The sequence below is a fragment of the Streptomyces sp. NPDC048002 genome (assembly GCF_040653275.1).
Lineage (GTDB): Bacteria > Actinomycetota > Actinomycetes > Streptomycetales > Streptomycetaceae > Streptomyces.
On the sequence record NZ_JBEZNL010000011.1, the window covers coordinates 1 to 55,904 of the forward strand.

Genomic DNA, 55,904 nt, shown 5'->3' on the forward strand with positions numbered 1-55,904 from the left:
CCCGCGCGCGCCCCGCGCGCCGGCCGCCCGGGGCCCGCGGACCGGCGCGGGATCACTCGCCCGCACGCGCCCCGCACCGATCGGGAGGTTTGCACATCCGGCGCGCGAAACCGCCCCCTTCACGCGGTTCCCGGCACTCACCCCGCGCTGTTTGCCTTGTGTACAGACAGCGCCGGCTGTCCACCTCGCGCCACCGGGTCACCGCCCGGACCGACCGCACCGCTCACCCCTGAACCCCCCTCCAGGGAGGGACTGTGTCCGCACCGGAAAGCGCCGCCGATCCCGACGTCGACGCCCCCGAGACCCCCACACCCCCGCACACCAGCCTCAGTACCCGCGCGGCCCGACAGCTCGCCACGACCACCAAGTCCGAACCCCAGATGCAGGCCATCACCTCGCGCTGGCTGCTGAAGACGCTGCCCTGGGTCGACGTCCGGGGCGGCGCCTACCGGGTCAACCGGCGGCTCCAGCTGAGCGTCGGGCGCGGCCGGGTGCAGTTCGACCAGAACGGCGCGGACGACGTCCGGGTCATCCCGCAGACGCTGACCGAGCTGCCGGTGCTGCGCGGCTACACCGACACCGAGGTGCTCCGCGAGATCGCCTCCCGGTTCCGGGTCCGCGAGGTGCGGGCCGGCCAGGTCCTCTTCGAGGCGGGGCAGCCGGTCACCGAGGCGTATCTCGTCGTGCACGGCCGCTTCACCCGCTTCACCGCCGGCAAGTACGGCGAGGAGGAGGTCATCGGGGTCGTCACCGACGGCGAGGGCATGGGCGACGAGGCGGTCGGCCGGGCCGACCCGCTCTGGCTCAGCTCGGTCCGCGCCGAGACGGCCGGGGTGGTGCTGGTGCTGCCCTGGGACTCGCTGATGGACTACGTGGACCGCGCCCCCTCGCTCGCGGCCCAGCTGGCCGCCTTCGCCGAGCGGCAGAGCAAACCGATGAACCGCAAGGGCGAGGCCGAGGTCCCGGTCCAGGCCGGCCATGTCGGCGAGCCCACCCTGAACGGCGGCTTCGTCGACTACGAACTCGCCCCGCGCGAGTACGAACTGTCCCTCACCCAGACCGTGCTGCGAGTGCACACCCGGGTCGCCGACCTCTACAACGACCCGATGGACCAGACCGAGCAGCAGCTCAGGCTGACCATCGAGGAGATCCGCGAACGCCAGGAGTGGGAGCTGGTCAACAACCGTGAGTTCGGACTGCTCCACAACACCGCCTACGACCAGCGGATCAGCACCTTCGGCGGACCACCGACCCCGGACGACCTCGACGAGCTGCTCTCCATGCGCCGCAAGACCCGGCTCTTCCTGGCCCACCCGAAGGCCATCGCCGCCTTCTTCCGCCAGTGCAACCGGCGCGGTCTGGTGCCGGGCACGGCGAGCATCGACGGGCACGAGGTGCCCGCGTGGCGGGGCGTGCCGATGCTGCCGTGCGGCAAGATCCCGATCGGCCCGCAGCACAGCACCAGCATCATCGCGCTGCGCACCGGCGAGGCCGACCAGGGCGTGGTGGGCCTGTACCAGACCGGCATCCCCGAGGAGTACCAGCCAGGGCTGAACGTGCGGTTCATGGGCATCGACGAGGCCGCGATCCTGCGCTATCTCGTCACGGCCTACTACTCCGTCGCGATCCTCGTGCCGGACGCCGCCGGAATCCTGGAGAACGTACAGATCGGCCGGACGGCCGACTGACCGGGCGGAGTACCCGTATGAGCACGTCCACGTTCCGGGCGCCCGGCGCCCCCCATCTCGCCCGCTCGATGCGGGCCCGGCGCTCCGGGGCCGTGCCCGGCCTGCTGTACCGGCCCGCGGTGCCCCCCGACCCGGAGAAGGTCGAGGAGGTGGATCTGCGGCTGGAGGCGTGGGCCCGCGCGCTCGACCTGTTCCCCGCCGCGTGGTCGGGCGACTTCGCCGGCTTCCAGTTCGGCCGGGCGGTGGCGCTCCAGCATCCGGGCGCCGCCGACCTGGACCGGCTCACCGCCGCCGGCAAGCTGCTGCTCGCCGAGAACGTCGTCGACAGTTGCTACTGCGAGGTCTCCGAGGGCCGGGGTGCCTCGGCACGCGGTCTGGGCGGGCGGCTGGTCGTCGCCCAGTCGGCGCTCGACCCCTACCACGGCGACCCCGCCACGGAGGAGCGCTGGCGCCGGGGCGTCCAGGCGGACGGGCCGCTGCGCTCGTACCACTGGGCGCTGAAGGACTACGCGGCCTTCGCGACGCCGAGCCAGACCGACCGGTTCGTGCACGACGCCGCACGGCTGCACCTGGGGTACCTCGGGGAGGCGGCCTGGGCGGAGACCGGCCACATGCCGCGGGTCTGGGAGTACCTGACGATGCGGCAGTTCAACAACTTCCGGCCCTGTCTGTCGCTGGTCGACGCCGTCGACGGCTACGAGCTGCCCGCGGCGCTGTACGTCCGGCCCGAGATCCAGCGGGTGACGGCGCTGGCCTGCAACGCCACCACCATCGTCAACGACCTGTACTCCTTCACCAAGGAGCTGGCGAGCGACCCCACCCATCCGAACCTGCCCGTGGTCGTCGCCGCCGAGGAGCGGTGCGGGCTCAAGGCCGCCTATCTGGAGTCGGTGGAGATCCACAACCGCATCATGACGGCCTTCGAGGAGGAGGCGGCGGCCGTCTCCGCGCTGTCACCGCTCGTCGAGCGCTACACCGGCGGCCTCGCGGCCTGGGTCGCCGGCAACCACGAGTGGCACGCCACCAACACCCACCGCTACCACCTGCCCGACTACTGGTAACCCCCACCCTGACGGATCGTCAGAGACACCAGGAGGAATCCGCGTTGAGCTCCACCGAAGTCGGCACCACGACCGTTCCGGTGCCGTCCCAGTCCTCGTACCAGAACCGCGTGGCGGACTACTGGAACGCCGAGGAGAACCCGGTCAACCTCGAACTCGGAAAGATCGACGACCTCTACCACCACCACTACGGGGTCGGCGCCGCCGACTTCTCGGTGCTGGACGAACCCGACCCGGAGCTGCGCCAGGAGCGGATCACCGCCGAGCTGCACCGGCTGGAGCACGCCCAGGCCGAACTGCTCGCCGAGCGGCTGGGGCCGCTCACCCCCGCCGACCGGGTCTTCGACGCCGGCTGCGGACGCGGCGGCGGCAGTGTGGTGGCCCATCTGCGCCACGGCTGCGGGGCCGACGGGGTCACGCTCTCCGCGAAGCAGGCCGAGTTCGCCAACGAGCAGGCCCGCAAGCGGGGCATCGACGACCGGGTGCGCTACCACTGCCGGAACATGCTCGACACCGGTTTCCCGACCGGCGGGTACGCGGCCTCGTGGAACAACGAGTCGACCATGTACGTCGAGCTGGACCTGCTCTTCGCCGAGCACGCCCGGCTGCTGCGCCGCGGCGGACGCTATGTGGTGATCACCGGGTGCTACAACGACACCTACGGACGCGCCTCCCGTGAGGTGTCCCTGATCAACGCGCACTACATCTGCGACATCCATCCCCGCTCGGCCTACTTCCGGGCGATGGCGCGCAACCGGCTGGTGCCGGTCCATGTGGAGGACCTGACCGCGGCGACCATCCCCTACTGGGAGCTGCGCCAACAGGCCGAGCATCTCGTCACCGGCATTGAGGAAACGTTCCTCACCGCCTACCGCAACGGCAGTTTCCAGTACCTGCTGATCGCCGCCGACCGGGTGTGAGTCCGGCGCCCGGCGCCCGCCACGCGGATGCCGGGCGCTGCCGCGTTCACTCGCCCGCGTAGGCCTTCTCCAGGGCCGCGATGTCGAGCTTGCCCATGGAGAGCATCGCCTGGGTCGCGCGGGCGGCCTTCGCCGGGTCCGGGTCGGTCGTCATGGCCTCCAGGGTGTCCGGGACCACCTGCCAGGACACGCCGTACCTGTCCTTCAGCCAGCCGCACGGACCGGGCTCGCCGCCGCCTTCGGTGAGCCCGGTCCAGTAGTGGTCGATCTCCTCCTGGTTCTCGCAGAAGATCATGAAGGAGACGGCCTCGTTGAACTTGAACTCGGGGCCGCCGTTGAGCGCGAGGAACCGGTGGCCGTTGGCGGTGAACTCCACGGTCAGCACGGTTCCGGCGGGGCGGGGAGCGCCCTCGGGATAGTGGGCGATCTTCCCGATGCCGGAGTTCTTGAAGATCGACACGTAGTAGTGGGCCGCTTCCTCGGCCTCGTCGTCGAACCACAGACACGTGGTGAATCCGTTGGTGGCCATCGGTACCTCCCGGGGTGTGGAACGCGGTCATCCATGCAGACCGTTCCCGGCGGCGGAACTCATCGGCTCTGCCCGTGGCGAATCTGCCCCGGGCAGAGAAATCCCCGGTGACCCGGTGCCGCGGGCAACAGTGGGTGGACGGCATCCGCACCACGAGGAGGAGGTCCCATGAACGCGTTCACCGCGCTCGCGCCACGGGCGGAGGAGGGCGACACCGCGCCCAACCGCTTCGACGACCAGTTGGCCGCCCAGTTGCTCGGCCAGCGGATCGTGCTGCTGGGCACCCAGGTCGACGAGGTGTCCGCGAACCGGGTCTGCGCCCAGCTGCTGATCCTGTCCGCCGAGGACCCGCGCACCGACATCAGCCTGTACATCAACAGTCCGGGCGGCTCGGTCCACGCAGGCCTCGCCGTCTACGACACCATGCGGCTGATCCCGAACGACGTCTCGACGCTGGCCATGGGCTTCGCGGCCAGCATGGGCCAGTTCCTGCTGAGCGTGGGCGCCCCGGGCAAGCGGTTCGCCCTGCCCAACGCGCGGATCATGATGCACCAGCCCTCGGCCGGCATCGGGGGCACCACCGCGGACATCGAGATCCAGGCGGAGAACCTGGAGCACACCAAGCGGACCATCGAGCGGATCACCGCCGAGCACACCGGACAGAGCCCGGAGACGATCTCCCGGGACGGCGACCGGGACCGCTGGTTCACGGCCGAGGAGGCCAGGGAGTACGGCATGGTCGACCGGGTGGTGGAGTCGTTCGCCGACGTCCGCCCGGCGGCCTCCAAGCGACGGATGGGGCTGTAGCCATGGGGAGTTACACGATTCCGAACGTCATCGAGCGGACCCCGCAGGGCGAGCGCTCCTTCGACGTCTTCAGCCGGCTGCTCAACGAGCGGATCATCTTCATCGGCACCGAGATCGACGACGGGGTGGCCAATGTCGTCATCGCACAACTCCTCCATCTGGAGTCGGCGGCACCCGAGAACGAGATCGCCATCTACCTCAACTCCCCCGGCGGATCGTTCACTTCACTGATGGCGATCTACGACACCATGACCTACGTCCAGGCGCCCGTCTCGACCTTCTGCGTCGGACAGGCGGCCTCCACCGCGGCGGTGCTGCTGGCCGGCGGGGACCCCGGGCGGCGGTTCGTGCTGGAGCACGCCCGGGTGCTGCTCGGGCAGCCCGCCAGCGGCGGCCGGCAGGGCACGGTCTCCGACCTGGCGCTCCAGGCCAAGGAGATGGTCCGGATCCGCGGGCAGGTCGAGGAGGTACTGGCCCGGCACACCCGCCACGACCCCGCGACCCTCCGCGCCGACATGGACCGCGACAAGGTGTTCACGGCCGAGGAGGCCGTGGCGTACGGGCTCGCCGACCAGGTGGTGTCCCGGCGCCTCGCCCAGCTGTGAGACGCCGGGAGCGGCAGCTCAGGCGGCCAGGCAGAGCCCGTCGTAGGAGGATCCGGCGGCGCCGCGGGCCCGGACCGCCGAGCCGTGCCGGGAGGTGAGCCGGATCAGCTCGCCCTGGGCGCGGGAGAGCAGGTCGCCGAGGCCGAGGCCGAGGGCGTGCGCGGCGGCCGCGAGGACCTCCGAGGAGGCTTCCTTGCGGCCCCGCTCCACCTCGGAGAGGTAGGGCATGGAGATACGGGCGGCCTCCGCCACGTCCTTCAGGGTGCGCTCCTGGGCGAGGCGCTCGCGGCGCAGGACATCGCCGACGAGGTCACGCCACAGGGGCTCTCGGGGCGCGGGTGCGGCGGCCCCGGGGCGCACGGACTGCGGACGCACGGACTGCGGACGCACGGGCTCCGGACGCACGGGCTCCGGGCTAGCTGATCGCGGGTGCGCGAGCTCCGGACGTGCGGGTCCCTGGCGCACAGGGGCCTGGCGCGCGAGGTCCTGGCGTACGGGGTCGTGGCGCGTGGGCGGGCGCAGCGGGATGACACGGGCTTGGTTCGGCGCTTGGTTGCTCACCTTCCCAGCCTAGGAGCCGGGTCCGTCCTGGGAAGGCTGAGGCGTTCTGCCCTCGGAAGAATCGCCGGGCGCGAACAGGGGGTTGACGGGCGGGATGCCGGTCAGCGGCCGTCGAGCCACAGCACGGCGCGGACCCGCTTGCCCACCGGGACGCGCTCGACGGCGACCTCGGTCGCCAGGGCGTGCACGATCTCCATACCGTGCCGCCCGATCCGTTCGGGGTCCCTGGGGAAACGGCGGGGCAGCGTGGCGCTGCTGTCGTAGACGGACACCGTCAGCCGTGCGTCGGTGCCCTCCAGGTCGAGGATGTAGGGGCCGTTGCTGTGCCGGTCGGCGTTGGTGACCAGCTCGCTGACGACCAGGAGGACCTCTTCGCGGGTCCGCTCGTCGATCGCCGCGCACCACTCGGTGCGCAGCCGGACGACGAAGTCCGCGGCGAAGGCCCGGGCCTCCGCGATGCACCCCGGCTCACCGGTGTAGTGGGCCGCCCGCCTCAGCGGTTCCACGGGCACGTCGAAATCGGTAGGAATCACTGCCCCGTCGTGTTCGATCATGCGTTTCTCTCTCGGATCCCGGCCCGGCCGGACGCTGCTGCATCAAGGCTCGTACCCCGTCACGCGCCCGGCAGTCCCCGTGCCGGGCGCCGGGTGCGTCACACCCCGGGCGAGTCGGCGGGAGACGGCGGGCTGCCGCTGGAGGGCAGCGACTCGGTGACGGTCGTCCCGGAGTCGGGGGGCGCGTCGGCACTGGAGGTGTCGGGGCTCTCCGGCTCCGACGCGGGGTCGGAGGGCGGTTCGGAGGGGGATTCCGAGGTCGGGGGCGTGGTCGGCCCGGAAGGCTCCGTGGAGGTCGGCGGGCAGTCGGTCGCGCCCGCGGTGGGGGTGCCCGGGCAGGCGGTCGTGGTGCCGGTGGACGGGGACTCGGACGGGGTGCTCGGCGAGGTGGAGGGCCGGTGGCTGGGCGGGGCGGTCTTCTTGTCCTTGTCACCGGTGTCGCCGGACTCCCGGCGGAACCATCCGTCGTGCTCGTCGTCGTAGATCACGAAGACGTCGATCACGGTCGTGGCGGGCGCGACGACCACGACGTCCGAGGGGTTGTACGAGGGCCAGGCGTCGCCCGTGGTCCGGGGGGTGGACTGCTGGGCGACCGGCGGCGTCAGCGGGTTGCCGCAGGCGCAGCGCACCCGGGGCACCCCGCGGTCGTCGACCAGGACGGCGGTGCCGGTCTGGAGGACGGCCTGGTAGGGCTTGGCCCTGCCGTCCTCGTACCCGTGGTTGGTGACCCGGGTGTCCAGGCGGAGCTGCACCGGGGTCAGGTCGCGCAGGTACGCGGGGACGCCCGCGGGTTCCACGTCGGCGACGGACGCGAACGCCTCGTTCTCCTCCGGTTCCGCGCCGAGCGCCTTGATCTGCTTCTCCACGTCGCAGCTGGCCACGTCGCGGGTGCCGCCGTACAGGCCGGGGGCGCCGCCGTCGACGCCGCGGACGGTGTTGCCGGTGGCCGAGGGCGTGGCCGGGGAGGGGGTGACCGGCGGGGCGGAGCTGTCGGTCGCGGTGGACTCGGTGAAGGGGTCGGGGCCGCTCTCGCCGGCCGCCTGGAGGAAGACCTCGCCGCCCGAGCCGCTCCCGCCGCCGTCGCCCCGGCTGAAGACCACGGCCAGCACCACGGCGGCGACGACCACCGTGGTCAGCACCGCGATCCGGGGTGCCGAACGCCACCAGGAGCGGTGCGGTTCAGGCTCCGGCTCCGCTCCCCCGCCGCTGCTCCCCGTCGGTGGCGGGGGTGGCTGCGAAGGGGGTTGCGAGGGCGGCCCGGAAGGCGGCTGCGAGGGTCCGGACAGCGGACCCGAGGGGGGTCCTGTCGGTCGGCCCGAGGACGGAGGTTCGACGCTCACGAGCCCTTCTTCCCGATGCGGTACCAGGACGGCAGATCACACCATGTGCCGCATTCTCCACATCATCACCATTGTGTGCGCCGGGTCGGCGGGGTCCGCAAGCCGACGCCGGACGGCCCCTCCCGGCAGGCGCGCCCCGCGGCTCCTGCTTAGCGTGGGCAGGGTGAGCGCACGCACCCCCTCCGACCGGGCGGTGGCCCGACACGGCTGGCCGCAGGCCGTGCTCGTGGTGCTGGCCGGACTGCTGGCCATGGGGGTGGTCGCCGCCCTGGGTCTGTGGGCGGCGGGCGCCACCGGTCTGCCCGACAACGCCTTCCCCCGGGTCGTGGCCGCGACCGTGGTCACCGCTGTCGGCGGCACCGTCGAGATGTCGGGGGACGCGGGCGGCCTGGCCGAGTCCGCGGCCGGCCTCACCGTGATGCCGCTGTCCGTCACGCTCGTCGGTGCGCTGGTGGTCGCGGCGGGCTTTCTGCGGCCGCTGCGGCACCGGGCCGTGGCCGGGGCGCGCGAGCTGCTGGGCTGGGCCGCGCGGATCGCGGTGCTGTGGCTGGCGGCACTCCTGGGGGTAGCGTTCGCCGCCCGGCAGGATTTCACGGTCTCCCTCGGCGACGACACCCTGAGCGACCTGGGCGACCTGTTCGGTATCTCGCCCAAGGTGGGGTTCCGCACCGATGTGCCGCTGACCCTGTTCTTCGGGCTGCTGTGGCTCGCGGGTGTGCTGGTGCTGGCGCTGCTGGTGTCCCGGGGCGCTCCCCTGCCGGCCCGGCTGCTGCGCTTCCAGGAGTCGGTGCGTCCCGCGGCGTACGCGATGGTCGGGCTGCTGCTGGCCTGTGTCGCCGTCGGCCTGGTCATCGGCGTCGTCGTGGCCGCCACCCGGGGGCATGCCCGGGAGACCCTGGCGGTGATGCTGCTCGGCCTGCCGAACCTGGTGTGGCTCGCGTTCACCGTCGGACTCGGGGCGAGCTGGGAGGGCCGGGTGGACGGCCCCTTCGACCTGCCGATGCCGCACGTCCTGGACCAGGTGCTGCGCGGTTCGGACACCGCGACCCTCAATCTGAACTCGCTCGCCGAGTACGACGGGCGGGTGTGGTGGCTGGTGGCCGTGGACGCGGTACTGGTCCTGGCCGCGGGGTTCGTGACGGCGGCCCGCTCACCGCGCCGGATGCGCGCCTGGCAGCACGCGGTGCACGTGGCGGTGGCGCTGGCGCTCACGGTGCTGATGATCTGCCTGGTGGGCCGGCTCTCCGCGCACGCCGGACTGTCGGTGCTGGGCATCGGCGACCTCGGGGGCGACCTGGGCGGGGAGCTGCTGCTGGAGCCGCAGCTCTGGGGCGCGCTGGGCTTCGCCCTGCTGTGGGGCCTGGTCGGCGGCTTCCTCGGCGGCCTGCCGGCCCGGCCGGTACGACGCCCCTGAGCCCAGGGACGGGGCGCAGGTGTCAGTTCGGGCCGAAGAACGGCTGGGCCCAGTGGGGTGGGGGTTTCGCGGGCTGGGACGGGGCGTTCATGGCGTTCAGGTCCACCTGCGTCGGTGGGTGGGTCCGGGCCGGGTCGCCCCGGAGGGCGGCGCGCATGGCGGCCACGAAGGCGAGGCAGGAGTCGTAGCGGTCGTCGGGGCTCTTGGCCAGGGCCGTGCCGAACACCGCGTCGACCGGGGCCGGCAGATCGGGACGCAGTGAGGTCAGCTGCGGTGGTTCGTCGTACTGGTGGGCCCAGAGCAGCGCCATGTCGTCGTCCCGACGGAAGGGCGGCTGCCCGGTCAGGCACTCGTGCACGACGCAGGCGAACCCGTACACGTCGCAGCGGGCGTCGACGGGCTTGCCGGAGATCTGTTCCGGCGACACGTAGTCGAGGGTGCCGACGAACTGGCCGACCGTGGTGAACCCCGTCAGGGACAGTGACTTCTTCGTCAGCCCGAAGTCGGTCAGATAGGCGTGCTCGGGGTGGTCGCTGTCCGTGCCCCGGGCGACGAGGATGTTGCCGGGCTTCACATCGCGGTGGACGAGGCCGTGCTCGTGGGCCGCGTCCAGCGCGGAGGCCACCTGGGCGGCGATCCGGACGGCGGTGGCCGCAGTCAGCGGACCCTGCCGGTCCAGGAGGTGGCGCAGGTCGCTGCCGGCGACGAACCGCATGGCGATGTACAGGACGCCGTCCGTCTCGCCCGCCTCGAAGACCGGCACGATGTGCGGGTGGTCGATCGAGGCCGCGGCCCGGGATTCGTGGGTGAAGCGGCGGCGGAAGGTGTCGTTGCGGGCGAGTTCGGGGGCGAGCAGCTTGAGCGCGACCGTGCGGTCCAGTCGCAGGTCGCGGGCGCGGTAGACGACGGCCATGCCGCCACGTCCGATCTCCGCCTCGATGCGGTAGCCGGCCACCTGCCGGCCGATCAGCTCGGAGGGCCGGCCCGAGAACAGGCTCGCCTCACGGGCCATCCGGGCTCACCACCTGGGTGGCGGTGTGGTCGCGGTCGGGCGGGGCCGAGCGGGGCGCCTCGTCCGTGGCGAAGGTGCTCAGGCTCATGCCGTCGGCGTAGACCCAGCGCCCGTGGTCGGTGTCGTACAGCCAGACGTGCTCGCCCTCGACGACCACACCGATGCGCAGGCCGCGGGTGCGGTCCCGGAAGGACTCGCCGTCGAGGCCGCCCGAGGCGAGGTCCTCCACGGCCGCCCGGTAGCGGGCCAGTGCCTGCTCGGTGCGGGTGAGGTGGGGGCGCGGGTCGGCGGTGCGGGCCAGGGCGGCGTCGGGGGTGGGCGGGTCCTGGGGGACGGCGACCAGGTGGCGGCCGTCGACCCAGGCCGACCAGCCGTTGGCGCACAGGACGTGGCCCCAGTCGCCGCGACGTTCGAGGAGCTGGACCGGCAGCAGCGGGTCCAGGGGCAGGGTGGGCCGGGCGGGGTCGGGCGCCACCCAGGCGGGCATCCCGTGGGCGGGGACGACATGGGTGGGACGGAAGCCGGGAGTCGTCATCGTCATGTGGCGCCTACTTCCGCATCACGACGGGTTCCTGGCGGCGCAGCAGCCGGGACACCAGCCAGCCGAACAGTACGGACAGCACGATCAGCATGCCGATGTTGAGCAGCCACACGCCCGCCGAGTGCTGGAACAACGGGTCGCCGGTCAGCTCGCCCGGCACGGTCCGCGCCAGGTCGACGGTGCCCGCCATCGCGCCGAGCGCCCACCGCGAGGGCACGAACCAGGCGAGCTGCTCCAGGCCGGGCACGCCGTCGAGTTTGAGCAGGGCGCCGCAGAACACCACCTGGACGATGGCGAGCAGCACCAGCAGCGGCATCGTCACCTCCTCCTTGCGCACCAGCGCGGAGACCAGCAGGCCGAGCATCATCGCGGTGAACGCCAGCAGGGCGACGGCGACGGTGATCTCCACCAGGGGTGGCATCAGCACGCCCTCGCCGCCGGGGGCGTTGAGGTCGACGCCGAGCAGCCCGACGAGGGTCAGCACGACGGCCTGGAAGACGGTGACGGTGCCGAGGACGACCACCTTCGACATCAGGTACGCCGATCTGGACAGGCCGACGGCCCGCTCGCGCCGGTAGATCACGCGTTCCTTGACCAGTTCGCGCACGGCGTTGGCCGCGCCGGTGAGGACCGCGCCGACGCACAGGATCAGCAGCGCGTTCATCGCGGTGTCCCGGGTCAGCTCGCCGCCGGCCAGGGCGCGGGCCATGGCGCCCATCACGAACGGCAGGGCGATCATGATGATGAGGAAGGTGCGGTCGGCACTGAGGGCGGCGGTGTAGCGGCGGATCAGGGTGCCGAGCTGGGCGGCGCGGCTGCGCGGCCGGCGCGGTGGGGTGATGACCACCGGTCCGGTGCGGTCGAGCGTCGGCTGCGCGGTGGCGTCGACGACGTAGCGGCGGTGCGCCGGAGAGGTGGTGTAGTCGCCGGCCCAGTCGCGGTCCCGGTCGCGCTCGAAGGCCTCGAACGCCTCCGGCCACTCGGTGAAGCCGAAGTAGGCGAGGGCGTCCTCGGGCGGCCCGTAGTAGGCGATCCGGCCGCCGGGCGCGAGGACCAGGAGGCGGTCGCAGACGTCGAGGCTGAGGACGCTGTGGGTGACGACGATGACGGTGCGGCCGTCGTCCGCGAGCCCTCGGAGCATGTGCATGACCGAGCGGTCCATGCCGGGGTCCAGTCCCGAGGTGGGTTCGTCGAGGAAGAGCAGGGAGGGCTTGGTGAGCAGTTCCAGGGCGACGCTGACGCGCTTGCGCTGGCCGCCGGAGAGGCTGTGCACGGGTTGTCCGGCGCGCTGTTCGAGACCGAGTTCGCGGATGACCTCGTCGACCCTGGCCTGCCGTTCGGCCTTCGCGGTGTCCTGCGGGAAGCGCAGTTCGGCGGCGTAGGACAGGGCGGCGCGGACGGTGAGCTGGGCGTGCAGGATGTCGTCCTGCGGGACCAGGCCGATGCGCTGGCGCAGTTCGGCGTAGTCGCGGTAGAGGTCGCGGCCGTCGTAGACGACGGTGCCGTGGTCGGCGGGACGCTGGCCGGTGAGCGCGTTGAGGAGGGTGGACTTTCCGGCGCCGCTGGGTCCGACGACCGCGAGCAGGCACTTCTCCCCCACCGGGAAGGAGACGTCGTCGAGAAGGGTCTTGCGGCCGTGGTCGACGGCGACGGTGAGGTCCTGCACCTCCAGGGAGACCTCGCCGGTGTCGACGTACTCCTGGAGCTCGTCGCCGACCAGGCAGAACGCCGAGTGGCCGATGCCGATGACGTCGCCGGCGCGCACCGGGGCGGAGGTGACCGGGCCGCCGTTGAGGAAGGTGCCGTTGTGGCTGCCGAGGTCGGCGATCTCGTGGCCGCCGTCGGGCAGGGCGCGCAGCTCGGCGTGGTGGCGGGAGACCACGAGGTCGTCGAGGACGAGGTCGTTGTCGGGCGCGCGGCCGATCCGCACGGTCCGGGCGGGCACCGGGCGCACGCTGGTCGGCCGGCGGAAGGTGCCGGTGAGCGCCGGCATCGAGACGGCCGAGGGGCGTTCGGGGCCGGGCCGGGGCGGGGCCCGGTCGAGGAGGACGGCACGGGGGCCGTCGGCCGGGTTGCCGAAGCGGATCACGGTGCCGGGTCCGACGTCCCGGGCGTGGACGCGCCGGCCGTCGGCGTAGGTGCCGTTGGTGCTGCCCTCGTCCTGGAGCGTCCAGTGGTCGCTCGCGGGGTGCAGGACGGCGTGGTGCCAGGAGACCCGGGCGTCGTCGATGACGACGTCGCTGAGGGGGTCGCGGCCCACGTGGTAGTCCCGGCCGGGGGTCATCACCGTGGAGCCCGACTCGGTCTCCAGCACGAGTACGGGCGCTGTCGGTGCCAGAGGCCGCTCCGTCATGCCTGAATTCTACCGATTCACCCGATTGCGCGCCCGACGCGCCCGCTCAGCCGACGGGGACGAAGAGGGCGGCGCTGGTGCGCTGCATACGCAGGGCGTCGATGGACTCCGCCATCAGTTCGTACTCGGTGGTCTCGTCGCTGATGGCGATCCGGATCAGCCGGCCGGCGGCCAACTGTTCGGCCGCCAGCTCCTGTTGACCGCCGTCACCGCACCAGGTGCGCAGCGCTGCGGGCACGTCGGGCACGGTCTCGGCGACGGGGACGAGGGCGCTGGGCGGGAAGTGCTCGGCCTCCGGGTGCGGATCCAGTCGTTCGGCGATCCAGGAGGCCCGGTCCCGCAGCCACCACAGGGCGAGCGCCAGCGTGGGCGCCCGGTAGGTACCGAGCGGGACTCCGATGCGCCGGCCGCCGCAGGTGCCGTACGCCGTGACATGGCACAGGAATTCGTCGTGCACGTCTCACTCCCCCGTGGTGCTTTCGCCTCTCGGCAGGGCCTCGCTTTCCGTGCGGCTCAGTGCTGTTGACTCAGTGCTGTGCGTGAGGGGAACCTCGCTCCGCGTGAAGTACCCACTGCTGTTGAGTATGTTCACTGCTGAATCACTGTCACCATGACTTTCCGGCCAGTCTCCTGGCATATTCACCGAGATCGTTGGCCGAAAGCGCATGTGTCCGCGCTTGTGTCCGCGCATGTGTCCGCGCGCGTGACCCTGCACGCGAAGGTGCCCGGGACGGCCGCGCCGTCCCGGGCACCCAGGGTCCGAGTTCCGCTCAGCCCTTGGCGGCCGCGTCGATCCGGGCCAGTTCCTCGGCGTCGAAGTCGAGGTTGCCGACCGCCGCCACGCTGTCCTCCAGCTGCCCCGGGCTGCTCGCGCCGACCAGGGCCGAGGTCACCCGGCCGCCGCGCAGCACCCAGGCCAGCGCCATCTGGGCGAGGGTCTGGCCGCGCGACTCGGCGATGCCGTTGAGCGTGCGCAGGCGGTCCACCAGGTCCTCGGTGACCGCGTCGGAGTTCAGGAAGGGGCTGTCGCTCGCGGCCCGGGAGCCCTCGGGGATGCCGTTCAGATAGCGGCCCGTCAGCAGGCCCTGCTCCAGCGGCGAGTAGGCGATGGACCCGACCCGGAGCTCGTCCAGCGCGTCCAGCAGGCCCTCGTCCTCCGGGCGCCGGTCGAGGAGGGAGTAGCGCGGCTGGTGGATCAGCAGCGGGGTGCCCAGCTCACCGAGGATGCGGGCCGCTTCCCGGGTCTGCTCGGCGGAGTAGTTCGAGACGCCGACGTAGAGCGCCTTGCCCTGCTGGACGGCCGAGTGCAGCGCGCCCATCGTCTCCTCCAGCGGAGTCTCCGGGTCCGGGCGGTGCGAGTAGAAGACGTCGACGTACTCCAGGCCCATCCGCGACAGGCTCTGGTCGAGGGAGGACAGCAGGTACTTGCGGGAGCCCCACTCGCCGTACGGGCCGGGCCACATCAGGTATCCGGCCTTGGTGGAGATGACGAGTTCGTCGCGGTGCGCGGCGAAGTCCGCCCGGAGGGCGTCGCCCAGCGCGGACTCGGCGGATCCGGGCGGCGGGCCGTAGTTGTTGGCCAGGTCGAAGTGGGTGACGCCCAGGTCGAAGGCGCGGCGCAGGATCGCGCGCTGCGTCTCCACGGGGCGGTCCGGGCCGAAGTTGTGCCACAGGCCGAGCGACAGCGCCGGGAGCTTCAGGCCGCTGCGTCCGGTGCGCCGGTAGGGCATGTCCGCGTAGCGGTCGGGGTGCGGGGTGTACAACGCGACTCCAGAGGGGTGGGCACGGCAGAACGGGATTCCCTGAGAACCCGGTGTCCACTCTTTCGTGACCTGTGGGCATCGGTCCAACAGGAGAATCCGATGGAATTCAGCGGATACGCTTCTCAGTCATGGAACTGCGCCATCTCCAGCACTTCGTCGCGGTCGCCGAGGACCAGCATTTCACCCGGGCCGCCGAACGGCTCATGGTCTCCCAGTCGGGCCTGTCGGCGTCGATCCGCTCGCTGGAGCGCGAGCTGCAGACCCCGCTGTTCGTCCGTACGACACGCAGCGTGACGCTCACCCCGGCCGGGCGGGCCCTGCTCGGCGAGGCGGAGCGGATCCTCGCCCAGGTGCGCTCGGCCCACGAGGCCGTCGCCGCGGTCCAGGGCGTGCTGCGCGGGATGCTGGCCGTGGGATCCGAGCAGTGCATCGCGGGCGTCCATGTGGCGGCGCTGCTGGCCACCTTCCGGCGCCGGCATCCGGAAGTGGAGATCTGTCTGCGCCAGGCCGGCTCGGGGGCGCTCGCCGAGGAGGTCGCGGCGGGGCGCCTGGACCTCGCCTTCGCGGTGCGCACGGCCGAGGAGGACCTGGAGCAGCTGCGGGCGGTACCGCTGACCAGTGAACCGATGACCGTGCTGTGCCACCCCAGCCACCCGCTCGCCCGGGCCGGCGCGGCCGTCACCCCGGAGGAACTGGGCGGCGAGGTCTTCGTCGACTTCCACCCGGACTGGGGGCCGCGCCGGACCACGGACGCGGCGTTCGCCGCCGCGGGCGTGCGGCGCACGGTCCCGCTGGAGGTGAACGACGTGCACAGCCTGCTGGACCTGGTCGACGAGAACCTCGGCGTCGCCGTCGTACCGCGCCACTTCCGGCACAAGCGCCCCTCCCTGACCGCGCTACCGGTCAAGGGCACCGGGGAGCGGGTCTACGAGACGGTCGCCCTGCTGCCCTCCCCGCAGGCCACCAGCCCGGCGGCACGGGCGCTGATGGAACTGCTGGAGCGAGAGGGCGCGTGACGGGCGGCTTTGCGCCATGGTGGTGGCATGCATGCCAAGGACATCCTCATCGACGGCCTCAGCCGCATCAGGGAAGAGGTCCACGCCACCGTCGAGGGCCTCGGCCCTGACGCGCTGCACGCCCGGCCGGGCCCGGCCGCCAACTCCATCGCCTGGCTGGTCTGGCATCTCACCCGGGTCCAGGACGACCATGTCGCCGACGCCTTCGGGCTGGACCAGGTGTGGCTCGCCCAGGGCTTCGAGAAGACCTTCGGCCTCGGCCTGCCCCGCCACGACATCGGCTACGGGCACACCTCGGCGCAGGTCGCCGAGGTACGGGTCGACACCGCCGACCTGCTGACCGGGTACTACGACGCCGTCCACGAGCAGACCCTCGGCGCGCTGCGCGGACTGGTGGCCGAGGACCTGGAGCGCGTCGTCGACGAGCGCTGGGACCCGCCGGTCACCCTGGGCGTCCGGCTGGTCAGCGTCCTGTCCGACGATCTTCAGCACGTCGGACAGGCCGCCTACGTCCGCGGGCTGCTTCAGACCGCGTAGCCCGGCAGGACGACGTCCTCGATGAGGGCCTTGCGCTCGTCGAAGGGGATGAAGGCGCTCTTCAGGGCGTTCACCGTGACCGTGCGCAGATCGTCGAGGGTCCAGCCCGCCTCGTCCACCAGGAGGGACATCTCGCGGGTCATCGTCGTACCGGAGACCAGCCGGTTGTCGGTGTTGAGGGTGACGCGGAAGCCGAGGTCCTTCAGGGCGGTGATGGGGTGCTCGGCTATCGAGGTCGCCGCGCCCGTCTGGAGGTTCGAGGTCGGGCACATCTCCAGGGCGATCCGGCGGTCGCGGACCCAGCCCGCGAGGCGGCCGAGCTTGCCGGAGGCCAGGTCGGGGATGTCGTCGGTGATGCGCACGCCGTGGCCGATGCGCTGGGCGCCGCAGATCTGGAGCGCCTGGTGGATGCTGGACAGCCCGTCGGCCTCGCCCGCGTGGATGGTGAAGGGCACGTTCTCGCGGCGCAGGTGCTCGAAGGCTGCGAGGTGGTCGGCGGCGGGGAAGCCCGCCTCGGCGCCGGCGATGTCGAAGCCCACGACACCGGCGTCCCGGAAGGCGACGGCCAGGTCGGCGGCCTCGCGCACCCGGTCGAACATCCGCATGCCGCACAGCAGGGTGCCGACCCGGACCGGGGTGCCCGCCTCGGCCGCCTTGGCCATACCGGCCGCCAGGCCCTCCTGGACGGTCTCGACGACCTCGGCGAGCGCGAGGCCGCCGGCGGTGTTCAGCTCGGGCGCGTACCGCACCTCGGCGTAGACCACGCCGTCCGCCGCGAGGTCCAGCACGTACTCCTCGGCGGTGCGCAGCAGGCCCTCGCGGGTCTGCATCACGGCGAGGGTGTGCTCGAAGGTCGCGATGTAGCGCACCAGGTCGCCGGAGTTGGCGGCCTCGAAGTACCAGGCGGCCAGCTCGTCCGGGTCGGTGGTGGGCAGGGTGTGGCCGACCGTCTCGGCCAGCTCCACGACGGTGGCGGGGCGCAGGCCGCCGTCGAGGTGGTCATGGAGGACGGCCTTGGGGAGGCGGCGGATCACATCGGCGTCTACGCGCGTAGCAGTCATGGTGCGTCTTTCCTCGGGCGAGCGGTTCGAAGCGGCGGAACGGAGGGGCCGGGCGGCCGCCCTCGCGGGCGGCTCGGCCCGTTGCCGGGAGAGGGGGCTCAGCCGGCCGGCTGGAGCAGGTCCCAGCGGTTGCCGTACAGGTCCTGGAAGACGGCCACCGAGCCGTAGGGCTCGTGGCGCGGCTCCTCCAGGAAGGTCACCCCCGCGGCGAGCATCCGGGCGTGGTCGCGGGCGAAGTCGTCGGTGTGCAGGAAGAAGCCGACCCGCCCGCCGGTCTGGTCGCCGACCCGGGCACCCTGGGCCTCGCCCTTGGCGCGGGCGAGCAGCAGCCCGGTGCCCCGCCCGCCGGGCGCCACCACGACCCAGCGGGAGCCGTCCGGACGCGGGGCGTCCTCGACGAGCCGGAACCCGAGGGCCTCGGTGTAGAAGCGGATCGCCTCGTCGTAGTCGTCGACGACGAGGGTGACCAGGGCGATGCTGCTCATCGGAACCTTTCGGGACGTGCGATTAGCGGGAGAGGTTATACGTAAAACCTCTCCCGCGCCAGTCCCCTCCGCACCACGTCGCGCGAGACTCACTCTCCAGCCCTAGGACCACGGCCCGAGGCGCCGGGGCGACGTGATCGCTAGCGTCGGCGGCATGACGACCTCACCCGCGGTCCGCACCCCCGCACAGCGCCGGCTCGATGTCCTGGACCGGCTGGAGACGGAGATCGACATCTGGGTCGCCACCGCCGACTCCGACGGCGTGCCGTGCCTGGTGGCGCTCTGGTTCGTCTGGGACGGCGAGGCTCTGTGGCTGGCGACGCGGCCGGCCAACCCCACCGGCCGCAATCTGCGGACCGGCGGCCGCGCACGGCTCGCCTTCGGCCACACCCGGGACGTCGTGCTCATCGACGGGACGGTGGAGACGTTCACCGCCGAGGAGGTGCCGGCCCCGGCGGCGGAGGCGTTCACGGCGAAGACGGGATGGGATCCGCGCGGGGAGCGGGCGCCGTACGCGTTCTTCCGGGTGCGGCCCGAGGCGGTGCAGGCGTGGCACGAGGCCCGGGAACTGCCGCAGCGGCACCTCATGCGGGACGGGGTCTGGCTGGGACAGTAGCGCCCGCTTGTCCGGACAAGTTCGGGGCTTCGCCCTCCCCGGGCCATGGAATTCCCCCCAGGGTGTTACCTCAGGGTAACTCCTGATGGTTTCATGTGCGGCGCCACTCCAACGCCCTTACCCCACAGGGAGATCCAGTGACGCTTTCCGCACAGCGCCGTGCACAGGGCTCGGCCGTGCTCGCCCTCGCTCTCGCGGTCACCGGGCTGGCCGGCGCGGCACCCGCCGCGTCGGCGGCCGAACCGACGCCCGGGCTGAAGGTGTTGTCGTACAACGTCTTCCTCTTCAGCAAGACCCTGTACCCCAACTGGGGCCAGGACCACCGGGCCGCGGAGATCGCGAAGGCCCCGTTCGTACGGGGCAACGACGTCGTGGTCCTCCAGGAGATGTTCGACAACTCCTCCTCGGACGCGCTGAAGAGCGCCGTCGCGGCCGAGTACCCGCACCAGACGCCCGTGGTCGGCCGCTCCAAGTCCGGCTGGGACGCGACGAGTGGGGCGTACTCCGCGACGACCCCGGAGGACGGCGGCGTCACGATCCTGAGCAAGTGGCCGATCGTGCGCAAGGAGCAGTACGTCTTCAAGGACGCCTGCGGCGCCGACTGGTGGTCCAACAAGGGCTTCGCGTACGTCGTGCTGAACGTCGGCGGCACCAGGGTGCACGTCGTCGGTACCCACGCGCAGTCCACGGACCCCGGGTGCTCGGCCGGGGAGGCGGCGAGCGTGCGCGGCAAGCAGTTCAAGGCCATCGACGCGTTCCTGGACGCCAAGAACATCCCGGCCGGTGAACAGGTGCTGGTGGCGGGCGACTTCAACGTCGACTCGCACACTGCGGAGTACGGCTCCATGCTCGCCGACGGCGGCCTGGTCGGCGCGGACTCCCGTACCGGGCACCCGTACTCCTTCGACACGCGGGACAACTCCATAGCGCGCGACCGGTACCCGGACGACCCGCGCGAGGACCTGGACTACGTCCTGCACCGCGCCGGGCACGCCCGGCCCGCCGTGTGGCGGAACGAGGTCGTGAAGGAGGAGAGCGCGCCCTGGACGGTGTCGAGTTGGGGCACCGACTACACCTACACCAACCTGTCCGACCACTACCCGGTGACCGGCTCGGCGGGCTGACGGGCGGGCCGGGGAGTTGTCGCGCGGGTCAGCGCCGTGCCCACTCCCCGGCCATGCCCAGTTCGCTCTCGATACCGGGACGAAGGTGTTCTTCGCCGATCCGCACCCGCCCTGGCAACGACCGACGAACGAGAACACGAACGGGCTACTGCGTCAGTACGTCCCGAAGGGCACCGACCTCTCCCGGTGGTCGTCCGTGGGCCTCGAAGCCGTCGCACTGGCGATCAACAACCGGCCCCGCAAAGTACTCGGTTGGCGGACACCGGCCGAGGTATTCGAGGAACAACTACGCTTCCTACAACAGCCCGGTGTTGCAACGACCACTTGAACTCACCGAGTGTCCGTCCGGCGCGGTCCGGCGCCAAGAGGACGTCCTAGCACCGCAGGACGTCCCCACACCCCGGCAGGGCGTCCTCACACCCCCGCACCGGCGAAGGGCACCCGGGCCGGTCCTTCGGCGCCCGCCCGGAAGGGGTGGCGCCACAGTCCGCGTGCCGCGAGCCGCGGCAGCACGCCCTCGCCGAACCAGTACGCCTCCTCCAGGTGGGGGTAGCCGGAGAGCACGAACTCGTCGATGCCGAGCCGGTGGTACTCGGCGATCCGCTCGGCGACGTCGTCGTGGCTGCCGACCAGCGCGGTGCCGGCGCCGCCGCGCACCAGGCCGATGCCGGCCCACAGATTGGGCGCGATCTCCAGGTCGTCGCGGCTGCCGCCGTGCAGTTCCAGCATGCGCCGCTGCCCCTCGGACTCGCTGCGCGCCAGTCCCGCCTGGACGGACCTGACCGTCTCCGGGTCGAAGCCGTCCACCAGTCGCCGCGCCTCGGCCCAGGCGTCCTCGGCGGTGTCCCGGGTGATGACGTGCAGCCGGATACCGAAGCGCGGCGTACGGCCCTCGCGCGCGGCCAGTTCGCGGATCCAGGCGACCTTCGCGGCGACCTGTGCGGGCGGCTCGCCCCAGGTCAGGTACACGTCGGCGTGCCGTGCGGCGATCTCCCCCGCGACCGGGGAGGACCCGCCGAAGTACACCTCGGGGACGGGATCGGGGACGCGGGCCAGCTTCGCGCCCTCCACGTGCAGATGCGCCCCGCGCAGGTCGACGCTCTTCCCGTCCCACAACTGCCGTACGACTTCCAGGAATTCGCCGGTGCGGCGGTACCGGTCGTCCTTGTCCAGGAAGTCGCCGAAGGCCCGCTGCTCCTGGCTCTCGCCACCGGTGACGACGTTCAGCAGGAGCCGTCCGCCGGTCTGGCGCTGGAAGGTCGACGCCATCTGTGCCGCGAGGGTGGGCGAGAGCAGGCCGGGGCGGAAGGCGACCAGGAACTTCAGGCGTTCGGTGCGCTGGCTCACCATCGCCGTGGTCAGCCACGCGTCCTCGCACCAGGCGCCGGTGGGGGTGAGCGCGCCGGTGAAACCGAGGTCCTCGGCGGCACGGGCGATCTGGCCGAGGTAGGCGACGGTCGGGGGCCGGTCCCGGCCGGTGGTGGTGGCGGGGCTGCCGTGACCGCCGCCGACGACGTCACGGCTGTCGCCGTTGGTGGGCAGGAACCAGTGGAACGTGGGGCTCACGGGGTCTCCGATCGTGGTGGTGCGGTGGGGCGGGGGCTCAGCCGGCGGCCGGTGGGCGGGGCGAGGGACAGCCGGCGGCGAGCAGGGCAGGACCAGGAGTCAGCCGGCGGCGAGCAGGGTGGGACCAGGGGTCAGCCGGCGGCGGCGAGCAGGGTGGGGCGGCCTCCGAGGGCGAGCGAGAACTGGTCGGTGACCTGGGCGAGGGCTTCGGCGGAGCCCGGGGCGACGGTCAGCGTCCCGTCGTCGGCCACGGTGATGTCCTTGTCGAGCGTGAACCAGCCCGGGGTGATGTGGGCGGGGCCCATGGAGTTCAGGACGGGCCGCAGGGCGTAGTCGATGGCGAGGACATGGGCGGTGGTGCCGCCGGTGGCGAGCGGCAGGACGGTCTTTCCGGCCAGCGCGTACTGCGGGAGCAGGTCGAGCAGCGCCTTCAGCAGCCCGGAGTAGGCGGCCTTGTAGACCGGGGTGCCGATGACGACACCGTCGGCGCGGTCGAAGAGGGCGCCGGCCTCGACGATCGCGGGGTGCCGGAAGTCGGCGCCGAGCAGCGCCTCCGCGGGCAGGGTGCGTACGTCGAGCGGGATCACCTCGTGGCCCTGGGCCCTGAGGCGGGCGTCGAGGTGGCGCAGCAGGCGTGCGGTGCGGGAGGTGGCGGAGGGGCTTCCGGAGACGGAGAGGACGGTGGCCATGAGGGGGGACCTTTCGGGGAGCGGGGTCAGGAGGCGGTCCTGGGCAGACCGAGCGGCTTGATCTCCGCCTTCGTGATGGCCGAGGAAGATCCGCCGATAGCCACGCGTTCGGCGTGGGCGTCCCTGCCGTAGCGGCTGGAGCACTCCCCACCCGGTGCACGGATCAGCGGCTCCGCCTTCGGGTCGGAGACCGATGCCTGAATGACCGTCAGTTCCGGCGCAGAGGTCATCCGTTGAACCGGGCGCTGCGGAGAAGCGCGTGGACGGGGATCTCGGCCCGCGAATGGGTCACCGAGGGAGGGGCGGGCGGGTCAGACGGCCCGCTGCCGCGTCAGGCGCAACACGCGGCGGACCACACCCGACCGAAGTCGATGTGGTCGCGTGAGACCAGGCGCGGCTGAGGGTTCATGCGACCAATTGAGCAGGGCTTTTCACTTTCCGTCAAGCGGCGCCCGGATGACGGACCGACACAGGGAGGCCAGCCACGTGGCGCCCTTGAAAACGTGTTCCCTACTTTTCCTATCGAGTTACTAGGAAAGTATTGACGTGGCTGGTCACCGCCGCACAGGATGGGGAGCATGCCCCACACACAGCAACGACTCGTACGTCGTCGGCACGTCGACTTCGGTCACGTCGTCAGTGCCGCCTGCTGTCGCGCGTAAGGCACGCCCCGCGCGTCGCCACTCCGCTCCTTCCCCGGGGGTCACCCCCGCCACGCTGTCCGAAGGGCGAACGCCATGACCACCCCACTTCCCGCACCGCTGCCCGACGTACGCCATCTGCGCCTGGTGGACGACCTCCCGCGGGACGCCGACACCGGCCCCGGCTCCCTGCCGCTCGTCGGCTATCTCGTGCTCGTGCCCGAGGGCACCGACCCCGCCGAACTGTTCGCCGGGGCCGAGGTGCGTCCCGTCGCGACGCCGGTCGTCCACCGACCGGAGCCGGCCGCCGTGCGCATCGACCCGGACCGTCATGTCGCCTCCGTCGACGGCGTCGAACTCAACCTGACCTACCTGGAGTTCGCGCTGCTCGCGCATCTGGCCCAGCGCCCGTACCACGTGCATTCCCGGGACCGGCTGATGACGGAGATCTGGGGCTACGACCACGTCGGCGACGGCCGCACGGTGGACGTCCACATCGCCCGACTGCGCCGCAAGCTCGGCGAGGAACACCGGGACCGGATCGTGACCGTGCGCAGCGTGGGCTACAAGTTCGTGCCCGGCAGCGCCGCCTCCGACACCGCGCGGTGCGGCCGACCTTGAGGAGAGCCTTCCATGGGCGTCGCCCCTGCCCCGTCCGGAACCGACCGCACCGACCGCACCGACCGCACGCACTGGCTGCGCGTCGCCCATGAGACGGCGGAGGACCTGGCCACGGACGCGGTGGCCAGGGAATTGGCGGGCAAGGCGCCCTTCGACGAGGTGTCCCGGCTGCGCGAGGCCGGGCTGCTGACGCTGCTCGTCCCCGCCGGGCTCGGAGGCGGTGGCGCCGACTGCTCCACGGCCTGCGCGGTAGTCCGTGAGATCGCCGCCGCCGACGCGGCCGTCGGTCAACTCCTCGGCTCCCACTACGTCCTGGGCCTGACCGCCCGCCTCTTCTCCGACCCGGAGTCCGCCGCGCGGACCGAGCGCCGGTCCGCGGCCGAACAGTGGTGCTGGGGCGGTGGTGTCGCCCGCCAGGAACCACGGCTGACGCTGATCGATTCGGGGGACGGATTCCTCCTCAACGGCCGCCAGAGCTACGCCACCGGGGTACTGGTCGCGGACCGGCTCGCCCTGCGGGCGGTACGCGCCGACACCGGGGAACACCTGGCCGTCGTGGCCGACCCGGCCCGCCCGGGGGTGCGGATCGACGCCGACGCGGACCCCTTCGGCGGACGGCTCGCCGCGGGCGGGAGCGTCGAGTTCGACGGCGCCCTTATCGACGCGGAGGACGTACTCGGCTCCCTCTCCGTCGACGACGACGTCCTGTCCCCCTCGTCCTCCCTGGCCGCACCGCTCGGACGGCTGATCTCGGTCCAGCTCCGCCTGGGCACGGCGGAGGGCGTGCTGGCCGAGGCCCGCGAGTACAGCAGGACCGGTCACGCGCCCTGGCATCCGGAGTGGCCGGCCGGTTCGCCCCAGGACCCCCAGACCCTGGCGGCCTACGGAGAGCTGACCGTTCTCACCCGCTCCGCGTCGGCCCTCGCGGCCGAGGCGCTCACCGCGCTGGAGCGCGGCCTGGCCCGCGGCGCCGGTCTGAGTTACGACGAGTGCGCCGAGATCTCGATCCTGGCGGCCGTCGCCGAAGCGGCCGCGGCGAAGGCCGCCCACGAGTCGACGTCCCGCGCCCTGGACATCATCGGCGTCCGCGCCGCCTCCGCCCGCCTGGGGCTGGACCGCTTCTGGCGCAACGCCCGTACCCACAGCCTGTACGAGCCCGTGTCGCACCGACTCCGGGACGTCGGTGACTACTACCTCAACGGGGCGCACCCGCCGTTCACCCTGCCGGTGTGAGGCCCCCGGCCGCCAGGCCGCCACGAGGGTCCGGCCGGCCCGGCCCCTCAACGCCTGTGGCCCGCCTCCCAGTCGGGAGGCGGGCCACAGATCCGAGCGCCGGGCAGGCCTTGCACCTGCATTTCCCCGCAGGAAGCGGGGCGTCTTTCCTTGGACCACCAACGCAGCGCCGGGCGCCCGGTGTTGCGGGCGACCTGCTCAAGATCGACTATACACGCTCCCGGGCCCCGTCCGCACCCGCCCACCCGGTGGCCGCCACCGGCTGGCGTGAACCCCTAACTTCACTGTGCTCAAGGTGAGTTGGGGCAACCCGCACCAAGGGCAGATCAATACTTCACCATGGGCGGTCCACGATTGGGTCGAGCGCTCCGATGTTCCCATCCGCGGACATACGTTCTGTCCGTGACCTCTGATTCTTCCGCGGGCGCCGTGCGACCCGCCGAGTCCCGTCCCGCCCGCCGCCTGGTCCTGCGCGGCGCGCTCACCGGCGCCGCCGCCCTCGGCACGGGCCTCGCCGTCGGCGTCGTTCCCGCGTCCGCGGTGCCGAACTCCCGTCCGCGGCCGACCACTCCGGCGGCCGCCCTGCGGGAACTGGCCGCGGGCAACGCGCGTTGGCGCGCCTTCCGCGAGGAGCACCCCCACGAGTCGCGTACGGTCCGCCAGGAACTGGTCTCCGGCCAGCACCCGTTCGCGGTCGTGCTGGGCTGCATCGACTCCCGCGTCCCTCCGGAGCTGGTGTTCGACCAGGGGCTCGGGGACCTGATGACCGTGCGCAGTGCCGGTGAGGTGCTGGACGAGGCGGTGCTCGGCAGCATCGCGTACGGGGTGCTCGAACTCGGCATCCCGCTGGTGCTGGTGCTCGGGCACCAGTCGTGCGGCGCGGTACGGGCCACGGTCGAGGCGGACGAGAGCGGTGAACGGCTGCCCGCGCACATCCGGTACCTCGCCGACCAGATCGGCCCGGCCATCGACCGCACCCAGGAGGGCGACGCCCGCGTCGACTCGACCATCGACGCCCAGATACGGCTGGTCCGCGACCGCCTCCGCGCGGAACCGGACCTCGCGGCGAAGGTCTCGGCCGGTGAACTCGCCGTCGTCGGCGCCCGTTACGAGCTGACGAACCAGCTCGTGCACCGTCTCACCTGACCTCGCCCCGCCACACACATACGCACACCGCGGGGCATCCGAGTTGGAACCGCTAACCGTTCGGCGGAAGTCCTCCCTGCCGGGCGAGCCGCGTCCACTCGCCGGGGGTGACCCCGTACGCCATGCGGAAACGGCGGGTGAAGTGGGCGGGGTTGGGGAACCCCCAGGAGCGGGCCACGGCCTCGATGGTGCGCGGGGCCCGTTCGGTTACGGCGAGTTCACCGCGGGCGCCCTCCAGCCGACGCCGGATGATCCATCGTCCTGATCCACGGCTTCCGGGGTGACCGCACGCAGCTGGGAGCACTGGATCGCCCACTACGAGAAGCGCGGCTTCCGCGTCCTCGCTCCCGCCTACCCCGGGTTCGAGGTCGAGGTCGAGTCCCTCGACGCCGACACGACACCGATCGAGAAGGTCACCGTCCCGCAGATCGTCGAGAGCCTGGAGACCCTGATAGGCGGTCTGGACAAGCCGCCCGTCGAGCAGCAACTGCACGAACACGCCGCCCGCGGAGTGGCCGATGGGAGTCCAGGGCCCTGTACGAGCGGTACGCGGTCCCCGCGTCCGGCGCCGTCTTCTGGGACAGTGCCCTGGCCACCCTGCGCCCCGGCCACCAGAGCACGTACGTCGACTACCACAACGACGCGCGGGCACCCCTGCTGTTCGTCTCCGGCGAGAAGGACCACCTGATGCCGCCGAAGGTGCAGCAGTCCAACGCCCGGCCCTACAAGTCGGCCACGGTCACCGAGGTCCGGGAGTTCGCGGGGATGCCGCACCTGCTGCCCGCGGCACCGGGCTGGGAAGAGGTCGCCGACCACGCCCTCGACTGGGTCCTGGCCCAGGCACGGTAAACACCTGTACCGGGGCGGCGCGGTCCGCCCCGGGCACCGGGAAGGAGGCCCCGTATGACCGAGGCCCGCATCGCCCACATCGGCGGCCCGACCACGCTGATCGAGGTGGCCGGCCGGCGGCTGCTGACCGATCCCACCTTCGACCCGCCGGGCCGCCGCTACGCGTTCGGCCGGGGCACATCCTCGCGCAAGACCGTGGGACCGGCCGTGGACCCCACCGCTCTGCAGCACCTGGACGCCGTTCTGCTCACCCACGACCACCATGCCGACAACCTCGACACCGCCGGACGGGCCCTGCTCCCCTCCGCCCGCCACGGGACGCTGTGGATCTCCGGCGACACGGTCCTGTACGACGGTGTACGCGAGGTGGCCCGCCGCCTGGACGTGGGCACGGCGCTGCTGCACCTGGGCGGGGTGCGCTTCCCGGTGACCGGCCCGCTCCGCTACACGCTGACCGCCCGGCACGCCGTCGACCTGTGCCGGGAGCTGCGCCCCCGTACCGTGCTGCCGGTCCACTACGAGGGCCGGTCCCGCTTCCGGGAAGGGCGGCGGCGGATCGAGGCGGAACTCGTGCGCGCGCCGGCCGATCTCCACGCCGCCTTCCGCTGGCTGCCCCTCGGTTCGGCCCTGGACGTCGTCGTCCGAAGTGACACCGGGTCGGACATCCGAAGTGACGCCGGGTCAGGCATCCGAAGGGACACCGGGTCGGACGGGTTTGCCGCACCGCCTCCCCCACCTCGTCCGAAGGACTACGCTCCCTGTGGCACAGGCACGTTGGCGGCGGGGGACGCATGAGGTTCGTCTTTGTCCATGGGACCGGTGTCCGCCGGGAACGGTTCCAGGAGTTGTTCGCGCTGGTACAGGCTGGACTGCTGAAGGAGTTCCCTCAGGCGGAGGTCGAACCCTGTTACTGGGGCGAGGAGTTCGGCGCGGAACTCACCGCCGGCGGCGCCTCCGTCCCGGGCATGCGGCCACCCCCGGGACCGGATGTGACGGAGGACCCCGAGACCGCCGAGTGGGTGCTCCTCCTCGCCGATCCGCTGTGCGAGCTGCGGGTCCTGGCGGAACTGGGCACCGAGGCGGAGGACGACGGATTCGGGCCGCTCATGGGGCGGTTGCCCGGCGAGGACGTGGCGGACGCCCTGCGCGCCCTGCTCGGGAACCCGGCACCGGACGACGGACTCGCCCTGCTGCTTGGGGAGACCGGGCTGACCGAAGGATACCGGCAGGCCCTGCGGAACACTGCGGACGCCGAAGAGTTCCACGATGCCTGCCTCGCGACCGGGGACGACGCGACCGCCGCCGAACTCAGGGTCCACACCGCTCGGGCCCTCGTGGCCATGATGCTCACCGCGTCCCCGGACACCGCCCTGTGCACCGGTGAGGAACGGGACCGACTCGTCGACCTGCTGAGCGAGCGGCTGGGCGGCACCGCCCGGGGCGTGCTCATGCGCACCGCGGGTGTCCTCTCCCACTTGGCGCAACGGGTGGCCACCCAGTCCTTCCTGGACCGCAAGCGCGGCGAGGTCACCTCCGAGAAGGCCTCGGAGATCGGCGACATCCTGCGCTACCAGGCACGCGGCGAGCATCTGCGCGCCCACCTGGAGCGGGTGATCGGCGCCGGCCCGCAGCCCCCGGTCGTCATCGGGCACAGCCTCGGCGGCATCGCCCTGGTGGACACCCTCGCCCTCGCCGCCCGACACCAACCGGGCCTGGCCGTACGCCTGTTGGTGACGGTCGGCTCCCAGGCCCCGTTCCTGCACGAACTCGGCGCCCTGGCCGGCCTGGAGCCGGGCGACCGGCTGCCCGCCGCCTTCCCGAAGTGGCTCAACATCTATGACCGCCGCGACATCCTCTCGTACCTCGCGGAGCCGGTCTTCCCGGGCGACGACCGGGTCACCGACCACGAGGTGCGCAGCGGAATGCCGTTCCCCGTGTCGCACAGCGCCTACTGGAAACTGGAGCCGGTCTTCACCCGGATCGCGGAGGCGCTGCGGTGACGGGCGGCTTCGCCGCCGAGCCGCCGATCACTCCGGAACGGACCTTCGCGCTCGTGGTGGGCGTCGAGTCCTACGCCATCGGTTCCCCCATGGACCTCTCCGGCCCGGCTCGCGACGCCGTCCGCTTCGCCGACTGGCTGACCGGAACCGCGGGCGTCCCGAAGAGCAACGTACGTCTGCTGGTGTCGCCGCTGGCACGGAACCGGGTCGAGGTGGACGCCGAGCCCGCCTCCCAGCGCAACGTCGAGGACGCGCTCTTCACCGATCTTCCGCGGTGCGACGGGGATCTGCTGTGGATCTACTGGGCCGGACACGGTTTCCTGGACCGCCGCCACGACCTGCTGCTGCCCTACGCCGACGCGGGGGCCGGTCTCGTCGCCCACCTCAATCTCACCTCGGCGCTGCGGCTGTGGAAGTCGGACGAGATCGGTGGCGGCCGCTTCCGTCGTGTCGTCACCGTGGTCGACACCTGCCGGATCGACGTCCAGCGACTCAAGCGGAGATTCCCCCAGGTGAACTACCCGGCAGGCGCACCGACCCGGCGCCTGCAGTTCACACTGCACGCGGCGCGGCCCGGTGAGGCGGCGAAGAACACGACGGAGAAGGGCCAGTTCACGGACACCCTGCTCAAGCGTCTGGAGGGCCGGACGCTGGAACAGGCGACGCTCGGCCTGCACGAGATCGCGCTGAATGTGCAGACCGACTTCACCGTCATGAAGAGAAACGGCACGGCCTGGCAGCAGCCCCAGTTCGAGATCGCCACCGGCTGGGACGGCTCCTCCCTCTACGGAGACTCCTGGGCGACGGACGGCACCACGGCCGAACCGGTCGGCGGGCTCGCCCTCGACCAGGTCGCGTGGACCGAACTCGGGCAGTTGATCTCCGAGAACGCGGAACTCCCCCGTGACACCTACGCGGCGTACCGCTGGGCCTTCGAGGTGACCGGGTGTGTCCCACCGGTCGAACGCACGCTGCCCGCGGCGCACTTGACGGGCATCATCCAGGATCTCGAAGACCGTCAGGGCGGCCGCCGCGCCGTCCCGCTCGCGCTGCCGTTCGTCAAGTTCCTCGCATCCCGGTCCGCTCCCTCGCCCTGGGTGGTGGCGGCGCACAACTGGGTGGAGCGCACCCGCGAGCGGCTCGGCGCGGATCCCGTCCCCCACCCGCCGTCCCGGGCCGCCGAACCGCCGTCCCTGCACGTCCGGCTCACAGCCGAGGACCACGACTCCTACTGGCTGCACCTGTGGTCGTACCAGGGTGCTTTCGAGAGTGTGGGCGACCACCCCGAACCGATGGCACTCGACGAGGTGCGCACGGCCCTCGGCGAACACCTCCTGGCGCACTCCGCGTCGAGCCCGGGGCGCATCGAGATCCACATCCCCTACGAGCTGTTGGAGGAGCCGTTCGAGACGTGGGAGGTGCCCCTCGGGCGGGGCGACCGGACGGCGAAGCTCGGCTGCCGCTACGAGGTCGTGCTGCGCTGCCCGGAGGAACGCGGAGGCCTCGCCGAGGAACCGTGGCTGACCAAGTGGCAGTGGTACGAGGCCAACGGCGGGCTGCACCCGGACGCCGTGCACGAGGTGGCGGACACCGATGTGTCGGACAGTCTGGCCGACGAACTCCAACTGGAGGAGCCCCCGGTCTGCGTCCTGGCCGAGGTGACGGGGGAACGTCTCATGGAGACGCTGGGGGCCGTGCTCGACGGCGGCATACCGATCGCCGTCTGGCGCCGTCCGTCCACCACTCCGGGCACACCCATCCGTACGGCACTGGACGCCGATCCACCGCACCCGCTCGACGTGGAGTCACTGCCCTCCAGGCTGCGGCGTGCCCAGGTCCGACGTCACCCGCTCGCCCTGCTCTGGGACAACCCCGGGCGGGTACCCGTGAGGCGGTCGCTGTCCTCGTGAACCCACGCCGACGAGAGGAAGTCTGATGGACACCGCCAAGGACTGGTGGATCTACCGGGGTACGGGGACGGCTGCCGACAAGCGCGGCCGGCTCGACGGGAACCGGCCGCCGTGGCGGGAGTTCAAGGGCACGCCCGATCCCGAGTACGCCCCGCCCGGCACCGGCGGACCGGCCTGGGCCGACACCCACGAACGCGGCTCCGGTTACGTGCCGGACGACTCGGAGATCGACGCCGTCAACACGGCCCTCTATCTCCGCCGCCCGCTGCTGGTCACCGGCAAGCCCGGGGTCGGCAAGTCGACCCTGGCCCACAGCATCGCGGCCGACCTGGAACTCGGCCCGGTCCTGCACTGGCCGGTGACCAGCAGGAGTTCCCTGCGCGACGGGCTCTATCAGTACGACGCGATCGGGCGTCTGCACGACGCGAACCTGCGCCATCTCAAGGCCGGACGGGGCGCGCCACCGCGAGGGGAACAGAGCGGGCGCCCCTCGTCGGGCAGCGCCATCGCGCCGTATCTGCGTCTCGGGCCGCTCGGCACGGCACTGCTGCCGCAGGAACGCCCCCGAGTGCTCCTCGTCGACGAGATCGACAAGAGCGACATCGACCTGCCCGGCGACCTCCTCACCGTGTTCGAGGAGGGTGCCTTCGAGATCCCGGAGCTGGCCCGGATCGCGGCGCGCCGGCCTCGGGTGAAGGTGGGCACCCAGGACGACCCCGAGCTGCGGGCCGGGATCGACCGCGGGCGCGTCCGGTGCAGCGCGTTCCCCGTCGTCGTGCTGACCAGCAACGGTGAGCGCGACTTCCCGCCGCCCTTCCTGCGCCGATGCATCCGGCTGCACGTCGAGCCGCCGTGCGGAACCAAGCTGAAGCAGATCGTCCGCCAGCGGCTGAAGCTCGACGACTCGACCCGGGACGACGTCTTCCAGGATCTCGTCACCGACTTCGTCGAGCGGCGCAAGGAGGGCGATCTGGCGACGGACCAGCTCCTCAACGCCGTCCAGCTGCGGCTGAGCGGCGCCTGGTCGGGCGCGGGAGAGCGCCAGGACTTCCTGGACGCGGTGCTGCAGCGGCTGACGGGCCCGTCGACGTGATCGAGCGTCTGCTGCGGGCGCTGGAGGAGTCCGGCGCGCACGCCGGACCGGAGGAACTGGCGGACATCCTCTGGCTGGCCGCGCGGGTCGGCGGCACCGGGACACCGGACGCGGCGCCCGCGCCGGACGTCCCGGAGGAGCCGGCGGACCCGCCTCCCGAGTATCCGGCGGAGGATACCGAGGAGGCGGTGCGGGCGCCGGAGGAGGAGTTCTACCGCGCGGGAGACGTGACGGACACACCGGGGCCGGCGCGGCAGGGCGTCGAACTCGTCCGCGTCCGCCGTGCCTCGTCCGTCCGGGACCCGCTGGCGGTGATGCGGGCACTGCGCCCCTTGGGCCGGTCGAAGAACACCTCGGGGGTGGCTCCGTCCGACTACGAACTCGACGAGGAACTGACGGTCCTGCGGACCATCGAGCAACGCCTTCCCACTCCGGTGCTGCGGCCCCGTCGTGGCCGCTGGCTGGACCTGGCCCTCGTGATCGACGCCCACCACTCGATGCTGCTCTGGCACGACCTGGTGGGCGAGTTGCGGCGGCTGTTCGTCCAGACCGGCATCTTCCGCGACGTGCGCACCTGGCACCTGCACGGCACCGGCCCGGACGCCGGGCGCTCACTGTCCGTGGCCCGCACTCCCGACGGCGAGCGGCGCAGCGTGCAGGAGGTGTCGGACCCGTCCGGTCACCGCCTGGTCCTCGTCGTCACCGACACGGTGGCGAGCGGCTGGGCCGAGGAGGACGTCGCGCGCATGCTGCGGCAGTGGTCGGCCCACGGGCCGGTGGCGCTGCTGAACGTGCTGCCTCGGCGGCTGTGGGACCGGGGCGCGGTGCGGCCCCGCTCGCTGCCGGTGCGCGCGGTCGGGCCCGCCTCGCCGAACACGTCGTGGCGGGTGGACGTCCCCGCGCGGAGCCGTCGCCGGAACGTACGGCTCCGCGCGGGGACGCCCACCCGGCAGGTGCTCGCGGTACCGGTGGTGGAGGCCGAGCCCTCGTCCGTCCTGCTCCTGGCGCATCTGGTGGCGGGCAGTGGCCGGTGGACGCGGGTGCCGTGCCTCACCGTCCCGCGGACGCCGCCGCCCGTCCCGTCGCGGGTCGAGCCGCCACCCGACCCGGGCGAAGTCGCCGACGTCCTGAGCCGGTTCAGGGCGGGCGCCTCCCCGCTCGCCCAGCGGCTGGCCGGATACCTGTCGGCGGTTCCCCTGAGCCTGCCGGTCATGAACCTCGTCCGCCGGACCATGCTCCCCGAAGCGGAGCACGGTCATCTGGCGGAGGTCGCCCTCGGCGGTCTCTTCAGGCCCTGGGGCCAGGAGGCAGGGGCGGCATCCGATCCGGACCGTATCGCCTTCGACTTCCGGCCTGGCGTGCGTGAGGCGCTGCTGGGCGGTCAGCGCCGGGACGCCATCACCTCGGTGCAGCAGTTGGTGCGGCGCGAGATGGGCGCTGTGGTCAGCGAGTTCGGCGCGACGAGCGGGGGCGACTTCCTCGCCGCGCTCGGGGGCGGTCCGGGGAGGGGTGAGCGAGGGCTGGTGGAGGAGGCGGTTCCGTTCGCGGCCCGGGAGGGGGTGGAGGGTGCGGCGACCGTCGGGGCCGCGGGACCGGTCGCCGAGCCGGTTCCGGCACCTCAGTCCGCGCCCGGCCCGGCCGACCGCCCGACCGACCGCCATGCCGACCGCCATGCCGACCGCTATGTGGACGAGCAACTGCGCGGAGTGCTGACACGGGCGGTGGAACGGGAAAGCAGCTCGTTCGTGCTGCTGGTCGGCGAGCCGGGCTCCGGCAGGACGACCGCCGCCGCGCGGGCGATGGCGTCCCTGCCGGCCGAGTGGACCTGGTGGACTCCCCGCGCTCCGGCGGAACTGACCGATCCCGCCGTCGCGCCGCGCCCCCGGACGGTGCTGGTTCTGCCCGATCTCCTCTCCTTCCTGCGCGCGTCCGACGGTGAACCGGCCGGCACGACGCACAGGTTGTTCGATCTGATGTCCTCCCTCAGTCCCCTGCTGGTGCTGGGCGAGGTCACCCGTGAGGAGCTCGACCGGCTGGTATCGGGCGACTCCCGCGAAGCCGAGGACTTCGGGATCCCTTACCTGCTCGGCCGCGTCGACCTGGTGAGGACGTACTCCCCGGCGGCGGAGGCGGCGGCCCTCGAACACCTCCACCACGCGCCCCCGATCGCCAGGGAGCTGCTGCGGGCCGCACTGGACGTCCGGCGCCTGGGGCACCGGGCCGAACTGTCACTCCGGCTGCTGGAGGCCGCCACTCCGGCCTACCTGCCCGCCCTGGACCGGGAGTCCCCGCCTCACGACTGGCTGTCGACCGCCCTGGACTACGCGAGCGGCGGTCCGCAGGACGGTCCGCCCGTGCTGCGGCGGATTCCCGGGAGCAAGAACCTCTACGAGATCAGCGCCTTCGCGGTGTGGGCCGACCAACGGGACGTGCCGAACGTCAGCCCGCCGGAGGGACTCTGGCCGGTGCTGGCGCGCTGTGCCGACGTGGACTCGTTGGAGCCGCTGGCGCGGTCAGCCCGGGAGAGGGGACTGGACGAGGCGTCCCGGCTGCTCGGCAACGCCGCCGCGTTCCACTCCGATTCCCGGCAGGGCCACTCCACGCTCCTGCGGCTCGCCGAGGTCGCTCTGGAGCGGCTGGTCACGGTCCGCGCCGACGACACCGAGCTGGGCCTGGGGATACTCCTGGAAGGCGGACGCGTGGCCATGCCCACGGTGCAGTACCCGCCGGACACCCCCGCCGCGCTCGTAGTGACACGTTCGCACCCGGCCCGGCGCACCTGGCGGGCGGACTGGCCCCCCGTGCGAACGACGCGAGGGCGTCTGATCCTGCTGCCGGACCGGCGCGGGCTCGCTCCACCGGAGCCGCCGCTGCCTCTCGGCCCCGCACCGACTGCCGGGGACTGGGTCCTCGTCATCGGTTCCGCCGGCGGAACTCCGATCCTGAGCCGCTGCCTGGTCATGTCAGTGGACGGCCACGACTTCGCTCTCACGCCGATGGCCCCCGATCGTGCCGCCCCCGTGACCGGGGCGGCCGTCGTCGACCTGCACGGCAGGGCGATCGGCCTGGTCTTCGACATCACGGACAGCGGTCCACTGCACGCCACGCGCATCCCACCCTCCGTGGAACCGACCGCCCGGGGCCCGAGGGAACCCCTGGATCCGGACGTCCTCGACCCGGCGCGCTCGCGTGCCGTTCTGCTCACGGGCTACGAACACCGCGTCCGACCCGCGACGAGGTCGACGATCCTGCTCGCGGAGGCGCTGGGCAGCGGGGCGCAGGACAGTCCGTTCGACCCCGGGAACGTGACACTCCTGCGGAACTACCGTCACCAGGATGTGCTGCCGCCCCTGCTCAACGGCGCCGAGCAGGCCGAGCACACCCTCCTCATCCACTACACCGGCCATGCGCTCGAAACACCGGACGGCACGTTTCTCACCCTGCCCGACACCGTGCGCGACGACCCGGCGCGCACCGCCCTTTCCGTTCAGTACCTGGGTTCGCTGCTGGAAAACAGCCCTGCCCGGTACAAGGTCCTCATCCTCGACACCGACATCGAAGACGCGGACAGACTCCGCTTCCTGCTGGGCCCCCGCGAGACGGGGACGTACTGGTTGCTCGTCACATCCGTCAACGAGTCGTGGCAAGGTCCGTTCGCGTTCACGAACGAACTCGTCAACCTGCTCACCGACGGTGTACCCGGCGGACCGGAGTTCCTCAGCCTCGCCGACATCGCGGTCCGGATCCGCGAGCGCAGGGTCGCCAGGAGTGTCCGTATCCACGAGCGCCCCGGTCGCGGCAACCGTCTCCTCCTGCGCAATCCCGGCTACATCGACCCCAGGTCCGCCCCCGTCCTGGGCACCGTCAAATGGTTCAACAAAGGGAAGGGGTACGGCTTCATCGCCCTGGACGACGGCCCCGATGTCTTCGTCCACTACTCCGCCATCCAGATGACCGGCTACCGCGCGCTGGACGAGGGCCAGCACGTCCGGTTCCGCATCGTCCAGACCGAGCACGGCCGGCAGGCGGCGGACGTCCACCCGGTCCCGTCCCTCACCTGACGCCGTCCCGGTGTCCACATGGTCAAGCCTTGTTCAGGCTTGGCGCCGCCCCCGCTCCCGCACAGCAACCCCCCGTACCATCGACGCAACCCGATGCGCCCCCCTCGCACGGACCGTCCCGCCGTCCAGCCACGGAGACCCACGTGAACGGACCACCCGACGGGGCGCCGGAAGAGTGCCCCGCACCGGAATCCCTCGCGCTGCTGCTCGCCGAACTCCGCGACCTGCGCAGGGCGTTGCCGCAGACCGCGCGGGAGCACCTGGCGCGGCTGCTCGCCCCGGACCGGCTCAGCCACGACACCGGCATCGAGCCCGGCCGCGTCGCCGAACTGCTGACGGGCGCCGATCCGGACACCGACGACTCCAAGGAGGCGGCGCAGGCCCGCTATCTGGCCCGGCTGCTCTTCCTGCGGGCCACCCGCCTGAAGCATCCGACGACCCGGCGGCCGTGCGGCCGGACCCCGCGGCCGTACACCTACGGCGAGATCGCCCGCGGCGCGGGGCTGAGCCGGCAGACCGTGCACTACGTGTTCACGGAGGGCCGCCAGACGAGCCCCGAGAACGTCGCCGGGATGGAGCGGTTCTTCGGGGCACTGCCCGGATTCTGCTTCTACACCGAGAGCGAGGCCCTGGCCTCGCAGCTCAGGCCGGTCGTGGAACATCTGCGGGTCCTGCGGACGGTCACCGACGCCTACGAGCACGGCGTGGACGCCTCGTCCACGCGCTGCGGCGAGCAGCCGGGGATGGGCGCGGACCTGATGGACGAGATCCTCAGCGCCGTCATCGACGCCCGGCGCCGCTGAGGAGGCGAGGACGCCGACGCGCTCACAGGTCGTACGGCGGGTAGTGCTCGAGTTCGTAGGCCTGCTGCCGGGCCCGGGCGTCGACCTTGCGCAGGCTGTGCCGGGTGCGGGCGAGCAGCCGGGACATCGTGGCGAGGAGTTGGGCGGCCTCGGCGCGGGTCGTGCCGGCGTCGGGGCTCGACGGCTCCCACAGGCCCCCGGGGGCGAGCCGATGCGTCAGACTCGCGCACTCGCTGAGCAGTGCGTTGATGTGGGCGCAGGTCTCGGCGAGGTCCTTCTCGGTGTATCCGCCCCCGGCGTCCGACTCGGAGGCGGTGGTTCTTAACGGCAGAGTCATCCTGCTCCTCCTCACCGCGCCGCCCCGCGGACAGGGCGGACGCACGGGCGCGCCTTCGCTCGGATAGTTCAAGCGTCCAGTACCCACGACCAAAGTGTCAATAATTGTGGACACTCACACCCTGAGAATTGCAACACACAGTGAATTGCAGAGAGTTGCGAAGCCCGACCTACCCCCGAGGGGTCCGGGCAAACGCAGGTGGCATGTACCGGTCCCACTGGTCGGCCGGAAGTCGTCCACCCGAACGGCGCACCCGCCCCGACCCGCGGCACCGGATTCTCCGGTCCGTCCGGGTGCCCGGGAGGTCGATGTGGCGCATTCTTGCTGTGTCACCGCGTGCGTCAGCGCGCGGACTAGGTAGGGGCCGATGACTGGGAGCGCCGAGGACGCGCAGCGGAGGCCCGGACGGCCGACGGAGCTGCTGATCGACGCCTCGCTGGAGGCACTGAGGGTCGGCGGCGGGCACGCGGCCGGGGTCTATCTGCGCTCGCGCACGTCCGGAACCCTGCGGCTGTCCGTGCTCGCCGGTCTGCCGGGCCCGCTGTTCCGGCCCTGGTGGCGGCTCCACATCGACCGGCCCTTCCCGGTCGCGGACGCCCTGCGGATGGGCGTGGAGGTGGTGCTGGCCAACGCGACGGAGACGATGCGGCGCTACCCCCAGTTCGCCGCGGGCCTGCCGTTCCAGTTCGGCTCGGTGTACGTACCGGTCGCGGCGGGCCCCAGGACGTACGGGGTGCTGACGGTGCTGCGTCCCTCCGCCTCCGACGCCGTGGAGCTGATCCCCGAGCGGGAACGGCTGGCCCGGGTCGCCGCGGAGCTGGCCGGCCGGCTGCGGGAGGTGCCGGAGGACGAGCTGCTGTGGGACGGCGAGCCCCTGTGCGTACGGCCGCCCGCGGTGCGCCCGGCGGGGCGGGCGGGCTCCTTCGGCTGGGATCCCGGGACGGGCGCCGTCACCCTGGACGAGCGGCTGCGGGCGCTGCTGGGCCCGGCCGCCGAGGCGAGCACGGCCGACGAGCGGGCGTTCGCCCGTGCCCTGGTGGCCCCCGCCGACATCGAGCCCCTGCTGGCGGCGCTCCGCGACACGGCGGCGGGGCGCCCGCACCCGCTGCCCCTGTACGCGCACTCGGCGGACGGCGCGCTGCGCCTCGTCGAACTGTGGCGAGCCCCCGGCCCCCCTGGCTCCCCCGGACGCCACGCACCACCCGGAGCCCCCGGCCCCGCCGGGACGCCGGCGCCGGCCGGGCCACCACGTCGGACCTGGCCATCGAGGCCGGCCCGAGCGCCGGGCACCGCGCCGCCCGCCGTCGTGCACGGCTCCGTACTCGTCCACGGCTCCGTACTCGACCCCGGCGCCGGGACGGCCGCCGACACCGCCGCCGACCTGCTGCCCGAGGGCGTCTTCGCGCTGGACCGGCTCGGCACCATCGTCTACGCCAATCCGCGCGCCGAGGAGCTGCTGGAACGGCCCCTGCCGGAGCTGCTCGGCGTGCCCCTGTGGGACGCCGTGCCGTGGCTGAACCAGCCCGGCTGCGAGGACCACATGCGCGGCGCGCTGCTGTTGCCCCAGCCGCTGCACTTCCACCTCGCCCGGCCGGGGGCGGAGGGCGGCGGGCCGTACGACGGCGACTGGCTCGCGGTGTCCCTGCTGCCCGGCCCCGACCTGCTGACCTGCACGATCCGCCCGGCCCACCGGGTCGTCGGAGCGCCCGCCGCCGAGCCGGCCGAGGGCACCGCCGGGGCGGCACTCCCGTCCGAGGCGGCGGCCGACCCCTCCCTGGCCCCGCTGTACCGGCCGATCGTGCTGGCGATCGCGCTCACCGAGGCGGTCACCGCCCGCCAGGTGTCCGCGGTCGTCATGCGGGAGCTGCTGCCCGCCTTCGGCGGACGCCGGCTGGCGATCTACCTCCTCCAGGAGCGTCATCTGTTCCTGGCCTGGGAGAGCGGCTTCCCCCCGGGCTTCCTGGCGCCCTTCGAGGGCATCGGGCTCGACGCGCGGCTGCCCGGCGTGGAGACCCTGACCAACGGCCGCCCGCTGTTCTTCGACTCGATGCAGCAGCTCAAGGACGCCTACCCCGGTCTCGCCCTGGACGCCACGGAGGGCGCGCGGGCGTTCCTCCCGCTGATCGCCTCCGGTCGGCCGGTCGGTTCCTGCATCCTCGGCTTCGACCGGCCGCGCAGCTTCAGCACCGAGGAGCGCGCCGCGCTCACCGCCCTCGCCGGGCTGATCGCGCACGCCATGGAGAAGGCGCAGCGCTACGAGAGCGAGGCCGCCCTCGCCCGCGGGCTCCAGCAGGCCCTGCTCCCCCGGCGGCTGTCGGCGCACCCGCTGATGGAGACCGCGGGCCGGTACCTGCCCGCGACGGAGGGCATGGAGGTCGGCGGCGACTGGTACGACGTCGTCTCCGCCGGGGACGGCCTGGCCCTGGTCATCGGCGACGTCCAGGGGCACGGGGTGCAGGCGGCGGCCGCGATGGGCCAGCTGCGCTCGGCGGTCCGCGCCTTCGCGCTGGGCGACCGGCCGCCCGACGAGGTGATGAGCGGTACCAACCGGCTGCTCATCGACATCGACTCCGGGCTCTTCGCCAGCTGCTGCTACGTCCGTCTCGACCCGGTCACCGGGGCGGCGCGGGCGGCGCGGGCCGGACATCTGCCGCCGCTGCTCCGGCGGCCCGACGGGCGCACCCACGCCGTCGACCTGCCCGGCGGTGTGGTGCTCGGCGTGGACGCGCAGGAGCAGTATCCGGTCACCGAGTTCACCGTCGAGCCCGGTGCCGTACTGGCCCTGTACACCGACGGGCTGGTGGAGCGGCCGGGCGGCGACATCGACGACGGCATCGGCCGGCTGCGGGTGGCGCTGGCCAGGGCCGGCACCCCGGCCGGGCTGCCCGGCGGACAGTCCCTGCCGAGGATCGCCGAGCGGCTCACCGCGACCGCCCGGCACACCGCGGACCGCCCGGACGACATCGCGCTGCTGCTCGCCACCCGTCGCTCGGACGCCCGGCCCGGCACCTGAGCGGTGCCCCCGGCGGGTGAGGCGGGAACAGGAGGTCGAGTCGTCACGACGGGTGACGCCCCTCGCCTCTCGCGGCCCGGCAGTGTAGACATGGCTCATGGTCCGACTCCCGGGGCGATCCGGGGCCCGGTCGCTCCGCCGCCCCGGCGTTCCGCGCCCCCACCGAGCGCCCGGCCCTGCCCGGGGCCCCCGCGCGAAGCGGGCGCCGGACGGTGAACGCTCCGGACATCAGCACGGCCGGCGACGGCGGTCCCCGCTGAGCCGGCTCAGCGTCGCGGGCCAGGTGTTCCTGTTCCAGGTCGTCATCGTGGTGCTGCTGGTCGTGGCGGCGGTGGTGGCGCTGGTGCTCCAGGTACGGCACGACAGCACCCGCGAGGCCCGCAACCGCTCGGTGGCGGTCGCCGAGTCCTTCGCCAACGCCCCCGGCACTCGCGAGGCCCTGGAGCTGCCGGATCCGTCCTCGGTGCTCCAGCCGCGCGCCGAGGCCGCGCGCGAGGACACGAAGGTCGACTTCATCGTCGTGATGAACACCGACGGCATCCGCTACAGCCACCCCAAGCCGGACCGCATCGGCAAGAAGTTCGTCGGCACCATCGAACCCGCGCTCCGGGGCGAGGTCGTCACCGAGGAGATCACCGGCACCATCGGACCGCTGGTGCAGGCCGTCGTCCCGGTCCAGGACGACGACGGCAAGGTGGTGGGCCTGGTGTCGGCCGGGATCACGACGGCGACCGTCGGCGGCACGGCCGACCAGCAGCTACCGCTGGTGCTGAGCGCGGCGGCGGCCGCGCTGGCCCTGGCGACCGGCGGCACGGCGCTGGTCAGCCGTCGGCTGCTGCGGCAGACGCACGGCCTCGGCCCGCACGAGATGACCCGCATGTACGAGCACCACGACGCGGTGCTGCACGCGGTCCGCGAGGGCGTGCTGATCGTCGGCACCGAGGGCCGGCTGCTGCTCGCCAACGACGAGGCGCACCGGCTGCTGGACCTGCCCGCCGACGCCGAGGGCCGCCGGGTGACCGACCTCGGGCTCGCCCCCGACACCGCCGAGCTGCTGGACTCGGGCCGGGTCGCCACCGACGAGGTGCACCTGGTCAAGGACCGGCTGCTGGCCGTGAACCAGCGGCCCACCAACCTGCGCGGCGGCCCGCACGGCAGCGTGGCCACCCTGCGCGACTCGACCGAACTGCGCGCCCTGTCCGGCCGGGCGGAGACGGCGCGGGAACGGCTGAGCATGCTCTACGACGCCGGTGTGGGCATCGGCACCAGCCTGGACGTGACCCGCACCGCGGAGGAGCTGGGCGAGCTGGCCGTGCCGAGGTTCGCGGACTTCGTCACCGTCGACCTGTTCGGTGCCGTGCTCGACGGCGGCCGGCCGGAGACGGTGACCCCGCTGCGCCGTACGGTCTCCAGTGGCGTCCGCGAGGACGCGCCGCTGTACCCGGCGGGCCGGCGGATCACGTTCGTGGAGTCCTCGCCGCAGGGACGCGCGCTGCGGGACGGCCGGGCGGTCCTGGAACCGCGGCTCGGGGAGGCGCCCGGCTGGCAGGCGCAGGACCTGGAGCGGTCGGCGCAGGTGCTGGAGTACGGCATCCACTCGCTGATCACGGTGCCGTTGCGGGCCGGCTCGCTGGTGCTGGGCGTGGTGAGCTTCTGGCGGTCGCGGAAGTCCGATGCGTTCGACGCCGAGGAGCTGGAGCTGGCGGAGGAGCTGGTGGCGCGGGCGGCGGTCTCCATCGACAACGCCCGCCGCTACACCCGCGAGCACAGCATGGCGGTCACGCTCCAGCGCAGTCTGCTGCCGCGCAGCCTGCCCGAGCAGAACGCGCTGGAGATCGCCTACCGGTATCTGCCCGCGCAGGCCGGGGTCGGCGGGGACTGGTTCGACGTGCTGCCGCTGTCGGGGGCACGGGTCGCGCTGGTGGTCGGCGACGTCGTCGGCCACGGGCTGCACGCGGCGGCGACGATGGGGCGGCTGCGGACCGCGGTGCACAACTTCTCCGCGCTGGATCTGCCGCCGGAGGAGCTGCTGGGGCTGCTGGACGAGCTGGTGGCCCGGATCGACCAGGACGAGACGGCCGACGGCGACAGCGGGCCGGTGACCGGGGCGACCTGCCTCTACGCGGTCTACGATCCCGTCTCCCGGCGCTGCGCCGTCGCCCGCGCCGGTCATCCGCCGCCCGCGGTGATCGCCCCGGACGGCTCGGTGGAGTACCCCGAGGTGCCGGTCGGTCCGCCGCTCGGGCTCGGCGGGCTGCCGTACGAGGCGGCCGAGCTGGACCTCGCGGAGGGCAGCCGGCTGGTGCTGTACACCGACGGTCTGGTGGAGGACCGGGAGCGGGACATCGACGAGGGTCTCGACCTGCTGCGCGAGGCGCTGGCCCGGGCCGGGAGCACCCCGGAGGAGACCTGCCGGACGGTGCTGGACGCGCGGCTGCCGGACCGGCCCGGCGACGACATCGCCCTGCTGGTCGCGCGGACCCGGGCCCTGTCCGCCGACCGGATCGCCGAGTGGGACGTACCCGCCGATCCGGCGGCCGTCGGCAAGGTGCGCGCCTCCGTGAGCCGGCGGCTCGCCCGGTGGGACCTTGAGGAGCTGTCGTTCACCACGGAGCTGATCCTCAGCGAGCTGGTGACGAACGCCATCCGGTACGGCGCCGACCCCATCCGGGTGCGGATGCTGTACGACCGGACGCTGATCTGCGAGGTCTACGACACCAGCAACACCTCTCCGCATCTGCGGTACGCGGCGACGACCGACGAGGGCGGGCGCGGACTGTTCCTGGTGGCGCAGCTCTCCGACCGCTGGGGAACCCGGTACACCACCGAGGGCAAGGTGATCTGGGCGGAGCAGCCGCTGCCCTGAGGGGGCCGGCCCGGCCGGGAACTTCACACGCGACGGCTGGGCAAGCCGCTCCCCATCTGATAGGAAACTTTCCTATCAGTGCCACGCACCTCCAGTCATCCACCCCCCCACCCCCACTGGGAGCAACCGTGAGGCACCCCGACCGCCGTACCCTGCTCAGCGCCCTCGGCGCATCGGTCGTCGCGATCCCCCTGCTCACCTCGCCGAGCGCCGGCGCCGTCCGGGCGCCCGGACTGGACGACCCGGCGAAGAAGGAGATCGCCATGAAGCTCGTGTCGAGCGCGGAGAACTCCTCGCTCGACTGGAAGGCCCAGTACGGCTACATCGAGGACATCGGCGACGGCCGCGGCTACACCGCCGGGATCATCGGCTTCTGCTCCGGCACCGGCGACATGCTCGACCTGGTGGAGCTGTACGCCGCCCGCCGGCCCGGCAACGTCCTCGCCGGGTACCTGCCCGCGCTGCGCCGGGTGGACGGCACCGACTCGCACGCCGGGCTCGATCCCCACTACCCCCGCGACTGGGGCCGGGCGGCCCGGGACGGCGCCTTCCAGCAGGCGCAGAACGACGAACGGGACCGGGTGTACTTCGACCCGGCGGTCCGGCAGGGCAAGGCGGACGGACTGCGCGCGCTCGGCCAGTTCGCCTACTACGACGCCCTCGTGATGCACGGGGGCGGAACCGATCCCCTGAGCTTCGGCAGCATCCGGGCACGGGCCCTGCGCGGCACCCGCCCCCCGGCGCAGGGCGGGGACGAGGTGCGGTACCTTGACGCGTTCCTCGACGCCCGGGTGTGGGCGATGCGGCAGGAGGAGGCGCACAGCGACACCAGCCGGGTCGACACCGCCCAGCGCGTCTTCCTGCGGGCGGGCAACCTCGACCTGAGGCCGCCGCTGGACTGGCAGGTGTACGGGGACAGTTACCACATCGACTGAGCGCCCCGCCGGGCCCGCCGCACGGGGCGCCACGACCGGCCCCGTGCGGTCCGGATCCACTCATAAGTCGGGCTTATGAGCTCATAGACTGGACCCGCGTACCGACTTAGGCTTGCCTTAGCTTAGGCTTCCCGTCGAGTTGCTTGTCACCGCTCGAAGGGAACCTGATCATGCCCCGCCCCCTGCGGGTAGCCATTGTCGGAGCCGGCCCCGCCGGGATCTACGCCGCCGACGCGCTGCTCAAGTCCGATGTGGCCGCCGAGCCCGGTGTCTCCATCGACATCTTCGAGCGCATGCCGGCCCCCTTCGGCCTGATCCGTTACGGCGTCGCCCCCGACCACCCCCGTATCAAGGGCATCGTCAACGCCCTGCACCAGGTGCTCGACAAGCCGCAGGTCCGCCTCTTCGGCAACGTCAACTACGGCGCCGACGTCCACCTGGACGACCTGCGCTCCTTCTACGACGCGGTGGTCTTCTCCACCGGCGCCATGTTCGACCGCGAGCTGCGGATCCCCGGCGTCGAGCTGGACGGCTCCTACGGCGCCGCGGACTTCGCCTCCTGGTACGACGGCCACCCGGACGTCCCGCGCACCTGGCCGCTGGAGGCCGAGAAGGTCGCGGTCCTCGGCGTCGGCAACGTCGCCCTGGACATCTCCCGGATCCTCGCCAAGACCGCGGACGAGCTGCTCCCGACCGAGATCCCGGCCAACGTGTACGACGGCCTCAAGGCCAACAAGGCCGTCGAGATCCACGTCTTCGGGCGCCGCGGTCCCGCGCAGGCGAAGTTCAGCCCGATGGAGCTGCGCGAGCTGGACCACTCCCCCAACATCGAGGTCATCGTCAACCCCGAGGACATCGACTACGACGAGGGCTCCATCGAGCAGCGCCGCTCCAACAAGCAGGTCGACATGGTCGCCAAGACCCTGGAGAACTGGGCGATCCGCGACATCGGCGACCGGCCGCACAAGCTCTTCCTGCACTTCTTCGAGTCGCCGGCCGAGATCCTCGGCGAGGACGGCCGGGTCGTGGGCCTGCGCACCGAGCGCACCGAGCTGGACGGCACCGGCAACGTCAAGGGCACCGGCGAGTTCAAGGACTGGGACGTCACCGCGGTCTACCGCGCCGTCGGCTACCTCTCCGACAAGCTGCCCAAGCTGCCCTGGGACGTCGCGTCGGGCACCGTCCCGGACGAGGGCGGCCGGGTGATGCAGGAGTCCGGCGAGCACCTGACGTCGACGTACGTCACCGGCTGGATCCGGCGTGGCCCGGTGGGCCTCATCGGCCACACCAAGGGCGACGCCAACGAGACGGTCGCCAACCTTCTGGAGGACTTCGCGGGCGGGCGTCTCCAGACGCCGGACACCCCCGCCCCGGAGGCGGTGGAGGCGTTCCTCGCCGAGCGCGGGATCCGCTTCACCACCTGGGAGGGCTGGTACAGGCTGGACGCCGCCGAGAAGGCGCTGGGTGAGCAGCAGGGCCGTGAGCGCGTGAAGATCGTCGAGCGCGAGGACATGCTCCGCGAGAGCGGCGCCTGAGGACGACGGCTGCGGAAAGGGCCCGGGGCGCACCGCCCCGGGCCCTTTCGCGTACCCGTCTTCGGCCGGGAACCCCGAGTGGCCGGGCGACCACGTGTCGTGCACGATGGCGCCGGGGGGCGCCAGAGTCCGACCGGAAGGATCACCAGCCATGCGCACAGGCCCCACGCGGCGACCCACCAGCCCGTCCCGGAAGCACTCGGCGGCGAGGGCGCTGACCGGAGTCCTGGTGGCCGCGCTGGGCGCGGTCTCGCTCGTGTCCTGCTCGGACGACGGCGGCGACGGCTCCGCCGACAGCACCCCCACGCCACCCGTCACCGCCAGCTTCTCCGGCAGCGCGCCCTCCGCGCTGGCCTCGGCCGCCGAGTCCGTCAAGGCGTCCCTGTCCGCCGCGGCCTCGTCCGCCTCGGCCCGCGCCTCCGAGTTCGAGGCGTCGGTCTCCGCCGAGGTGGCGCGCGCCAACGCCGCCGCCCAGGAGCAGCTGGAGAAGGTGGACGGCCGCGGCAACGCCACCGCCGACGTCTCCCTGACCGGCAAGCCCAGGTCCCAGACGGGCGGCCTGCTCGCCGTGGTCGTCAACATCACCAACAGCACCGACGAGACCGCCTCCTACGCCGTCCAGGTCGACTTCAGCGACCCCGACGGCCAGGTCGTCGAGACGCGCTATGTGGGCGCCGAGGACCTGGAGCCGGGAGAGCGCGCCCAGCCCCTCGCCATCAGCAGGAAGCCGGCCGAGCCCCGGCTGACCGCCGAGGTGGCCAAGGCCCAGCGCTACTGAACCGGGGGCCGGGGAGACGGAGTTCCGGGAGAAGTGAACAACAGGTGTCGCGTCTTTGCATATGATCCTGTTTCTTCACTGAACTTTCACATGGGGGGAACTTCGTCATGCGCGCACGCCTGTTCGTCGCCACGGCCGCCGCCGCGGGCACCCTGGCCGCTCTGGCCGCCACTCCGGCCCAGGCCGCCGAGTACACGTCGGCGCTGAAGATCAAGGGTGTCCAGTACGACGCCCCGGGCAGCGACTCCAACAACTGCGCCACGGGCAACTCCAAGGCCGAGTACCTGGAGATCAAGAACTACTCGCCGAGCAAGACCGTCAACCTCAAGGGTTACGTCGTCGAGGACGCGGTCGGGAACCGGTTCACCTTCAAGGCCAACCACTACCTCCAGCCCGGCGACCAGGTGAAGCTGCGCGGAGGCCACGGCAACGACTCGGACGCCAAGAACGTCGTCTACCGCGACAACTGCAACTTCATCTGGAACAACGACAAGGACACGATCTACTTCTACAAGCCCACGGGCGCGGGCGCCGACTCGCACGCGTACACCAAGAGGGGCTCCGACCCCGACGGCAACGGATACATCAAGTACCACGGCTGACCGCGCACAGGGCCCGCCCCGTTGCGGATGGTGGGCGGGCCCCGTGCACCGGGCATTCTTCCCGGCCCGTGGCGGACCGGGGAACGCGTGTGCGGTGGGCGGCCGGAGTGGACCGCGCACACCCCGTGCGCGGACCCCGGTGACACGTGGCAGTCGGCGGAGTCGATACTGGGACCACGATCTGCCCCCGTCCCCCGAGGACCCATGCCCAGCACGACGACCGCCCGCCCCACCGCACCCCCCACGATCTGGCTGGCCCGCGGCCGCCACACGGGCGAACCCGCCGAGGAGGTGGTCCGGCGGACGCTGCGGCGGCACAAGGACGAAGGCGCCGTCGAGGACTTCCGCGAGGCCTCGGAGGACGGCTCCGAGGGCACCCGGGTCTTCGAGGCACGGCGGCGGGTCGAGGACTCGGTGACCGTGCGGGCGCGGCTGGCTCTCTCCGGGACCGGGGACTGGGAGCTGGCCGCGGAGGCCGAGCGCCCCTGGGACCCGCGGTGGCCCTCGCCGGCCGCGATGTTCTGGCCGGCCGATCCGGACACCGAGTGGGACCACGAGCCGGTCACCGGCGGACGCCTGCGCGGCCTCAACCCCCTCCCCGAGGACGACAAGGAGGTCCGCCGCCTGCTCAAGGACGCGGCCCGCGACGGCTGGACGATCCATGTCGTGGTCCACGAGGCGATGACCACCGACGGGCGCGGGAGGACCCCGCTGGCCGGAACGCTGCCCCCGGGCCTGCGGCACCGCGTACTGGAGCACCGCGCCGCCCCGCACCAACTCCGGGTCGTGAACTGGGCGTTGCGCGACACCGGCGTGGAGGTCCCGCGCGGCGGCGCCGTGGTGCTGCCCGGCCCCGTGGCCCCGGCCGACCACGACACGGCCGCGTTCGCCGTGCGCAGCGTCTTCCTCGACGGCTCGGAACCCGCCGAGCTGATCGCCGCCGTCACCCGGTACGCGGCGCTGGCCAGGCCCCTGCCGGACGGCGCCGAGGAGGCCGTGACAGCGCTGCGCGAGCAGTGGGGACTGCTCACCCTCGAAGAGGAACTCGCCCGCGAACGGGCCCTGGTGGCCATGTACGCCGAGGCCCTGAAGGCGATGACCGAGTCCCGCGACCTGTACCGGGAGGCCGCCGAGCAGGCCCACGAGGCGCTCGCCGCCTACCGGGAGTCCGGCGACACCCCGCCGCCGCCCCGGCCGCAGCCCGACTCGCCGCTCCAGCAGCTGACCCGGGGCTTCGGGCGGCTGAAGGAATCGGCTCTGGCGCTGCGCCCCGGCACGAGGGTGGGCGCCCCGCGGGACGGGGAGCCCGCGGAGCGCCACAGCGACGTCAGCTGACGCTCACTCCGTCCTGCGGCCCGCCACGGCCGGTTCCGGATCCGGTGCCGACCCGCCGGAGCGCGACTGCGAGGCCAGGTGTGTCAGCAGGGCCGCCAGTGCCACCAGGCACGCGCCGACGGCGACCGGTCCGGCCGCCCACGCCGGGGCGAGGGTGAGGTCCAGCGCCCGGGACAGACCCGCCGAGGGCAGCCTGCCGTCGAACAGCCGGACCGCGGCCAGCGCGCCGGGCAGGAGCGCGGCGCCCGCGAGGACGACCGCGTCGACCCGCAGGGTCAGGAGCAGCGCCCAGGCCAGGCACGCCACGGACATGCCGAGCGTCAGGGCGTAGACCCGCAGCGACGCGCCGTCGCGGTAGAGCGGGAAGTGGGCCACCGCGCACAGCACCAGGGCCGCGACGGCGAGCCGGCCCGGCCAGGAGGACGGGGGTGCCGTCCGCCGGGCCGTGAGCGTCCTGGCCGCACGCCCCTCGGCGGCGGGCTCGGAGGGCTCCGGCCGCCCGTTCTCCGCGCCGCTCCGGGACGTTCCGGTGCCCGCGGGTTCTTCGCGGTCGGCGGAGTCCGCCGGGGCGCCGCTGTCCTCGTCGGGCCCGTCGGGCTTGTCGGGCTCGTCGGGCTCGGAGAGCCGGCGGATCAGTTCGACGAGTTCCTCGACCGGGCGTCCGGTGGCGGCCGCGCGGACCGCCTCCCGTCCGCAGTGGGGTTCCAGGTCCGCCTGGTGCAGCAGCGCCACCAGCCGGGTGACGTCGTCCAGCGGGCGGCGCTCGGCCGCGGCACGGATCGTCTCGTCCGCGCTCTGTGCGGTGCGCGGCGGCCGGGTCAGCAGGTCGACGAGCTGGGTCACGTCCTCGACCGAGCGGTCGACGCCGACCGCCCGGAGCGCCTCCAGGGTGGCCCTGGCGTGGTCGGGAGAGTGCTCCAGCAGGGTGATGAGGTGGGCGACTTCCTCCACGGGCCGGTCGGCCACGGCGGCGTGCACGAGGCCGCCGACCGGATCGTGGTGCGCGGGCCCGGACGCGTCGGGCAGAGCCGAGGGTACGGCGGCGGATATGTCGGAGTCGTTCGAACTGGGTGATGAAGAGCGGGTGATCATGCTCGGCTCCAGGGAAGGGTGCGTTGCCGCTGATGCGCCCCCGAAGCGACACGCGACTGTACGCAGACCATTACTAGGGGTGTTCGTCCCGCCCCGCCACCCGAGTGGTCCGGGCGGATGAGCCGCGCGTCACAGCTCCGACAGATGTTCGGCGGCTACCGTCGGCGTGGCGGGTCATATGCGCGCCGCGGCAGGGAATCCGTCAGGAGACGCGTACGCGCTCCACGAGTGAGGAGGGACCGGTGGACTCGACCACACGACTGATCGTCGTCGCCGCTGTCCTCGCGGCCGCCCTGCTGGCCCTGGCGGTCACGGTGCTGGTCAGGCTGGTACGGACCCGGCGCCGGCTCCGGCACGCGGGCCTGCCGACCGGACCGCGCTGGGTCTTCTGGGGCGCGCTGGCGTACTTCGTACTGCCGGCCGACCTGCTGCCCGATCCGGTGTACCTGGACGACATCGGCGTACTTCTGCTCGCCCTGCGCAGCATGCGCGGGTCCGCCGAGTCGGCGAGGGAGTTCCGGCCCCGTGTCGGTCAACGGACGGGCCGGGAAGGGTAGTCCGTCCACCCGAACCGCCGATGGTGACGGAGAGTAAGGAAACCAATCACTCGTTCGAATCGTATAAGTGGGTGGAAGCCGAAGGAAGTCGGCGGACCAAGCGACGTCCCAAGGTGGGTGCCTCGCTTGAACGGAGCAGCACCGGCGAGGGAGAGACGATGCAGCCGTTCGCACTCAACTACGCACGTCCGGCAGCGGACATCGAGGTCACCGCTGTCTATGCCTACGATTCCGGACTGCAGTTGAACGTGCTCGGGGACGGGCGGATCGCCGCCAGCGACCACGCACTGCTCAGAGAACTGGGGACAACGACGTCAACGGCGGGCTCGAAGACGCACTTCGACGACTGAACGCGGAACCGTCCACCATGACCGTACTGATTCTGACCACCGAAGAGGACGTCACCGCCGACATGGTGGTGGTGCACCTCAACGCACGCGCGGTGCCGGTGGTCCGGCTCGATCCCGCCGATCTGACCGACGGGGCCGCGCTGTCGGGGGAGTACGTTCACGGCTCCTTCCGGGGCCATCTGTCGTCCTCGGGACGGCTGGTGAGCCTGGACGGGCTGCGCTCGATCTGGGTCCGCCGCCCGGGGCCCCCGGCGTCCCGCGCGCTACGCCCGTCCCCCTGGCTGACCGAGGAGTCCACGCAGGCCCTCTACGGCATGCTGCGCTCCAGCGGCGCCCGCTGGATGAACGACCCCGACGCGGCGCACCGCGCCCGGCACAAGCCGTGGCAGCTGCGGCTGGCCCAGAGCTGCGGTCTGCCGGTGCCGGCCACGCTCATCACGACGTTCCCGCAGGCGGCCCGGGAGTTCGCCGGCCGCTACCCGGACCTGGTCGTCAAGCCGGTGTCCGGGGCCCATCCGCAGGATCCGCCGCGGGCGGTGCCGACCAGCCGGGTCGCGCCCGACGCCGACTTCTCCGCGGTGGCCCTCGGTCCCACGCTGTTCCAGCGGCGGGTCGCCAAGCGGGCGGACATCCGGCTCACCGCCGTGGGCGAGCGGCTGCTGGCCGCCCGACAGCCGGTGACGGCCGACGCGCGCCCCGACGAGGTGGACGTCCGGTTCGCCTCGACCGGCGTGCCCTGGGAGCCCGCCGAGGTGCCGGCGCGCGTCGCCGAGGGGGTGCGCGCCTATCTGCGGGGCGCCGGACTCGCCTACGGGGCCTTCGACTTCGTCGAGGACGCCGACGGCACCTGGTGGTTCCTGGAGTGCAACCAGTCGGGGCAGTTCGGCTTCGTCGAGGTGGACACGGGCCAGCCGATCGCGCGGACGATAGCCGAGTGGCTGGCCGGGCCGCCCGCGCACCGGTCGACACGGCTGAACGGCGCCGGGTCGACCGCCTGTTGAGTCAGAGCCGGCCGGGCGGCAGGGCGGAGCGCTGCCAGCCGTTGCCGGGGTGCGCGGGGCGCTCGGCGGGGGCGGCACCGAAGGCGTTCAGCGGCTGCATGACGAACTCCAGTTCCCTGCTGACGCGTTCGGCCTCCCGGCGCACCTGTGTGGGAACGTCGCCGCGCTCCGAGATCAGTCGGTCGTAAATGGGGGAATCCTGGAACACCCGTCAACGCGCCTTTCGTATCGTGGCCCATCCACATGGGCACGACCGCCGAGTGTAGGCGCCCGGGTACACGGGGGTGCTAATTCCGGGATCGGACTTGACGGCGGGCGGCGCGATGGCAGGGCGCCACGGGCAACCCCGCGCGCCCCCGGTCACGCCCCGGTCGTGGAACCCGGCCGGACGATCATGAGGACCGTGACGGTCGCCCAGAGCAGGTTGAAGACGCCGGTGAACATGGCGAGTTGCACCGTGCCGGAGCGCTCGACCGTCCCGTCCGCGGTGAGCGCCTCCAGGAGCTCGTCCTGGCGGGGCAGCACGAAGGCGGCCAGGACGCCCGCGGCCACCGCCGTCAGCGTGATGGACGCGACGAGCCAGCCGTCGCCGAGGACGCCCATCGCGGCGGCGGTGGCCAGACCGAGGACCGGCACCGCGACTCCGATACCGGAGTAGACCCGGCAGATGCGGTGCAGCAGCCGGACGGTGGTCAGCCCGCGTTCGCCGGCGTCCCCGGCGGCGCGCGCCGCCGGCGGGAACATGCTGGCGGCGACGGTGACCGGGCCGACGGCCACGATCGCGGCCAGGACGTGCAGGGTGAGCAGGAACTTCGTCATCGGTGGGCGTCCGCCTCCGTGCGGGGGTGCTGGGGTACCCGGCCACGCTAGGAGCCGCCCGGGTGATCGCACAGGGGCGGAAGTGACAGCTTCCGACGGATTCCCGCCACCGGCACCGGGCTGGGGCTTCGTGGCCCGCAGGGGCCGGACCTGGGCTTTCGGCCTCGGCGGGAACCCGCCTATCGTGGCCGTCATGCACACCGTGGCGATCCTGGTCCTGGACGACGTGGTGCCGTTCGACATGGCGGCGCCCATGCAGGTGTTCGACTGGACGCTGCTGCCGGACGGCCGCCGGGCCTACCGGGTCCGCCTGTGCGCCGAGCGGCCCGAGGTCCGTGCCGACGGCGGCTTCACGCTGCGCGTCGAGCGGGGCCTCGACGCACTGGCGGACGCGGACACGATCATCGTGCCGGGCCGTGCGGAGGGCGCCCCCGCGCCGTCCGCCGAGGTGCTGGCCGCGCTGCGGCGGGCGGCGGAGTCCGGCACCCGGATCGCGTCGGTGTGCGTGGGCGCGTTCGTCCTCGCGGAGGCGGGCCTGCTGGACGGGCTGCGCGCGACCACGCACTGGGTGGCCGCCGAGGCCCTCGCCCGCGCCCATCCGAGGGTGCGGGTGGAACCGGACGTGCTCTACGTCGACAACGGCCGCATCCTCACCTCCGCCGGGGCGGCGGCCGCGCTGGACATGTGCCTGCACATGATCCGCCGGGACCACGGCTCGGCGGTCGCCGCGAACGCCGCCCGGATGTCCGTGATGCCGCTCGAACGGGAGGGCGGACAGGCCCAGTTCATCGTGCACCGGCATCCCCCGGTACCGCGCGGCTCGACGCTGGAGCCCGTGCTGGAGTGGATCGAGGACCATCTGGCGGAGGAGGTCACCCTGGCGGCGATGGCGGCCCGCTCCGGGATGAGCGAGCGCACCTTCGGCCGCCGCTTCCGCGAACAGACCGGCACCACGCCCCTCCAGTGGCTGCTCAGGGCGCGGGTACGGCGGGCCCAGTACCTGCTGGAGAACAGCGACCATCCGGTCGAACGCATCGCGCAGCAGGCCGGCTTCGGCTCGCCCACCGCCTTCCGGGAGCGCTTCCGCCGGACCGTGGGCACCACTCCGTACGCCTATCGCGCCGCCTTCCGGGGCGGCCGGGCCGGCGCGGGGGCGGGTGCCTGACAGGAGTTCGAAGGGGTGGCTGTGAAAATCACCCGCGTCTCCCGGCCGCTCCCGGCGTTGTGCACGGGGCATCCCCCTCAGCACGGACGGTGTACGCCCATGAACTGCTCCAGCCGCCTCCTCGCCGCCCTCTACCTGGCCACCAGTACCGGGCTGGCCTGGACCGCGGTCCTCGAATACCGCTACGGGCCCCTGTGGGCCGCGTGCATGTTCTGCGCCGCCAGCATCGTGCCGGTGATCGGCGTGGTGCGGGAGAGCGTGATCGGCGACCAGCGCCGCGCCCTGCACGAGTGGGCGCGGCGGGCCGTGACACCCGGTCCGCTCGGCGGCGGCCCGGACCAGGACGCCACCGAGCACATCGTGCGCGCGGAACTCGGTGTCGCCTGCTGCGACCGGTGGTGGACCAGCCTCGGCTGCGACCACGACCGGACCTGCGCGCACCGCGTCCCGCGCGGCAGCGCGGCCTGACGGACCGTTTCGGCCCGTCAGGCGACCTGGCCGCTGTGCAGCGCGCTGTAGGCGCCGCCGAGCCCGAGCAGCTCGTCGTGGGTGCCGATCTCCTCGGCACGGCCGTCGGCCATCACCACGATCCGGTCGGCGCCGCGCACCGTGGAGAGCCGGTGGGCGACCACGAACGTGGTGCGTCCGCGCATCAGCCGGGCGAGCGCCTGCTGCACCAGCGCCTCGGAGCGGGTGTCCAGTGCCGAGGTCGCCTCGTCGAGGACCAGGACCCGGGGGTCCCGGATCAGGGCGCGGGCGATGGCCAGGCGCTGCCGCTGCCCGCCGGACAGCCGGGCCCCGCGCTCCCCCACCAGGGTGTCCAGGCCCTGCGGCAGACGGTCGACGAACTCCAGCGCGTTGGCGTCCCGCAGGGCGGTGCGCACCGACTCCTCGTCGGCGTCGTCCATGCCGTAGGCGACGTTCTCCCGGACGGTGCCGTCGAAGAGGACGGACTCCTGGGGGACGACCGAGACGAAACGCCGGTAGGTGCGCAGGTCGAGCGTGTTCATGTCGGTGCCGTCGAGCAGGATCCGCCCGGAGGTCGGCCGGATGAAGCCGATGACCAGGTTGAGCACGGTGGACTTGCCCGCCCCGGAGGCGCCGACCAGGGCTATGGTCTCGCCCGGCGCGACCGACAGGTCGAAGTCCCGGACCGCGGCCCGGCCTCCGTCGTCGTAGGCGAGGCCCACGTTCCGGAAGGTGACGGCCCCGCGCAGCGCGGCCAGTTCCCGCTTGCCCTCGTTGTCCTCCAGTTCGGGCGCCTGGAGCACCTCGCCGACCGAGCGGACCGACTCCAGGCCCTTGGTGATGACGGGGGCGAGGCCGGCGAGGGTGGCGGTGGAGTTGGTGAGGGTGGTCAGGAAGGCGCTGAGCATCACGACGTCGCCGGGGGTGACGCCCCACACGCGGTAGTACGACACGAGGGCAGCGCCGGCCAGGACCAGCACCCCCAGCACGTTGAGCACCACCCAGGACAGCGAGCCGAACTTGCCGTTGACCAGGTCCAGGCGCATGCCGGAGGTGAGCAGCCGGTGCAGGGTGCCGTTCATCCGGCGCAGCGCCTTGCCCTCCAGGCCGTGGGCGCGGGTGACGGGGATGAGCCGGGTCATCTCGGTGACCTGGGAGGAGAGCGTCTCCACCTCGTGGCGGAAGTGCTCGTTGTGGGTGCGCAGCCGGGACCTGAGACGGGCGACGACGAGCACGGCGGCGGGCACGACGACCAGGAAGACCGGCAGGAACTCCGGGGTGCGGATGCCGATGATGACGAGTCCGCCGATGAGCACGGTGGTGGCGCCGAGACCCATCTCGGCGGTCTGCTGCACCATTTGCTCGACCGTCTCCACATCGCGCACCACCTTCGCCTGGAGCACGCCGGCGCTGACCCGGGAGTGGTAGCCGATGGACAGCTGCTGCATGCGGGTGCACAGTGCCGAGCGCAGGGTGGTGCCCATCCGGCGGACGCTGCCGTAGAGCAGGCGCACATAGAGCACGTGCAGGGGGTAGTTGACCAGCAGGATGAACATGATCACGCCGGTGCTGAGCCACAGCCTGCCGATCGGGCCGTGCTGCACGACGGTGTCGATGATCTCCGCGGTCACCAGCGGCAGCAGCCAGATCGGGCTGTGCTTGACGGTGAACACCCCGACCGCGGCGGCCAGTCGGCCGCGGTCGGGGTGGAACAGGTAGGCGAGGGTGCGGACCGGGTGTTCGCCCCGGTAGCGGTGGTCGAGCGGTCTTTCCAACGGCGAGGCCACGGGTGGTGGTCCTTCCCAGGGTCTGCGGCGAACACGGAGCGGCCGGGACCGGCTGGGAGCCGGCCCCGGTGGCAAGCGCTTTCTAGGCGCGTTCTCCCCTCATACCCCGCCGGCCCCCGCCGCGTCCAGGGCGGCGATCTCCTCGGCGTCCAGTACGAGTTCGGCTGCGGCGACGGAGTCCCGGATCGTCTCCGGGCGGCTCGCGCCGGGAATCGGCACGACGACCGGCGACTTGGCGAGCATCCAGGCCAGGCAGACCCGCTGCGGACTCACCCCGTGCGCCCGGGCGACGGCGGCGAAGGGGGCGTAACCGGAACCGAGTTCGCGGGCCCGGGAGATACCGCCCAGCGGGCTCCACGGCAGGAAGGCGATGCCGAGTTCGTCGCACAGGCGCAGCTCCGGCTCACTGGAGCGGAAGGCCGGGGAGAACTGGTTCTGCACGGAGACCAGCCGACCGCCGAGGATCTCGTCCGCCCGCCGGATCCGACCGGGGTCGGCGTTGGAGACGCCCGCCATGCGGATCTTGCCCTCGTCCAGCAGGTCCCGGATAGCTCCGAGGGACTCCTCGTAGGGCACCCGCGGGTCGGGGCGGTGGAACTGGTAGAGCCCGATGGCCTCCACGCCGAGCCGGCGCAGGGACGCCTCGCAGGCCCGCCTGAGGTGGG

Annotated in this window: 54 protein-coding genes and 1 pseudogene (1 of these 55 running past the window's edge); 34 read left to right on the top strand and 21 right to left on the bottom strand. The window is 72.6% G+C overall.

The features are described 5' to 3' along the window. The first annotated feature begins 254 nt into the window (after positions 1–254). Genes AB0E07_RS16355 through AB0E07_RS16365 form a run of 3 tightly spaced genes read left to right on the top strand, consistent with a single transcriptional unit; the run spans position 255 to position 3,669 of the window. Positions 255–1,688 carry a family 2B encapsulin nanocompartment shell protein gene (locus tag AB0E07_RS16355; protein WP_362251413.1) on the top strand — a complete coding sequence of 478 codons (1,434 nt, stop codon included), beginning with the start codon at positions 255–257 and terminating at the stop codon, positions 1,686–1,688. Positions 1,689–1,705: 17 nt separating this feature from the next. Continuing rightward, positions 1,706–2,749 carry a family 2 encapsulin nanocompartment cargo protein terpene cyclase gene (locus tag AB0E07_RS16360; protein ID WP_362251415.1) on the top strand — a complete coding sequence of 348 codons (1,044 nt, stop codon included), beginning with the start codon at positions 1,706–1,708 and terminating at the stop codon, positions 2,747–2,749. 44 nt (positions 2,750–2,793) lie between these two features. Further along, positions 2,794–3,669: a geranyl diphosphate 2-C-methyltransferase gene (locus AB0E07_RS16365; RefSeq protein ID WP_362251418.1), complete on the top strand. Its 876-nt coding sequence runs from the start codon at positions 2,794–2,796 to the stop codon at positions 3,667–3,669. A gap of 46 nt (positions 3,670–3,715) precedes the next feature. On the opposite strand, the gene AB0E07_RS16370 is transcribed toward AB0E07_RS16365, so the two are convergent. Next, positions 3,716–4,198: a VOC family protein gene (locus tag AB0E07_RS16370; RefSeq protein WP_362251421.1), complete on the bottom strand. Its 483-nt coding sequence runs from the start codon at positions 4,196–4,198 to the stop codon at positions 3,716–3,718. Between the two features lie 168 nt (positions 4,199–4,366). Between AB0E07_RS16370 and AB0E07_RS16375 the strand changes: the two genes are divergently transcribed. Together AB0E07_RS16375 and AB0E07_RS16380 are read left to right on the top strand one after the other, a co-directional pair. Further along, entirely contained in the window at positions 4,367–5,005 is a 639-nt protein-coding gene (locus tag AB0E07_RS16375) for an ATP-dependent Clp protease proteolytic subunit (RefSeq protein ID WP_362251424.1), read from the top strand. Positions 5,006–5,007: 2 nt separating this feature from the next. Next, positions 5,008–5,610, top strand: coding sequence for an ATP-dependent Clp protease proteolytic subunit (locus AB0E07_RS16380; protein ID WP_362251427.1), 603 nt, complete (start codon positions 5,008–5,010; stop codon positions 5,608–5,610). Positions 5,611–5,628: 18 nt separating this feature from the next. Here the strand turns inward: AB0E07_RS16380 and AB0E07_RS16385 are convergent, their stop codons facing one another. The 3 genes from AB0E07_RS16385 to AB0E07_RS16395 all read right to left on the bottom strand — a co-directional run bounded on the left by AB0E07_RS16385 (position 5,629) and on the right by AB0E07_RS16395 (position 8,065). Continuing rightward, positions 5,629–6,000, bottom strand: coding sequence for a helix-turn-helix transcriptional regulator (locus tag AB0E07_RS16385; RefSeq protein WP_362251918.1), 372 nt, complete (start codon positions 5,998–6,000; stop codon positions 5,629–5,631). A 272-nt stretch (positions 6,001–6,272) separates the two neighbouring features. Next, positions 6,273–6,725 carry an ATP-binding protein gene (locus AB0E07_RS16390; protein WP_362251430.1) on the bottom strand — a complete coding sequence of 151 codons (453 nt, stop codon included), beginning with the start codon at positions 6,723–6,725 and terminating at the stop codon, positions 6,273–6,275. Between the two features lie 98 nt (positions 6,726–6,823). Continuing rightward, positions 6,824–8,065, bottom strand: a complete 1,242-nt coding sequence (locus AB0E07_RS16395; protein WP_362251433.1) for a DUF6777 domain-containing protein — start codon at positions 8,063–8,065, stop codon at positions 6,824–6,826. A gap of 163 nt (positions 8,066–8,228) precedes the next feature. Here AB0E07_RS16395 and AB0E07_RS16400 point away from each other — a divergent pair, with 163 nt between their 5' ends. Continuing rightward, positions 8,229–9,479, top strand: coding sequence for a streptophobe family protein (locus AB0E07_RS16400; RefSeq protein ID WP_362251436.1), 1,251 nt, complete (start codon positions 8,229–8,231; stop codon positions 9,477–9,479). Between the two features lie 22 nt (positions 9,480–9,501). On the opposite strand, the gene AB0E07_RS16405 is transcribed toward AB0E07_RS16400, so the two are convergent. The 5 genes from AB0E07_RS16405 to mgrA all read right to left on the bottom strand — a co-directional run bounded on the left by AB0E07_RS16405 (position 9,502) and on the right by mgrA (position 15,148). Next, positions 9,502–10,491: a serine/threonine-protein kinase gene (locus AB0E07_RS16405; RefSeq protein ID WP_362251439.1), complete on the bottom strand. Its 990-nt coding sequence runs from the start codon at positions 10,489–10,491 to the stop codon at positions 9,502–9,504. Further along, positions 10,481–11,026, bottom strand: coding sequence for a hypothetical protein (locus AB0E07_RS16410; protein WP_362251921.1), 546 nt, complete (start codon positions 11,024–11,026; stop codon positions 10,481–10,483). Before AB0E07_RS16410 ends, AB0E07_RS16405 begins: the two co-directional genes overlap by 11 nt. Positions 11,027–11,039: 13 nt before the next feature. Further along, positions 11,040–13,385, bottom strand: coding sequence for an FHA domain-containing protein (locus AB0E07_RS16415; protein WP_362251442.1), 2,346 nt, complete (start codon positions 13,383–13,385; stop codon positions 11,040–11,042). 46 nt (positions 13,386–13,431) lie between these two features. Next, entirely contained in the window at positions 13,432–13,842 is a 411-nt protein-coding gene (locus tag AB0E07_RS16420) for a hypothetical protein (RefSeq protein WP_362251445.1), read from the bottom strand. Positions 13,843–14,155: 313 nt separating this feature from the next. Beyond that, the gene (mgrA, locus tag AB0E07_RS16425) at positions 14,156–15,148 is read right to left on the bottom strand and encodes an L-glyceraldehyde 3-phosphate reductase (protein WP_362251448.1); all 993 of its coding nucleotides are present in this window, start codon (positions 15,146–15,148) and stop codon (positions 14,156–14,158) included. Positions 15,149–15,276: 128 nt separating this feature from the next. On the opposite strand from mgrA, the gene AB0E07_RS16430 reads away from it, so the two are divergent. Next, positions 15,277–16,164 carry a LysR substrate-binding domain-containing protein gene (locus tag AB0E07_RS16430; RefSeq protein ID WP_362251451.1) on the top strand — a complete coding sequence of 296 codons (888 nt, stop codon included), beginning with the start codon at positions 15,277–15,279 and terminating at the stop codon, positions 16,162–16,164. A 27-nt stretch (positions 16,165–16,191) separates the two neighbouring features. Beyond that, a complete protein-coding gene (locus AB0E07_RS16435; RefSeq protein WP_362251454.1) occupies positions 16,192–16,701 on the top strand; it encodes a DUF664 domain-containing protein in 510 nt (169 codons plus the stop codon). Here AB0E07_RS16435 and AB0E07_RS16440 read toward each other — a convergent pair. Together AB0E07_RS16440 and AB0E07_RS16445 are read right to left on the bottom strand one after the other, a co-directional pair. After that, the gene (locus AB0E07_RS16440; RefSeq protein WP_362251457.1) at positions 16,689–17,762 is read right to left on the bottom strand and encodes an adenosine deaminase; all 1,074 of its coding nucleotides are present in this window, start codon (positions 17,760–17,762) and stop codon (positions 16,689–16,691) included. The genes AB0E07_RS16435 and AB0E07_RS16440 overlap by 13 nt on opposite strands. Positions 17,763–17,860: 98 nt before the next feature. Continuing rightward, on the bottom strand, positions 17,861–18,247 hold the full coding sequence (locus tag AB0E07_RS16445) for a VOC family protein (RefSeq protein ID WP_362251460.1): 387 nt from the start codon (positions 18,245–18,247) through the stop codon (positions 17,861–17,863). A gap of 154 nt (positions 18,248–18,401) precedes the next feature. On the opposite strand from AB0E07_RS16445, the gene AB0E07_RS16450 reads away from it, so the two are divergent. From AB0E07_RS16450 to AB0E07_RS16460, 3 genes and pseudogenes are all read left to right on the top strand, one after another. Further along, positions 18,402–18,863, top strand: coding sequence for a pyridoxamine 5'-phosphate oxidase family protein (locus AB0E07_RS16450; protein ID WP_362251463.1), 462 nt, complete (start codon positions 18,402–18,404; stop codon positions 18,861–18,863). A gap of 137 nt (positions 18,864–19,000) precedes the next feature. Beyond that, positions 19,001–19,987 carry a sphingomyelin phosphodiesterase gene (sph, locus tag AB0E07_RS16455; RefSeq protein ID WP_362251466.1) on the top strand — a complete coding sequence of 329 codons (987 nt, stop codon included), beginning with the start codon at positions 19,001–19,003 and terminating at the stop codon, positions 19,985–19,987. Positions 19,988–20,039: 52 nt separating this feature from the next. Beyond that, positions 20,040–20,315, top strand: a pseudogene (locus AB0E07_RS16460) (IS30 family transposase); the annotation flags it as partial. Positions 20,316–20,401: 86 nt separating this feature from the next. Here the strand turns inward: AB0E07_RS16460 and AB0E07_RS16465 are convergent. The 3 genes from AB0E07_RS16465 to AB0E07_RS16475 all read right to left on the bottom strand — a co-directional run bounded on the left by AB0E07_RS16465 (position 20,402) and on the right by AB0E07_RS16475 (position 22,472). Next, positions 20,402–21,553, bottom strand: a complete 1,152-nt coding sequence (locus AB0E07_RS16465; RefSeq protein ID WP_362251469.1) for an LLM class flavin-dependent oxidoreductase — start codon at positions 21,551–21,553, stop codon at positions 20,402–20,404. Positions 21,554–21,684: 131 nt separating this feature from the next. Then, on the bottom strand, positions 21,685–22,242 hold the full coding sequence (gene ssuE, locus AB0E07_RS16470) for an NADPH-dependent FMN reductase (protein ID WP_362251472.1): 558 nt from the start codon (positions 22,240–22,242) through the stop codon (positions 21,685–21,687). A gap of 26 nt (positions 22,243–22,268) precedes the next feature. Then, entirely contained in the window at positions 22,269–22,472 is a 204-nt protein-coding gene (locus AB0E07_RS16475; RefSeq protein ID WP_362251476.1) for a hypothetical protein, read from the bottom strand. Between the two features lie 507 nt (positions 22,473–22,979). Here AB0E07_RS16475 and AB0E07_RS16480 point away from each other — a divergent pair. The 3 genes from AB0E07_RS16480 (at position 22,980) to AB0E07_RS16490 (ending at position 25,883) form a co-directional block, all read left to right on the top strand. Continuing rightward, the gene (locus AB0E07_RS16480) at positions 22,980–23,504 is read left to right on the top strand and encodes a winged helix-turn-helix domain-containing protein (protein WP_362251479.1); all 525 of its coding nucleotides are present in this window, start codon (positions 22,980–22,982) and stop codon (positions 23,502–23,504) included. Positions 23,505–23,516: 12 nt separating this feature from the next. Next, the gene (locus AB0E07_RS16485) at positions 23,517–24,737 is read left to right on the top strand and encodes an acyl-CoA dehydrogenase family protein (protein ID WP_362251481.1); all 1,221 of its coding nucleotides are present in this window, start codon (positions 23,517–23,519) and stop codon (positions 24,735–24,737) included. A 402-nt stretch (positions 24,738–25,139) separates the two neighbouring features. Beyond that, on the top strand, positions 25,140–25,883 hold the full coding sequence (locus AB0E07_RS16490; protein ID WP_362251484.1) for a carbonic anhydrase: 744 nt from the start codon (positions 25,140–25,142) through the stop codon (positions 25,881–25,883). A gap of 52 nt (positions 25,884–25,935) precedes the next feature. Here AB0E07_RS16490 and AB0E07_RS16495 read toward each other — a convergent pair whose 3' ends face one another. Next, positions 25,936–26,199: a helix-turn-helix domain-containing protein gene (locus AB0E07_RS16495; RefSeq protein WP_362251924.1), complete on the bottom strand. Its 264-nt coding sequence runs from the start codon at positions 26,197–26,199 to the stop codon at positions 25,936–25,938. Here AB0E07_RS16495 and AB0E07_RS16500 point away from each other — a divergent pair. The 8 genes from AB0E07_RS16500 (at position 26,164) to AB0E07_RS16535 (ending at position 36,599) form a co-directional block, all read left to right on the top strand. Continuing rightward, entirely contained in the window at positions 26,164–26,571 is a 408-nt protein-coding gene (locus AB0E07_RS16500; protein ID WP_362251935.1) for a hypothetical protein, read from the top strand. The two genes, AB0E07_RS16495 and AB0E07_RS16500, sit on opposite strands and share 36 nt — an antisense overlap. Further along, positions 26,571–26,732: a hypothetical protein gene (locus tag AB0E07_RS16505; protein WP_362251488.1), complete on the top strand. Its 162-nt coding sequence runs from the start codon at positions 26,571–26,573 to the stop codon at positions 26,730–26,732. Before AB0E07_RS16500 ends, AB0E07_RS16505 begins: the two co-directional genes overlap by 1 nt. Positions 26,733–26,786: 54 nt before the next feature. Next, on the top strand, positions 26,787–27,527 hold the full coding sequence (locus tag AB0E07_RS16510) for an MBL fold metallo-hydrolase (RefSeq protein ID WP_362251491.1): 741 nt from the start codon (positions 26,787–26,789) through the stop codon (positions 27,525–27,527). Beyond that, positions 27,524–28,732, top strand: a complete 1,209-nt coding sequence (locus tag AB0E07_RS16515) for an alpha/beta fold hydrolase (RefSeq protein ID WP_362251494.1) — start codon at positions 27,524–27,526, stop codon at positions 28,730–28,732. Before AB0E07_RS16510 ends, AB0E07_RS16515 begins: the two co-directional genes overlap by 4 nt. Beyond that, positions 28,729–30,642, top strand: a complete 1,914-nt coding sequence (locus AB0E07_RS16520; RefSeq protein ID WP_362251496.1) for a hypothetical protein — start codon at positions 28,729–28,731, stop codon at positions 30,640–30,642. Before AB0E07_RS16515 ends, AB0E07_RS16520 begins: the two co-directional genes overlap by 4 nt. A gap of 25 nt (positions 30,643–30,667) precedes the next feature. Further along, complete coding sequence (locus AB0E07_RS16525; RefSeq protein ID WP_362251499.1) at positions 30,668–31,735, top strand: MoxR family ATPase; 1,068 nt, start codon at positions 30,668–30,670, stop codon at positions 31,733–31,735. Beyond that, positions 31,732–35,796, top strand: a complete 4,065-nt coding sequence (locus tag AB0E07_RS16530; protein ID WP_362251502.1) for a cold shock domain-containing protein — start codon at positions 31,732–31,734, stop codon at positions 35,794–35,796. Before AB0E07_RS16525 ends, AB0E07_RS16530 begins: the two co-directional genes overlap by 4 nt. Before the next feature lie 143 nt (positions 35,797–35,939). Next, a complete protein-coding gene (locus AB0E07_RS16535) occupies positions 35,940–36,599 on the top strand; it encodes a hypothetical protein (RefSeq protein WP_362251505.1) in 660 nt (219 codons plus the stop codon). 22 nt (positions 36,600–36,621) lie between these two features. Here the strand turns inward: AB0E07_RS16535 and AB0E07_RS16540 are convergent, their stop codons facing one another. Continuing rightward, on the bottom strand, positions 36,622–36,936 hold the full coding sequence (locus tag AB0E07_RS16540) for a hypothetical protein (RefSeq protein WP_362251508.1): 315 nt from the start codon (positions 36,934–36,936) through the stop codon (positions 36,622–36,624). A gap of 367 nt (positions 36,937–37,303) precedes the next feature. Here AB0E07_RS16540 and AB0E07_RS16545 point away from each other — a divergent pair, with 367 nt between their 5' ends. The 7 genes from AB0E07_RS16545 (at position 37,304) to AB0E07_RS16575 (ending at position 48,000) form a co-directional block, all read left to right on the top strand. After that, positions 37,304–39,949, top strand: coding sequence for a SpoIIE family protein phosphatase (locus AB0E07_RS16545; RefSeq protein ID WP_362251512.1), 2,646 nt, complete (start codon positions 37,304–37,306; stop codon positions 39,947–39,949). A gap of 97 nt (positions 39,950–40,046) precedes the next feature. Then, positions 40,047–42,815 carry a SpoIIE family protein phosphatase gene (locus AB0E07_RS16550; protein ID WP_362251516.1) on the top strand — a complete coding sequence of 923 codons (2,769 nt, stop codon included), beginning with the start codon at positions 40,047–40,049 and terminating at the stop codon, positions 42,813–42,815. A 128-nt stretch (positions 42,816–42,943) separates the two neighbouring features. Beyond that, on the top strand, positions 42,944–43,750 hold the full coding sequence (locus AB0E07_RS16555) for a chitosanase (RefSeq protein ID WP_362251519.1): 807 nt from the start codon (positions 42,944–42,946) through the stop codon (positions 43,748–43,750). Between the two features lie 170 nt (positions 43,751–43,920). Then, the gene (locus tag AB0E07_RS16560; protein ID WP_362251522.1) at positions 43,921–45,285 is read left to right on the top strand and encodes an FAD-dependent oxidoreductase; all 1,365 of its coding nucleotides are present in this window, start codon (positions 43,921–43,923) and stop codon (positions 45,283–45,285) included. Between the two features lie 151 nt (positions 45,286–45,436). Next, positions 45,437–46,063, top strand: a complete 627-nt coding sequence (locus AB0E07_RS16565; protein ID WP_362251524.1) for a hypothetical protein — start codon at positions 45,437–45,439, stop codon at positions 46,061–46,063. A 107-nt stretch (positions 46,064–46,170) separates the two neighbouring features. Continuing rightward, on the top strand, positions 46,171–46,665 hold the full coding sequence (locus AB0E07_RS16570; protein WP_362251526.1) for a lamin tail domain-containing protein: 495 nt from the start codon (positions 46,171–46,173) through the stop codon (positions 46,663–46,665). A gap of 204 nt (positions 46,666–46,869) precedes the next feature. Further along, positions 46,870–48,000, top strand: a complete 1,131-nt coding sequence (locus AB0E07_RS16575) for a hypothetical protein (protein ID WP_362251529.1) — start codon at positions 46,870–46,872, stop codon at positions 47,998–48,000. A 3-nt stretch (positions 48,001–48,003) separates the two neighbouring features. On the opposite strand, the gene AB0E07_RS16580 is transcribed toward AB0E07_RS16575, so the two are convergent. Then, positions 48,004–49,092, bottom strand: a complete 1,089-nt coding sequence (locus tag AB0E07_RS16580) for a hypothetical protein (RefSeq protein ID WP_362251532.1) — start codon at positions 49,090–49,092, stop codon at positions 48,004–48,006. A gap of 242 nt (positions 49,093–49,334) precedes the next feature. On the opposite strand from AB0E07_RS16580, the gene AB0E07_RS16585 reads away from it, so the two are divergent. The 3 genes from AB0E07_RS16585 (at position 49,335) to tgmB (ending at position 51,000) form a co-directional block, all read left to right on the top strand. Further along, positions 49,335–49,649, top strand: coding sequence for a YkvA family protein (locus tag AB0E07_RS16585; protein ID WP_362251535.1), 315 nt, complete (start codon positions 49,335–49,337; stop codon positions 49,647–49,649). A 158-nt stretch (positions 49,650–49,807) separates the two neighbouring features. Next, positions 49,808–49,999, top strand: coding sequence for a putative ATP-grasp-modified RiPP (gene tgmA, locus AB0E07_RS16590; RefSeq protein ID WP_362251538.1), 192 nt, complete (start codon positions 49,808–49,810; stop codon positions 49,997–49,999). Between the two features lie 17 nt (positions 50,000–50,016). Continuing rightward, positions 50,017–51,000 (top strand): ATP-grasp ribosomal peptide maturase, encoded by a 984-nt coding sequence (tgmB, locus tag AB0E07_RS16595; RefSeq protein ID WP_362251540.1) that lies wholly within the window; start codon positions 50,017–50,019, stop codon positions 50,998–51,000. A 1-nt stretch (position 51,001) separates the two neighbouring features. Here the strand turns inward: tgmB and AB0E07_RS16600 are convergent, their stop codons facing one another. After that, entirely contained in the window at positions 51,002–51,208 is a 207-nt protein-coding gene (locus tag AB0E07_RS16600; RefSeq protein ID WP_362251543.1) for a hypothetical protein, read from the bottom strand. Positions 51,209–51,360: 152 nt separating this feature from the next. Next, entirely contained in the window at positions 51,361–51,819 is a 459-nt protein-coding gene (locus AB0E07_RS16605; RefSeq protein WP_362251545.1) for a hypothetical protein, read from the bottom strand. Between the two features lie 193 nt (positions 51,820–52,012). On the opposite strand from AB0E07_RS16605, the gene AB0E07_RS16610 reads away from it, so the two are divergent. Further along, positions 52,013–52,984, top strand: a complete 972-nt coding sequence (locus AB0E07_RS16610; RefSeq protein WP_362251548.1) for a helix-turn-helix domain-containing protein — start codon at positions 52,013–52,015, stop codon at positions 52,982–52,984. A gap of 99 nt (positions 52,985–53,083) precedes the next feature. Then, positions 53,084–53,452 carry a hypothetical protein gene (locus AB0E07_RS16615; RefSeq protein ID WP_362251551.1) on the top strand — a complete coding sequence of 123 codons (369 nt, stop codon included), beginning with the start codon at positions 53,084–53,086 and terminating at the stop codon, positions 53,450–53,452. Positions 53,453–53,469: 17 nt separating this feature from the next. Here AB0E07_RS16615 and AB0E07_RS16620 read toward each other — a convergent pair whose 3' ends face one another. Together AB0E07_RS16620 and AB0E07_RS16625 are read right to left on the bottom strand one after the other, a co-directional pair. Continuing rightward, positions 53,470–55,239, bottom strand: a complete 1,770-nt coding sequence (locus tag AB0E07_RS16620; protein ID WP_362251553.1) for an ABC transporter ATP-binding protein — start codon at positions 55,237–55,239, stop codon at positions 53,470–53,472. Between the two features lie 99 nt (positions 55,240–55,338). Further along, on the bottom strand, positions 55,339–55,904 hold the 3' portion of the coding sequence (locus AB0E07_RS16625) for an aldo/keto reductase (RefSeq protein WP_362251556.1). 307 nt of this gene lie beyond the right edge of the window; only the last 566 of its 873 coding nucleotides appear in the window; its start codon lies off the right edge, out of view; the stop codon is at positions 55,339–55,341.

Coding starts and splice junctions, on each gene's coding strand:
- AB0E07_RS16550 (WP_362251516.1), top strand. CDS start 40,047: ATGGTCCGACTCCCGGGGCGATCCGGGGCCCGGTCGCTCCGCCGCCCC.
- AB0E07_RS16450 (WP_362251463.1), top strand. CDS start 18,402: ATGACGACCTCACCCGCGGTCCGCACCCCCGCACAGCGCCGGCTCGAT.
- AB0E07_RS16445 (WP_362251460.1), bottom strand. CDS start 18,247: ATGAGCAGCATCGCCCTGGTCACCCTCGTCGTCGACGACTACGACGAG.
- ssuE (WP_362251472.1), bottom strand. CDS start 22,242: ATGGCCACCGTCCTCTCCGTCTCCGGAAGCCCCTCCGCCACCTCCCGC.
- AB0E07_RS16575 (WP_362251529.1), top strand. CDS start 46,870: ATGCCCAGCACGACGACCGCCCGCCCCACCGCACCCCCCACGATCTGG.
- AB0E07_RS16570 (WP_362251526.1), top strand. CDS start 46,171: ATGCGCGCACGCCTGTTCGTCGCCACGGCCGCCGCCGCGGGCACCCTG.
- AB0E07_RS16485 (WP_362251481.1), top strand. CDS start 23,517: ATGGGCGTCGCCCCTGCCCCGTCCGGAACCGACCGCACCGACCGCACC.
- AB0E07_RS16610 (WP_362251548.1), top strand. CDS start 52,013: ATGCACACCGTGGCGATCCTGGTCCTGGACGACGTGGTGCCGTTCGAC.
- AB0E07_RS16475 (WP_362251476.1), bottom strand. CDS start 22,472: ATGACCTCTGCGCCGGAACTGACGGTCATTCAGGCATCGGTCTCCGAC.
- AB0E07_RS16560 (WP_362251522.1), top strand. CDS start 43,921: ATGCCCCGCCCCCTGCGGGTAGCCATTGTCGGAGCCGGCCCCGCCGGG.
- AB0E07_RS16605 (WP_362251545.1), bottom strand. CDS start 51,819: ATGACGAAGTTCCTGCTCACCCTGCACGTCCTGGCCGCGATCGTGGCC.
- AB0E07_RS16375 (WP_362251424.1), top strand. CDS start 4,367: ATGAACGCGTTCACCGCGCTCGCGCCACGGGCGGAGGAGGGCGACACC.
- AB0E07_RS16440 (WP_362251457.1), bottom strand. CDS start 17,762: ATGACTGCTACGCGCGTAGACGCCGATGTGATCCGCCGCCTCCCCAAG.
- AB0E07_RS16390 (WP_362251430.1), bottom strand. CDS start 6,725: ATGATCGAACACGACGGGGCAGTGATTCCTACCGATTTCGACGTGCCC.
- AB0E07_RS16360 (WP_362251415.1), top strand. CDS start 1,706: ATGAGCACGTCCACGTTCCGGGCGCCCGGCGCCCCCCATCTCGCCCGC.
- AB0E07_RS16540 (WP_362251508.1), bottom strand. CDS start 36,936: ATGACTCTGCCGTTAAGAACCACCGCCTCCGAGTCGGACGCCGGGGGC.
- AB0E07_RS16405 (WP_362251439.1), bottom strand. CDS start 10,491: ATGGCCCGTGAGGCGAGCCTGTTCTCGGGCCGGCCCTCCGAGCTGATC.
- AB0E07_RS16435 (WP_362251454.1), top strand. CDS start 16,192: ATGCATGCCAAGGACATCCTCATCGACGGCCTCAGCCGCATCAGGGAA.
- AB0E07_RS16580 (WP_362251532.1), bottom strand. CDS start 49,092: ATGATCACCCGCTCTTCATCACCCAGTTCGAACGACTCCGACATATCC.
- AB0E07_RS16480 (WP_362251479.1), top strand. CDS start 22,980: ATGACCACCCCACTTCCCGCACCGCTGCCCGACGTACGCCATCTGCGC.
- AB0E07_RS16510 (WP_362251491.1), top strand. CDS start 26,787: ATGACCGAGGCCCGCATCGCCCACATCGGCGGCCCGACCACGCTGATC.
- AB0E07_RS16615 (WP_362251551.1), top strand. CDS start 53,084: ATGAACTGCTCCAGCCGCCTCCTCGCCGCCCTCTACCTGGCCACCAGT.
- AB0E07_RS16380 (WP_362251427.1), top strand. CDS start 5,008: ATGGGGAGTTACACGATTCCGAACGTCATCGAGCGGACCCCGCAGGGC.
- AB0E07_RS16430 (WP_362251451.1), top strand. CDS start 15,277: ATGGAACTGCGCCATCTCCAGCACTTCGTCGCGGTCGCCGAGGACCAG.
- AB0E07_RS16565 (WP_362251524.1), top strand. CDS start 45,437: ATGCGCACAGGCCCCACGCGGCGACCCACCAGCCCGTCCCGGAAGCAC.
- AB0E07_RS16415 (WP_362251442.1), bottom strand. CDS start 13,385: ATGACGGAGCGGCCTCTGGCACCGACAGCGCCCGTACTCGTGCTGGAG.
- AB0E07_RS16410 (WP_362251921.1), bottom strand. CDS start 11,026: ATGACGACTCCCGGCTTCCGTCCCACCCATGTCGTCCCCGCCCACGGG.
- AB0E07_RS16515 (WP_362251494.1), top strand. CDS start 27,524: ATGAGGTTCGTCTTTGTCCATGGGACCGGTGTCCGCCGGGAACGGTTC.
- AB0E07_RS16370 (WP_362251421.1), bottom strand. CDS start 4,198: ATGGCCACCAACGGATTCACCACGTGTCTGTGGTTCGACGACGAGGCC.
- tgmA (WP_362251538.1), top strand. CDS start 49,808: ATGCAGCCGTTCGCACTCAACTACGCACGTCCGGCAGCGGACATCGAG.
- AB0E07_RS16545 (WP_362251512.1), top strand. CDS start 37,304: ATGACTGGGAGCGCCGAGGACGCGCAGCGGAGGCCCGGACGGCCGACG.
- tgmB (WP_362251540.1), top strand. CDS start 50,017: ATGACCGTACTGATTCTGACCACCGAAGAGGACGTCACCGCCGACATG.
- AB0E07_RS16525 (WP_362251499.1), top strand. CDS start 30,668: ATGGACACCGCCAAGGACTGGTGGATCTACCGGGGTACGGGGACGGCT.
- AB0E07_RS16505 (WP_362251488.1), top strand. CDS start 26,571: ATGCCGCCGAAGGTGCAGCAGTCCAACGCCCGGCCCTACAAGTCGGCC.